The sequence below is a fragment of the Streptomyces sp. NRRL F-5755 genome (assembly GCF_001279365.1).
GTDB lineage: Bacteria > Actinomycetota > Actinomycetes > Streptomycetales > Streptomycetaceae > Streptomyces > Streptomyces rimosus.
This window is the reverse complement of record NZ_LGCW01000306.1, coordinates 113,413-169,060: the sequence shown is the minus strand read 5'-3', so window position 1 is coordinate 169,060 and position 55,648 is coordinate 113,413. Positions and strand designations below refer to the sequence as shown.

53 protein-coding genes and 2 pseudogenes (2 of these 55 running past the window's edge) are annotated in these 55,648 nt (G+C 72.7%); 26 read left to right on the top strand and 29 right to left on the bottom strand.

Annotated features, from left to right (window positions below; translation table 11 throughout):
• The 6 genes from ADK86_RS35690 to ADK86_RS35665 form a co-directional block, all read left to right on the top strand.
• Positions 1-860, top strand: partial view of a ScbA/BarX family gamma-butyrolactone biosynthesis protein gene (locus tag ADK86_RS35690; protein WP_053700341.1) — the 3' portion only. It extends 127 nt beyond the left edge of the window; the window shows 860 of its 987 coding nt (coding positions 128-987); its start codon lies beyond the left edge, outside the window; it ends in the stop codon at positions 858-860.
• Positions 857-1,495, top strand: coding sequence for a nitroreductase family protein (locus ADK86_RS35685; protein WP_053700340.1), 639 nt, complete (start codon positions 857-859; stop codon positions 1,493-1,495). Before ADK86_RS35690 ends, ADK86_RS35685 begins: the two co-directional genes overlap by 4 nt.
• Entirely contained in the window at positions 1,492-2,412 is a 921-nt protein-coding gene (locus ADK86_RS35680; RefSeq protein WP_053700339.1) for a UbiA family prenyltransferase, read from the top strand. Before ADK86_RS35685 ends, ADK86_RS35680 begins: the two co-directional genes overlap by 4 nt.
• A gap of 5 nt (positions 2,413-2,417) precedes the next feature.
• Positions 2,418-3,683, top strand: coding sequence for an amidohydrolase family protein (locus ADK86_RS35675; RefSeq protein ID WP_063789162.1), 1,266 nt, complete (start codon positions 2,418-2,420; stop codon positions 3,681-3,683).
• 68 nt (positions 3,684-3,751) lie between these two features.
• Positions 3,752-4,615 (top strand): SAM-dependent methyltransferase, encoded by an 864-nt coding sequence (locus ADK86_RS35670; RefSeq protein ID WP_053700338.1) that lies wholly within the window; start codon positions 3,752-3,754, stop codon positions 4,613-4,615.
• Between the two features lie 83 nt (positions 4,616-4,698).
• Positions 4,699-5,118, top strand: coding sequence for a hypothetical protein (locus ADK86_RS35665; RefSeq protein ID WP_234346252.1), 420 nt, complete (start codon positions 4,699-4,701; stop codon positions 5,116-5,118).
• Between the two features lie 141 nt (positions 5,119-5,259).
• Here ADK86_RS35665 and ADK86_RS35660 read toward each other — a convergent pair whose 3' ends face one another.
• Complete coding sequence (locus ADK86_RS35660; RefSeq protein ID WP_053700336.1) at positions 5,260-6,057, bottom strand: MBL fold metallo-hydrolase; 798 nt, start codon at positions 6,055-6,057, stop codon at positions 5,260-5,262.
• 119 nt (positions 6,058-6,176) lie between these two features.
• Between ADK86_RS35660 and ADK86_RS35655 the strand changes: the two genes are divergently transcribed.
• From ADK86_RS35655 to ADK86_RS35640, 5 genes and pseudogenes are all read left to right on the top strand, one after another.
• A complete protein-coding gene (locus tag ADK86_RS35655) occupies positions 6,177-6,770 on the top strand; it encodes a CGNR zinc finger domain-containing protein (protein WP_053700375.1) in 594 nt (197 codons plus the stop codon).
• 33 nt (positions 6,771-6,803) lie between these two features.
• A pseudogene (locus tag ADK86_RS41810) lies at positions 6,804-7,116 on the top strand (SpoIIE family protein phosphatase); the annotation flags it as partial.
• 120 nt (positions 7,117-7,236) lie between these two features.
• Positions 7,237-7,953 (top strand): class I SAM-dependent methyltransferase, encoded by a 717-nt coding sequence (locus tag ADK86_RS35650; protein WP_053700335.1) that lies wholly within the window; start codon positions 7,237-7,239, stop codon positions 7,951-7,953.
• A gap of 204 nt (positions 7,954-8,157) precedes the next feature.
• On the top strand, positions 8,158-9,102 hold the full coding sequence (locus tag ADK86_RS35645) for a hypothetical protein (protein WP_053700334.1): 945 nt from the start codon (positions 8,158-8,160) through the stop codon (positions 9,100-9,102).
• Positions 9,103-9,257: 155 nt separating this feature from the next.
• A complete protein-coding gene (locus tag ADK86_RS35640) occupies positions 9,258-9,680 on the top strand; it encodes a hypothetical protein (protein WP_053700333.1) in 423 nt (140 codons plus the stop codon).
• Between the two features lie 26 nt (positions 9,681-9,706).
• On the opposite strand, the gene ADK86_RS35635 is transcribed toward ADK86_RS35640, so the two are convergent.
• Positions 9,707-10,093: a tautomerase family protein gene (locus tag ADK86_RS35635; protein ID WP_053700332.1), complete on the bottom strand. Its 387-nt coding sequence runs from the start codon at positions 10,091-10,093 to the stop codon at positions 9,707-9,709.
• 187 nt (positions 10,094-10,280) lie between these two features.
• On the opposite strand from ADK86_RS35635, the gene ADK86_RS35630 reads away from it, so the two are divergent.
• Positions 10,281-11,093: a YhjD/YihY/BrkB family envelope integrity protein gene (locus tag ADK86_RS35630; protein ID WP_053700331.1), complete on the top strand. Its 813-nt coding sequence runs from the start codon at positions 10,281-10,283 to the stop codon at positions 11,091-11,093.
• On the opposite strand, the gene ADK86_RS35625 is transcribed toward ADK86_RS35630, so the two are convergent.
• Positions 11,082-12,488, bottom strand: coding sequence for a DUF2252 domain-containing protein (locus ADK86_RS35625; protein WP_053700330.1), 1,407 nt, complete (start codon positions 12,486-12,488; stop codon positions 11,082-11,084). The two genes, ADK86_RS35630 and ADK86_RS35625, sit on opposite strands and share 12 nt — an antisense overlap.
• Before the next feature lie 106 nt (positions 12,489-12,594).
• A complete protein-coding gene (locus ADK86_RS35620; protein WP_053700329.1) occupies positions 12,595-13,056 on the bottom strand; it encodes a DUF7144 family membrane protein in 462 nt (153 codons plus the stop codon).
• 177 nt (positions 13,057-13,233) lie between these two features.
• Here ADK86_RS35620 and ADK86_RS35615 point away from each other — a divergent pair, with 177 nt between their 5' ends.
• The 3 genes from ADK86_RS35615 (at position 13,234) to ADK86_RS35605 (ending at position 14,665) form a co-directional block, all read left to right on the top strand.
• Positions 13,234-13,521 carry a hypothetical protein gene (locus ADK86_RS35615; RefSeq protein ID WP_050506667.1) on the top strand — a complete coding sequence of 96 codons (288 nt, stop codon included), beginning with the start codon at positions 13,234-13,236 and terminating at the stop codon, positions 13,519-13,521.
• Between the two features lie 69 nt (positions 13,522-13,590).
• Complete coding sequence (locus ADK86_RS35610; RefSeq protein ID WP_053700328.1) at positions 13,591-14,091, top strand: response regulator transcription factor; 501 nt, start codon at positions 13,591-13,593, stop codon at positions 14,089-14,091.
• Between the two features lie 100 nt (positions 14,092-14,191).
• On the top strand, positions 14,192-14,665 hold the full coding sequence (locus ADK86_RS35605) for a carboxymuconolactone decarboxylase family protein (RefSeq protein WP_053700327.1): 474 nt from the start codon (positions 14,192-14,194) through the stop codon (positions 14,663-14,665).
• Positions 14,666-14,717: 52 nt separating this feature from the next.
• Here the strand turns inward: ADK86_RS35605 and ADK86_RS35600 are convergent, their stop codons facing one another.
• A complete protein-coding gene (locus ADK86_RS35600) occupies positions 14,718-16,991 on the bottom strand; it encodes a LuxR C-terminal-related transcriptional regulator (protein WP_053700326.1) in 2,274 nt (757 codons plus the stop codon).
• 145 nt (positions 16,992-17,136) lie between these two features.
• Positions 17,137-17,622: a DUF1269 domain-containing protein gene (locus tag ADK86_RS35595; RefSeq protein WP_030594395.1), complete on the bottom strand. Its 486-nt coding sequence runs from the start codon at positions 17,620-17,622 to the stop codon at positions 17,137-17,139.
• Between the two features lie 172 nt (positions 17,623-17,794).
• On the opposite strand from ADK86_RS35595, the gene ADK86_RS35590 reads away from it, so the two are divergent.
• The 3 genes from ADK86_RS35590 to ADK86_RS35580 all read left to right on the top strand — a co-directional run bounded on the left by ADK86_RS35590 (position 17,795) and on the right by ADK86_RS35580 (position 23,495).
• Positions 17,795-20,482, top strand: a complete 2,688-nt coding sequence (locus ADK86_RS35590; protein ID WP_053700325.1) for an MGH1-like glycoside hydrolase domain-containing protein — start codon at positions 17,795-17,797, stop codon at positions 20,480-20,482.
• Complete coding sequence (locus ADK86_RS35585) at positions 20,479-21,993, top strand: alpha-amylase (RefSeq protein WP_053700324.1); 1,515 nt, start codon at positions 20,479-20,481, stop codon at positions 21,991-21,993. The genes ADK86_RS35590 and ADK86_RS35585 overlap by 4 nt, the downstream gene beginning before the upstream one ends.
• A gap of 89 nt (positions 21,994-22,082) precedes the next feature.
• On the top strand, positions 22,083-23,495 hold the full coding sequence (locus ADK86_RS35580; protein WP_053700323.1) for an MFS transporter: 1,413 nt from the start codon (positions 22,083-22,085) through the stop codon (positions 23,493-23,495).
• Here ADK86_RS35580 and ADK86_RS35575 read toward each other — a convergent pair.
• The 4 genes from ADK86_RS35575 to ADK86_RS35560 form a co-directional block, all read right to left on the bottom strand.
• Positions 23,477-23,980, bottom strand: coding sequence for an RDD family protein (locus tag ADK86_RS35575; protein WP_053700322.1), 504 nt, complete (start codon positions 23,978-23,980; stop codon positions 23,477-23,479). The genes ADK86_RS35580 and ADK86_RS35575 overlap by 19 nt on opposite strands.
• Positions 23,977-24,477, bottom strand: coding sequence for a hypothetical protein (locus ADK86_RS35570; RefSeq protein ID WP_053700321.1), 501 nt, complete (start codon positions 24,475-24,477; stop codon positions 23,977-23,979). Before ADK86_RS35570 ends, ADK86_RS35575 begins: the two co-directional genes overlap by 4 nt.
• An 87-nt stretch (positions 24,478-24,564) precedes the next feature.
• A complete protein-coding gene (locus tag ADK86_RS35565; protein WP_053700320.1) occupies positions 24,565-25,872 on the bottom strand; it encodes a phytase in 1,308 nt (435 codons plus the stop codon).
• Positions 25,873-26,126: 254 nt separating this feature from the next.
• The gene (locus ADK86_RS35560; protein WP_053700319.1) at positions 26,127-27,074 is read right to left on the bottom strand and encodes a LysR family transcriptional regulator; all 948 of its coding nucleotides are present in this window, start codon (positions 27,072-27,074) and stop codon (positions 26,127-26,129) included.
• A gap of 147 nt (positions 27,075-27,221) precedes the next feature.
• Here ADK86_RS35560 and ADK86_RS35555 point away from each other — a divergent pair, with 147 nt between their 5' ends.
• The gene (locus ADK86_RS35555; RefSeq protein ID WP_053700318.1) at positions 27,222-28,496 is read left to right on the top strand and encodes an MFS transporter; all 1,275 of its coding nucleotides are present in this window, start codon (positions 27,222-27,224) and stop codon (positions 28,494-28,496) included.
• Here the strand turns inward: ADK86_RS35555 and ADK86_RS35550 are convergent.
• Both ADK86_RS35550 and ADK86_RS35545 read right to left on the bottom strand, forming a co-directional pair.
• Positions 28,387-29,216: pseudogene (locus ADK86_RS35550) on the bottom strand (glutamate racemase). The gene ADK86_RS35555 and the pseudogene ADK86_RS35550 overlap by 110 nt on opposite strands.
• Before the next feature lie 163 nt (positions 29,217-29,379).
• Positions 29,380-30,255 carry a sigma-70 family RNA polymerase sigma factor gene (locus tag ADK86_RS35545; RefSeq protein ID WP_053700317.1) on the bottom strand — a complete coding sequence of 292 codons (876 nt, stop codon included), beginning with the start codon at positions 30,253-30,255 and terminating at the stop codon, positions 29,380-29,382.
• A 74-nt stretch (positions 30,256-30,329) separates the two neighbouring features.
• Between ADK86_RS35545 and ADK86_RS35540 the strand changes: the two genes are divergently transcribed.
• Positions 30,330-31,028 (top strand): FMN-dependent NADH-azoreductase, encoded by a 699-nt coding sequence (locus ADK86_RS35540; protein WP_053700316.1) that lies wholly within the window; start codon positions 30,330-30,332, stop codon positions 31,026-31,028.
• 39 nt (positions 31,029-31,067) lie between these two features.
• On the opposite strand, the gene ADK86_RS35535 is transcribed toward ADK86_RS35540, so the two are convergent.
• On the bottom strand, positions 31,068-32,192 hold the full coding sequence (locus ADK86_RS35535) for a PP2C family protein-serine/threonine phosphatase (protein WP_234346251.1): 1,125 nt from the start codon (positions 32,190-32,192) through the stop codon (positions 31,068-31,070).
• A 138-nt stretch (positions 32,193-32,330) separates the two neighbouring features.
• Between ADK86_RS35535 and ADK86_RS35530 the strand changes: the two genes are divergently transcribed.
• A complete protein-coding gene (locus ADK86_RS35530; RefSeq protein ID WP_199834534.1) occupies positions 32,331-32,852 on the top strand; it encodes a MarR family winged helix-turn-helix transcriptional regulator in 522 nt (173 codons plus the stop codon).
• Positions 32,853-33,084: 232 nt separating this feature from the next.
• The gene (locus tag ADK86_RS35525) at positions 33,085-33,450 is read left to right on the top strand and encodes an STAS domain-containing protein (protein ID WP_107088645.1); all 366 of its coding nucleotides are present in this window, start codon (positions 33,085-33,087) and stop codon (positions 33,448-33,450) included.
• A gap of 5 nt (positions 33,451-33,455) precedes the next feature.
• On the opposite strand, the gene ADK86_RS35520 is transcribed toward ADK86_RS35525, so the two are convergent.
• On the bottom strand, positions 33,456-33,881 hold the full coding sequence (locus tag ADK86_RS35520) for an SRPBCC family protein (protein ID WP_030594452.1): 426 nt from the start codon (positions 33,879-33,881) through the stop codon (positions 33,456-33,458).
• Positions 33,882-34,193: 312 nt separating this feature from the next.
• Here ADK86_RS35520 and ADK86_RS35515 point away from each other — a divergent pair, with 312 nt between their 5' ends.
• Positions 34,194-34,631 carry an ATP-binding protein gene (locus ADK86_RS35515; protein ID WP_078952479.1) on the top strand — a complete coding sequence of 146 codons (438 nt, stop codon included), beginning with the start codon at positions 34,194-34,196 and terminating at the stop codon, positions 34,629-34,631.
• Positions 34,632-34,649: 18 nt separating this feature from the next.
• Here ADK86_RS35515 and ADK86_RS35510 read toward each other — a convergent pair whose 3' ends face one another.
• From ADK86_RS35510 to ADK86_RS35490, 5 genes are read right to left on the bottom strand one after another with little or no spacing between them, the layout of a single operon-like run.
• On the bottom strand, positions 34,650-35,993 hold the full coding sequence (locus ADK86_RS35510; RefSeq protein WP_053700313.1) for a PP2C family protein-serine/threonine phosphatase: 1,344 nt from the start codon (positions 35,991-35,993) through the stop codon (positions 34,650-34,652).
• The gene (locus ADK86_RS35505) at positions 35,990-37,006 is read right to left on the bottom strand and encodes a SpoIIE family protein phosphatase (RefSeq protein WP_063789161.1); all 1,017 of its coding nucleotides are present in this window, start codon (positions 37,004-37,006) and stop codon (positions 35,990-35,992) included. Before ADK86_RS35505 ends, ADK86_RS35510 begins: the two co-directional genes overlap by 4 nt.
• On the bottom strand, positions 37,003-37,476 hold the full coding sequence (locus ADK86_RS35500; protein ID WP_107088644.1) for an ATP-binding protein: 474 nt from the start codon (positions 37,474-37,476) through the stop codon (positions 37,003-37,005). The genes ADK86_RS35505 and ADK86_RS35500 overlap by 4 nt, the downstream gene beginning before the upstream one ends.
• Complete coding sequence (locus ADK86_RS35495; RefSeq protein ID WP_030673120.1) at positions 37,460-37,870, bottom strand: STAS domain-containing protein; 411 nt, start codon at positions 37,868-37,870, stop codon at positions 37,460-37,462. Before ADK86_RS35495 ends, ADK86_RS35500 begins: the two co-directional genes overlap by 17 nt.
• Positions 37,867-38,751: an STAS domain-containing protein gene (locus ADK86_RS35490; RefSeq protein ID WP_053700311.1), complete on the bottom strand. Its 885-nt coding sequence runs from the start codon at positions 38,749-38,751 to the stop codon at positions 37,867-37,869. The genes ADK86_RS35495 and ADK86_RS35490 overlap by 4 nt, the downstream gene beginning before the upstream one ends.
• A gap of 272 nt (positions 38,752-39,023) precedes the next feature.
• Here ADK86_RS35490 and ADK86_RS35485 point away from each other — a divergent pair, with 272 nt between their 5' ends.
• Positions 39,024-39,899: an RNA polymerase sigma factor SigF gene (locus ADK86_RS35485; protein WP_053700371.1), complete on the top strand. Its 876-nt coding sequence runs from the start codon at positions 39,024-39,026 to the stop codon at positions 39,897-39,899.
• Positions 39,900-40,458: 559 nt separating this feature from the next.
• Positions 40,459-42,318, top strand: coding sequence for an asparagine synthase (glutamine-hydrolyzing) (gene asnB, locus ADK86_RS35480; protein ID WP_053700310.1), 1,860 nt, complete (start codon positions 40,459-40,461; stop codon positions 42,316-42,318).
• Between the two features lie 65 nt (positions 42,319-42,383).
• On the opposite strand, the gene ADK86_RS35475 is transcribed toward asnB, so the two are convergent.
• From ADK86_RS35475 to ADK86_RS35440, 9 genes are all read right to left on the bottom strand, one after another.
• The gene (locus ADK86_RS35475; protein WP_420718902.1) at positions 42,384-43,652 is read right to left on the bottom strand and encodes an FUSC family protein; all 1,269 of its coding nucleotides are present in this window, start codon (positions 43,650-43,652) and stop codon (positions 42,384-42,386) included.
• A 48-nt stretch (positions 43,653-43,700) separates the two neighbouring features.
• The gene (locus tag ADK86_RS35470; RefSeq protein ID WP_053700308.1) at positions 43,701-44,351 is read right to left on the bottom strand and encodes an acetoacetate decarboxylase family protein; all 651 of its coding nucleotides are present in this window, start codon (positions 44,349-44,351) and stop codon (positions 43,701-43,703) included.
• Between the two features lie 92 nt (positions 44,352-44,443).
• Entirely contained in the window at positions 44,444-44,605 is a 162-nt protein-coding gene (locus tag ADK86_RS44025; protein WP_199834533.1) for a hypothetical protein, read from the bottom strand.
• Positions 44,606-44,753: 148 nt separating this feature from the next.
• On the bottom strand, positions 44,754-46,520 hold the full coding sequence (locus ADK86_RS35465; protein WP_053700307.1) for a hypothetical protein: 1,767 nt from the start codon (positions 46,518-46,520) through the stop codon (positions 44,754-44,756).
• 894 nt (positions 46,521-47,414) lie between these two features.
• Positions 47,415-48,515 carry a PLP-dependent aminotransferase family protein gene (locus tag ADK86_RS35460; protein ID WP_053700306.1) on the bottom strand — a complete coding sequence of 367 codons (1,101 nt, stop codon included), beginning with the start codon at positions 48,513-48,515 and terminating at the stop codon, positions 47,415-47,417.
• A 152-nt stretch (positions 48,516-48,667) separates the two neighbouring features.
• Positions 48,668-49,759 (bottom strand): alpha-hydroxy acid oxidase, encoded by a 1,092-nt coding sequence (locus ADK86_RS35455; RefSeq protein WP_053700305.1) that lies wholly within the window; start codon positions 49,757-49,759, stop codon positions 48,668-48,670.
• A 252-nt stretch (positions 49,760-50,011) separates the two neighbouring features.
• Positions 50,012-50,779 (bottom strand): TSUP family transporter, encoded by a 768-nt coding sequence (locus ADK86_RS35450; protein ID WP_053700304.1) that lies wholly within the window; start codon positions 50,777-50,779, stop codon positions 50,012-50,014.
• Between the two features lie 138 nt (positions 50,780-50,917).
• Positions 50,918-51,907, bottom strand: a complete 990-nt coding sequence (locus tag ADK86_RS35445) for a TauD/TfdA family dioxygenase (protein WP_053700303.1) — start codon at positions 51,905-51,907, stop codon at positions 50,918-50,920.
• Between the two features lie 580 nt (positions 51,908-52,487).
• Positions 52,488-53,117, bottom strand: a complete 630-nt coding sequence (locus ADK86_RS35440; protein WP_053700302.1) for a GNAT family N-acetyltransferase — start codon at positions 53,115-53,117, stop codon at positions 52,488-52,490.
• A gap of 234 nt (positions 53,118-53,351) precedes the next feature.
• On the opposite strand from ADK86_RS35440, the gene ADK86_RS41805 reads away from it, so the two are divergent.
• The gene (locus ADK86_RS41805) at positions 53,352-53,870 is read left to right on the top strand and encodes a hypothetical protein (RefSeq protein ID WP_053700301.1); all 519 of its coding nucleotides are present in this window, start codon (positions 53,352-53,354) and stop codon (positions 53,868-53,870) included.
• A gap of 34 nt (positions 53,871-53,904) precedes the next feature.
• Here ADK86_RS41805 and ADK86_RS35430 read toward each other — a convergent pair whose 3' ends face one another.
• A protein-coding gene (locus ADK86_RS35430) for an AfsR/SARP family transcriptional regulator (protein WP_053700300.1) crosses the window boundary here: on the bottom strand, positions 53,905-55,648 show its 3' portion. 938 nt of this gene lie beyond the right edge of the window; 1,744 of the gene's 2,682 nt are visible here — the last part of the coding sequence; its start codon lies off the right edge, out of view; the stop codon is at positions 53,905-53,907.

Here is a 55,648-nt window from a genome sequence, read left to right as displayed (position 1 = left end):
CCCGCTCGCACGCCTTCTACCGGGACTCGGCGGGCTGCGGGCACCTCTACGACCCCATGGTGCTGGTGGAAGCGGCCCGGCAGACGCTCATCATGCTGGGGCACGAGCTGTTCGGCATGCCCTTCGGCACGAAGTTCATCCTGCGCGAGATCGCCCTGCACGAGGCGGCCCCGGCCGCACTCGCGGTCAGCGTCGTCCCCACCGAAGTGGTGCTGCGCTGCCACATCCTGCGCCGCTTCCGCGACCGTACCGGCCGCGTACGGGGAGCGCGGCTGCGCTACAGCGCGATGATCGGCGACCATGTGGCGGCCAGATTGGAATGCAGCATGTCCTGGGTGCCGCCGGAACAGTGGCAGACGATGCGCGAAGAGGGGCGGATCGCCCTGGGATTACCGCCGCACCTGGGCATCGAGGCTCCCGAACCGCCACCGCGGATCAAGGAGGCCCTGGTCGACCGCCGGGACGCCGCCAACGTGGTGCTCTCCTCCTTACGGGTGTCGCCGGACGCCGCCGGCACGGGAACCGCGCGGCTCGTCGTCGACACCCGCCACCCCGTGCTGTTCGACCACTACGTCGACCACGTCCCCGGCATGCTCACCCTGGAGTCGTTCCGGCAGCTGAGCATCGCCACCGCCGCCGCCACCGGCACGCTGCCCTCGGCAGCGGCCCTGCTCACCGGGATCAGCGCGCGCTTCACCGCCATCGGCGAGCTGGATCTGCCGGTCATCTGCGAGAGCGTCCTGGTGCAGGGCGACGGGACGCACGCCGTCCTGCGCAGCACCATGCGGCAGGAGGGGCGCGTCATCGCCGCCGGCGACGTACGCCTGACCAGGCCCGGCACGGAGGCCGGGACGCGATGAGCGACGGCCCCGCCACCCTCGACATCGACGGGCTGCTGACCCGTACGCCCACCGTGCGCCGCCGGCTCGACCTGACCAGGCCGGTCGCCCGGCCCCTGCTCGCCCAGTGCCTCCGGCTCGCCCTGCACGCGCCCAACGGCGGGAACCGGCAGAACTGGTGGTTCCTGGTGATCGACGATCCGGAGACGAAGGCGGGAATCGCGCGGTACTACAAGGCCGCCTCCGACGCCTATCTCGCCGCCACACCCCCTGCGGCGATGAGTGAGCGGGCCGTGGCCGGCGTGCGCTACCTCGCCGACCACCTGCACCAGGTGCCCGCCCTCGTCCTGGCCGGAACCCGCGGGCGACTGCCCCACGACGCGCCGCTCGCCCGGCAGTCGAGCTTCTTCGGCTCCGTCTATCCGGCGGTGTGGAGCTTCATGCTCGCCGCCCGCAGCCGTGGCCTGGGCACCGCGCTGACCACGGTGCACCTCGCCCACGAACGCGAGGTCGCGGAGCTGGTCGGCATCCCGGCCGACGAGATGACCCAGATCGCCCTGGTGGCCGTCGGACACACGACGGGGGAGTCCGGCTTCCGCCCCACCCCGCGGCAGCCGCTCGACGAGGTCGTGTCCTGGAACAGGTGGCAGCAGTGAACACCGCGGTGAACCGCACCCCGGCCGCCGTCCGGGCGCCGGCCCGGCTGGGCCGCTTCGTCCTGCGGATGTTCCGCCCGCAGATCTATGTCACCTACGGCGTGCTGTGGACCGTGACGCTGGAGGGCACCGCCGGAGAGATCTCGAAGACCGCCGCACCGTGGACGCCCACGTGGGCGACCGCGGTCCGCGCGGCGAGCGTGGTGCTGGCGCTGCTCTTCGCCCGGATGGCCGACGAGCAGAAGGACCTGGACTACGACCGGCGGCACAACCCGGACCGGCCGCTGGTGACGGGCGCCATCACGGTCGCGGAGCTGCGCGGCGCCATGGCGCTGATCACCGTCCTCGTCGTCGCGCTCAACGCGCTGGTCTCGGCGCTGTCCGTGCTGCTGATCCTGCTCGCCTTGGCGTACCAGCTGTTCCTGTTCGCGCTCGAACGCCAATTCCCGCGCCTCGGCGAGAACCTGGTGGCCGGCCTCCTGGTCAGCTATCCGGTACAGCTGCTCCTGTCCGTCTACCTCTACGTCTCCCTGCTGACCAGCGGTGACATCGACGCCGATGGGCGGGCCGTGCCGCTGCTGGCCATGTTCGCCTGCGCCTTCCTCCAGTTCGAGTTCGCGCGGAAGACCGAGTGGCGCCAGGACCCCCAGGCGCGGCTGTACTCGCAGGTGTTCGGCCCTCGCGGCAGCGCCGCGATCAGCCTGGCGCTCGCCGTGGGCGCCGTGGTGCTGGGGCTCGCGCTGCTGGGCCGGACGGGCCTGCTGCCCGCGGCCGCCCTCGTCTTCCCCGCGCTCGGCGCGTGGCGCTTCCTCCTGCGCAAGCGGCCGTCGGGGCTGATGCTCCCGGCGATGGGCTTCGTGCTCTTCTTCAACCTGCTGTGTTTCTACGGATCCACAGCGCTCGCGATCGGACGGTGAGACGGATGCAGCCGGTGATCATCGACGGGGTACGGATCTTCGACGGCACGTCGGTGCCGGGCATCGGCTCGGTGGAGTGCGCCGACGGCGTCATCACCCGCGTCGACACGGCCCCGGGGCCCCGGCCGCCGTCGTCGGCCGAGGTGGTCGACGGGACGGGCCGGACGCTGCTGCCGGGGCTGATCGACGCGCATACGCACGTGTTCGGCGCCGAGAGCAACCTCGAACAGGCGCTGGCCTTCGGTGTGACGACCGAACTGGACATGTTCATGGGCCCGCCGGAGGACACCAGGGCCCTGTGCCGGCTGGCCGGCGAGCGCCACGACCTCGCCGACCTGCGCAGCGCGGGCCTGCTGGCGAGCGCGCCGGGCGGGCATCCCGCCGTCACCATGCCGACGCTGCCGACCGTCGCCGGGCCCGAGGAGGCGGACCCCTTCGTCGCCGCCCGGCAGGCGGAGGGCGCGCACTTCATCAAGATCATGGTGGACGACGGCGCGAACCACGGGATGTCGCTGCCCGCCCTGGAACCGGCGACCGTGACCGCGCTCGCCGACGCCGCGCGCCGCCGGGGCCTGCTCAGCGTGGCCCACGTGTCCGCCGTGTGGTCCGCGCGGCTCGCCCTCGACAGCGGCGTGGACGTACTGACGCACCTCCCCCTGGAAGCGGCCCTGGACGACACCTTCGTCCGCCGGGCCGCGGAGGCGGGACGCGTCGTCATCCCCACCCTGGCGATGCTGGAGGTGTCCGCGCCCCAGTCCGCCGCCGGCGTCACCCGGTCCTCGGCCGATGATCCACGGATCGCCGCCTTCCTCCCGGACCACGCCCGCGCCGCGATCACAGAAGGCCACGAGGGCCTGTGCGTGGAGCACCCCTTGCCCGCACACCGTTTCCGCCACGCCCTGTCGAGCGTGGCCCGCCTGCGCCGGGCGGGCGTGCCGGTGCTGGCCGGAACCGACGCCAACCACCGGCCGGGACGCGCCTGCCCGGTCGTCCACGGCGCCGGTCTGCACGCCGAACTGGCCCTGCTCGTCGAGGCCGGCCTGACTCCGGCCGAGGCGCTCACCGCCGCCACCTCGGCACCGGCCGCGCACTTCGGGCTGAGCGACCGCGGGGTGATCGCGCCGGGGCGGCGCGCGGACCTCGTACTCGTCACGGGCGACCCCACCACGGACATCACCGCCACCCGCTCGATCGAGGCGGTCTGGCGGGGCGGCGTGCGCTTCGACCGCGAGGCGTACCGCGAGCGCATCGCGTCACGTACGGCGGCGTGAGCGGGACCCGCACGCAGGACAGCACGAACGGCATGAGCGGCACCCACACGAATCGGAGAACGAACGGCATGAGCGACGGACCCGCACTCCTGGCCGGGGTCAGCAGTACCGCGCTGGTCGTGGGCATGGCCCGCGCGGCCGAGAGCCGACGGCCGGACCGGCTCTTCGAGGACCGCCTGGCCGGCCGGTTCCTCGACGCGGCGGGCCAGGAACAGCAGGCGGTGTGGAGCGGCGGGCCGGGCGAGCGGTTCGCCGACGCCATGGGCGACTACTTCGCGCTGCGCACCCGGTACTTCGACGACTGCTGCCGCCAGGCGTACGCGGCGGGCTGCCGCCAGGTGGTCCTGCTCGCGGCCGGTCTCGACACCCGCGCCTTCCGGCTGGACTGGCCGGACGGGACCCGCCTGTTCGAACTGGACCAGCCCGATGTGCTCGCCTTCAAGGAACACGTCCTGCGGGGCGAAACGCCGCGCTGCCGGCGCGAGGTGATCGCGGCGGACCTGCGCGAGGACTGGACCGTACCGCTGGCCGGGCACGGCTTCCGCGCGGACGAGCCGACGGCCTGGCTGGTCGAAGGCGTACTGGTCTACCTCACCGAGGACGCGGCGGACCGTCTGCTGGGCCGGATCAGCGCGCTGTCGGCGCCGGGCAGCCGCCTGGCCATGGAGCACGTCACCCGGTCGATGATCAACTCGGACCAGGCGCGGCAGGCGGCGGCGGCCTCGCCGGAAGGCGTCGTGAACCTGCTGTCCTCGCTGTGGAAGAACGAGATGACGCGCCCGCCCGGCGACTGGCTCGCCTCCCACGGCTGGAGCGCCACCGAAGAGCCGCTCACCGGCCTGGCCCGACGTCACGCCCGGCCCGTCCCGCCGGCCTTCGACCCGACGTCGCCGGGGACCGGGCGGGTGAGCCTGCTGTCCGCCGTCCGATGACGGCGGCTCGATGACGGCCGCCGGAGGCCCGGCGGCCGGTACGTCACCTATCAGGAGGAGTTCACATGGAGCACACGGAACACATGAGACACGCAACGCGGAGCCGCGAGGAAGGCGTGCACGGTGCGGCCGGCGGCACCGGGCGGGTGCGCCGCGCCGCGCTGGCGCTCGTGGGAGCGGCCGTGCTGGCGGCCGTGACCGTGACCCCGGCCCAGGCCGAGCCCGGCGAGACCAAGACGCTGTGCCGGTCCGAGGTCACCCCGACCGGATGGCTCGAAGTGCACTGGGGCAAGAGCGAGGCATGCGGAGCGACCGACATCCCCAACATCAAGACCATCACGCAGGTGGCCGGCCTGCCGGTCGGCTCCCGGGTCGAGGCATGCGCCACCATGGTGCCGCCGGAGGGCTGGCAGCCGGTGGACACGTCTTACAGCGTCGACTGCCGGACGAGCCTGGGCCCGGGGACGTACAACAACAGGTGGGTGCTGGAGCGGGTTTCCTGACCCGGTAGCGACAGCGACCAACAGCTGAACCGTAGTTGCGAGCGGGCCTGGCCGGGCGGACGTCCTCTGCCCGGCCAGGCCGGTGGCCAGGCGCCCCACCCACCCGGCGGCTGCCGGTACCGTCGCTGACGGTGTGACACCTCAGGCCCGCCGGGTCCACTCCGGGTCCAGGCGGTCGGTCAGGCCGGCGGCGGCGAAGGCGGCTTCCAACTCCTCGCGTCCTTCGGTGAAGTGGGCCCAGCTGTCGTGGTGGACGGGAACGACACGGCGGGCGCCGAGGATACGGGTGGCCTCGGCGGCCTGGGCGCTGTCCAGGACGAGCAGCGCGCCGTCGTAGAGCATGGGGAAACGGGGGGCGCCGGCGAAGAGGACGGCGGTGTCCACCGGGGCGAAGCGCCCGGCGATCTCCCTGACCGCGTCGAGCGAGGCGTTGTCGCCGCTGACGTAGACGGTGGGCAGGCCCTCGCCGGTGAGGACGAAGCCGACAACCTGGCCGGTGACCGGCTCGACCTCCTCGCGCGGGCCGGGGCCGTGGATGGCGGGCACGCCGGTCACGGTGACCGTGCCGCCGTCGGGACGTTTCAACTCGACGGTCTCCCAGTCCGCCAGCCCCTTGGCCTTCTCCCCGAGGCGCTGTTCGCCACCGGGGGTGGTGAGGGTGAGCGGGACGGTGGCGAGCAGGGCCCGGCCGGAGGTGTCGAGATTGTCGGCGTGCTCGTCGTGCGAGAGCAGGACGACGTCGACGGGGCCGAGGTCCGCGGGGGCGGCGGCGGAGGGCGCGGTCTTGGTCAGGACCGGGCGGCCGGGGGCCGCGTAATCGCCGGGGCCGTCGAAGGTCGGGTCGGTCAGGAAGCGCAGGCCGCCGTACTCGAAGAAGGCGGTCGGGCCGCCGAGAACACGGACGGGGAACGTCTCGGCTGCTGCGGGAGCGGCGGACACGGAGCATCACCTCACGGATGGTTTCGAATGAACCGTGAGGTAAAGGTAAGCGGACCTCACGGATGAGCACAAGCCTTTCCGTGAGAGTCATGGCTGAGGGGGTGACCTACCATGAGGTCATGGAAGAGACCGTGACCGCGGACCACGCCCTGCCGCCCGCACCGGGCGCGGAGCGCTACCCGTCTCTCGCGCTCGCCAACAGCACCATCGCCCTGCCCGGCGGCCATCACATCGACCAGCTCGGAACCCCCGCGTCGGCGAACCACTGGCTCACGGAACGCGGTCTCGCCCCGGCCGACGCGGGCCTGCGGGAGATGTGCGCGGCGCAACTGCGCTCCCTGCGCGAACAGATCCGGGCGCTCTTCGCCTCCCGCGTCGAGGGCCTGCCCGCCCTGCCCGCCGCCCTGACCGCGGTCAACGACGCCATGACCCGCGTCCCCACCGCCCCCCTGCTGCGCTGGGACGACAAGAGCGGCCCCTACCGCGCCACCCCGCACCCCACCACGCAGATCGTCGACCACGCCCTGGCGGCCCTCGCCGCCGACGCCGCCGACCTGCTGACCTCGCCCGACGCCGAGCGCCTCACCGCCTGCGGCTCCGCCCCCTGCACCCGCTACCTGCTGCGCCACGGTCGCCGCCACTGGTGCTCCACCCGCTGCGGCGACCGCGCCCGCGCGGCCCGCGCCTATGCCCGTCGGACCGGGCGGACATGATGGGGGGTTACGAGGTCGCCGACCGTGCCCGGGGCCTTGACGGGGCAATTCCGTACGGCGGTGCAGACCCTCGCCGCCCTGGACCTGCCACCCGCCGAGCTGCTCCGCCACCTCGGCGACCTCGCCCAGGTGCCTGGTGACCTGTTTGTAGGCGGTCCACGACCCGCACGCGTCCCGGCTGCACCTGGCCAACGCCGGCCATGTCCCGCCCGTGACGGTCACCCCTGAAGTGGCCCCCGGCGAACGCCTGGTGATGTGCACCGACGGCCTGGTGGAGGTGCGCGGCCAGGGCATCGGGGACGGGCTCGCGGCCCTGTGCGAGAGCGCCGCCCACCCGACCGCGACGGAGAGCTTGCGAAGGCCGGGTGAACGTTTGATCGCGTAGCTTGGCGTGGCGGTCCGCCGGAGATGACCCACGGCAGGAACGCACGGCAGGAACGCGCGTATCGGCGGAGCGGGAGGCCCCATGGACGTATCGAAGCGCTACCGGGAAGCGTGGGAGAGCTACTGGCGCGACACGCCGGAGACGCCGGGCGCCGCGATCTTCGACTGCGCCGCCGAACTGAGCGCGGCCCGCCACCTGCCGCTGCTGGCTCCCCACGCCGACACCGCGCTGCCCATCGTCGACCTGGGCTGCGGCACCGGCACCCAGACCCGCTATCTGGCCCGGCACTTCCCTCAGGCCATCGGCGTCGACCTCGCCGAGGCTGCCCTCGACCACGCGCGGCGCGCCGACACCGGGCGCACCGCCCGCTTCGAACAGCTCGACGCCACCGACCAGGACGCCGTCCGGCGCCTCCACGAGCGGCTGGGCGACGCGAACGTCTACCTGCGGGCGGTGATCCACCAGAGCGAACCGGACGCCCGCCCGGCGGTCGCCGCCGCCGTCGCGACCCTGATCGGCGACCGCGGCCGCGCCTTCGTCGTCGAGCCGCTGTCCCGGGCGAAGGATGTCCTGGCCCACGCCGCCCAAGGCCCCGACGGCCCGCCGCCGAAGCTGGCCAGCATCTTCCGGCACGGCCTGACCCCGGCCGAGGCGGACGACGCCGCCATCCCGCGGTTCTTCCGCGACCTCGGGCTGTCGGTGCCGGCCCACGGCGAGATCGATCTGGTGATGACGGAGAACCGCGCGGACGGGGTCCGTATCGACCTGCCGGCCCAGTGGATGGTGCTCGGCCGCTGAGCGCCCGTGCCCCGAGCACGTGCTGATGTGCGCCGGTCGGGCGCGAGTGCGGGGGAGTGGCGCACAGTCGCCCCTCCGAGGGCGCCTTTTCGGACGGTTGCGGCCGGCCGGCACAGCGGAAGGGGCCGGGACGCATCAACGCCCGGCCCGCCCGGGCAGTCTCCCCGCCTACACCGTCGGAACGCGTGCAGTACGGGGGTATCGGTGGGACGCGACAAGAACCTCATGGCGGCTCTGCTCAACGTCCGCAAGGCACTCGGTGAGGACATCGCGGGCCTGGGGCGAAGCCTGGACGACTCGCGGCGCGAAGTGCTGGAGCGTATCGACGCGGAAGCGGCGGAGCTGCGCGCCGACGGGCGGGAGACCCGCGACCGCGCCCACCGCGGCGCCACCGTCGCCGCGGAGACGGAGCGGACCGTGTCGCAGCTGCGGCAGGAGGTGTGTGAGGTACGGGAGTCGATCGCCGGGCTCCAGCGGACGCTGGACGCTCTGGCGCGGCATCCGGTGTTCCGCACGGCAACCACCGAGGCGCCGGGGCCACGTGACGAGGGGGAGGGCCTCGGGCGGACGGAGCCGGAGCCGGTCGACGCCGGGCAGGAGCCGCCGTTCCCGCCGCTCGCGGAGGGCGGCGGGCAAGAGCCCGGGCTGCCGGAGGACGCCGTACCCGGTGACACCCCTGCCCTTGCCCCCTTCGAGGATGAAGAGGACGAAGAGGGGGAAGAGGACGGCCTCGGCGAGGGCGACGATCACATCCGCCGCGAAACCCAGGAAGACATCGACCACGGCGTGCTGCTGCTGAAGGCGGCCAAGGCCGGGACGGTCGCCCTGGTCTGCCACCGCGAGTCATGGGAGTTCTTCGCCGCCTGCGCCGCCGACAACAAGCACTTCCGTGGCGCCTGGGAGTTCGCGGACCAGGGCGACGGCCGGGTACGGGCCGTGCTGTCCGGCCGCTCCCTCATCGGCGCGCTGATCTCGTTGCGCCATACCCGCGACGCGAGCCACCTGGACGGAACCTGGGCGCTGACCAGCGCCTTCTACTCCCGTATCGCCGAGGGCCTGCGCACTACGACCAGTGACGGGCGGCAGCCGCTGACCGTGGTCTTCGACGACGGCGTGCGCGACGAGGGCCCCGATACGTCCGGGGCGTAGTGCCCGCATTCCGTACGCCCTCCGGTTCCCGGCCACACGCGGAGCGCAAAGCGACCGGAAACGCGTGGCCAACCCGTGCCCCACCCGTCATCTTGGTCGGGAGGCCGGTCTGTGCAACCGGCTCCGGGACCAGGGAACCCAAGGGGGGGACCACCGTGGCCTTCCGCAAACCGACCGTATTGCTGATCGCCGCCACCTTCGCCGCCGCCTCGGTGCTCGGCCTCACGGGCACGGCGACCGCCGACACTCCCGCTGCCGCTTCCACCGGCCTCGCCGACCAGACGCAGCGGGCAGGGCTGACCGCCGCCCAGGCCGACCGCTCGAAGGCCCCGGTCAAGCCGGCGTGCCCGTACGGCCACCTGTGCATCTGGGCCAACGGCAACGCCTTCGACTACTACGCCTGCGGCTACTTCCACCTCCCCAACCTGGTCGGCACCGGCACCTGGGTCAACAACCAGACACCGGGCACCGTGGCCCGCTTCTACAGCATGGCCGGCAGGGAACTCTGGAACACCGGCCCGGCGTACAGCTCCGGAACCGCCGACTGGACCCTGGTCGGATACGTCCGGCCCTGCTGAGCCCGGAACGGCGGGCGGACCTGTCCTCAACTCCCGGCGTACTGCGCCAGCCCGTGCCCGAAGGACCAGTCCGCCGACGTGTTCTCGGTGACGGTGACGAACACGTTCCGCGGTTCCGCGCCCGCGTAGGCGTGGGCGAGTTCGGCGATCCGCCGGTAGAGCGCCTGTTTTTGCGCGGGGGTGCGGCCGGAACGCATCGTGATCGCGATGTACACGATGCCGTCATCGCGGTCCGGTCCGAGGTAACTCCCATAGCGCAGTGTGCTGTTGGCGCCTTGATGGCCGTTGAGTACCTGGAACAGGTCCTCCGGCGGAATGCCGATCGTCTCCTGAAGGGCGTCGTGGACGGCGCGGCCGAGCGCGTCCAGCCGTTCGGCGTCGGCCCGCAGGGCGTCGATGCGGACAAAGGGCATGGTCGGTCTCCTCCCGGCGTGCGGGCCCCTGCCGGTCCCGCGTCCTCGTCGGGCGAGCATACATACTAGTAGGTACAGAGAGTGTTCCGGCCCCGGGGCGGCCTCCCTCACCCCCGGCGGGCGACACGCGCCGCCCGTCCAGCCGCGAGGCTGGCCGGGCCGGTTCCCCCTGCCGTGAGAGGGCAGCATGATGGCGTTCACCGGTCTCGCCCGGCCGCTGGCGGGACGTGTCGTGCGGCAGCTGGTGAGCGTCAACATCCTGGATCTCGCGACCCGGCTGGCGGCGCAGGCGTTCCTGACCGCGCTGCCGATGCTGATCGCGGTGTCGTCCTTCTGCCCGTACGCCGTGCGGCAGGAGCTGCTGAGCTCGCTGCGTTCCCTGGTCGGTGCGGACAGTCCGGTGCTGGCGCAGGTGGCCGTGGTCAACGGGGCCCGGGACCAGGCGCTGCACAGTTGGGGAGCGGTCGGTGTGCTGGTCGCCCTGCTGTCCGCCACCGCCTTCACGCGGGTTCTGCAGCGGGTGTGTGAACGCTCCTGGCACCTGCCGCGCTCGGGGGCCCGGATCGTGGCCTGGCGCTGGGCGCTGTGGCTCGTGGTGTGGATCGTGGCGCTCCTGTATCAGGGGCTGCTGCACCGGGCGTTCGGCGCGGGGCCGGGGCTGGGGGTGCCTCTCCAGATGGTGGGAGCCGTCGCGATGTGGTGGTGGACCCAGCATCTGCTGCTCGCCGGGCGGGTGCGCTGGCTGCCGTTGCTGCCGGGGGCGTTGCTGGCAGGGGTGGGCGTGGTGGCGTTCTCCTGGGCCTCCGGGCTCTGGCTGCCGCGCGCGTTGACGCGGAGCGTCGAGCGGTACGGGCAGCTCGGTTCCGTCTTCACGCTCCTGTCGTGGCTGATCCTCTTCTTCGCCACCGTCGTGGTCGGCATCGCCGCCGGGCAGGTGCTGGCCCATACAGGGTCCCTCCGGCGGCGGCTGGGGCTGCCTGATGCCCCGTCAGGCGACTGACTCCGCCGTCACCCGGCCGGTACGCGCCGCGTCGGCCAGCGCCCGGTGGTCGCGCTCGTTCTGGTCGGCGTAGCTCTCGGCGAACTCCGCGAGCGCGCGGTCGAAGACGTCGGAGCGGCCCAGGTAGGCGGCGATGGCGATGCGGTCGCCGGACCGGGCGTGGGCCCGGGCCAGGGTGGTGCCGCACAGCCGGCCGAACTGGCGCATCAGGCCGGGCGACATCGTGTCGGCCTGGGGAATGGCCTTCCAGTCGCGCAACTGGCGAAAGTAGAAGTCGCGTTGCCGCCCGTCCAGGCCCTCGACCCGCTCCCAGCCCAGGAACATGTCGCTGGCCGCCTGCATCAGCCGCTGCCCGCAGACGACCCGTTCCCCCTGGTGCGAGAAGGGGCCCGGCCCGGCGTACGGCGCGAGCACCGACTCCTGTGCCTCCTTGGCCTGGAGGAGGAGCGGGTCCGTGTCGTCCCGGCCGAGCAGCAGGACGATCCAGCAGCGGGTGCCCACACTGCCGACACCGACCACCTTGCGGGCCATGTCGGCCACGCGGTACTGCGCGAGGAGCGAGCGCCGGTCGGCCTGGAGCGTCCGCGCGTAACGGTCGACCAGCTCCCGCAACTGCTGCTCCAGGCGCCCGCGTTCGACGTCCGGCAGGAGATCGCCGAGCGGTACGACGAGCGGCGGGTCGGGCGCGATCCGCAGCTCGTCCCCGACGGTGACGGCGAGCCGGTCCAGGGCCTGGAGGTGGTCGCGGGTGCGGGCCTTGGCGAGGACCCGCGAGACCCGCCGCCGGTCCTCCTTGTCCCAGCCCTCGCTCAGCACGCCGTACAGCTCGTCCGCGTCGATCCGCGCGTACCACACGTCGAGGTTGCGCATCCCGGCGTAGCCGTCCATCGCCTCGCGGTACGCGCGGACCGTCTCCCGCACCACCCGGGCCCGCTCCGGCCCGCCGAAGCCGTTGGCGCGCCCGGCGATGACGAGGCTGGCCGACAGCCGCTTGACGTCCCACTCCCAGGGCCCGGGCAGCGTCTCGTCGAAGTCGTTGATGTCGAAGATCAGGTGCCGTTCCGGGGAGGCGAGCAGCCGGAAGTTCAACAGGTGCGCGTCCCCGCACAGTTGGGCCCGCAGCCCGGTGGACGGCGTACCGGCCAGGTCGCCCGCCATGACGGCGGCGGCCCCGCGGAAGAAGCGGAACGGGGATTCGAGCATCCGCCCGTACCGGAGCGGCACCAGCTCCGGGAGCCTGCTCGCCGACTGCCGCTCGACGACGGCGACCGGGTCGGGCCGGTCGGCGGCGGGCGCGAACTCCGCGTGGCGGGAACGCGGCACCTGCGCGCGGGCGGCCCGGCCGCGCGCGGCCCGCTCCTGGGGTGAGAGATGCGTGCGCCCGGCGTCGGCCATGGTGTCCTCCTCCCGGCGGGCGGCTCGCCGCCCGGCGTTACGAGGCGCCGGCCGGCCACCGCCGGACCGGCGCCCCCTCCCTCGGGCCTCCCGCCCGGCCGCGGGCCTACAACGGCGCGTTGTAGACCTTGTGGGCCTCCCGGTGCCCGTACGTGGCCAGGGACCAGATCACCAGCACGTCCAGCGCGATGAGGACCACCGACCACACGGGGTAGTACGGGGTGAAGAAGAAGGTCTCCAGCATGCTGGCCACCGCGACGCCGATACCGACGGCGCGCGCCCAGGTGCGGCCGCTGAAGAGGTTGAACGCGGCCGCGACGATGACGATGCCGGAGATCAGCTGGATCCACCCCCAGCCGCTGACGCTGAAGTCGTACGCGTAGTTCTGCTGCGACCGGTAGAAGTTGTGGTCGATGATCGCGGCGAGGCCCGCGATCGCGTGGTAGGCCCCCACGACGGACAGGATGCACACGGCGAACACGACCCCGCCGATCGTGACCGGGCGAATGTGGGGCTCCGGTGCCGGTGCGCTCTGCCGGCTCTGCCCTGCCGAAGTCTGCTCAGCCATGCCCGAACCTCCTCCTCGGTGGGCCGAGCATCCACCGCGCGGCCCCGCGCCCGGTTCACCCGCCGGGGATGAGTCCGGGCGGGCACCGGCCCACCGTCACCCTTGTGAGGTGAGGCCGCCGCCCGCCGCCCGGCGAGAATGGCGGGGAGGCCAGGCCGCCGCAGCGGAGGTGACGCCATGGGCGCGCAGGCGGGTGCGGGGCCCGGGCGGGCCGGAACGCCGTCCGGCGGCGGCGATTTCGAGATCCGGGTCCGGGGCAGGGTCGGTGCGGCCCTGGCATCGGCGTTCGGCGATCTGACGGTCCGGCTGCGCCCGGCCGAGACGGTGCTGTACGGGGCGGGCCTCGACCAGGCCGCGCTGTACGGCATCCTCGACCGCATCCAGGCGCTGGGGCTGGAGCTGCTGGAGGTGCGCCGGCTGCCCGGGGCGTCCGGCGGGCGCACTGCGCCCGCCGAAGGGCCGTAAGGTCCCTTCCGGACCGGGCCCCGCCACGCGACGCTGCACATGTACCGCCTGCCGCCGGGAGGTGAGGGCATGCCCGCTGCGCTGCGCACCGCGCCGAAGAGCCGCCGTCCGGCCGGGCCGGAGAAGCCCGGACGGGCGTCCGATCTGCGCGTACGGCTCCAGGAACTGGGCGGCGACGCCCGGTCGGCGAACTCGTCCGTGACGGCCTGCCTGGTGTGGGTCGCCGACCTCCTCGTGGACATCGCGGACGGGCTGGACGACCCCCGCTCCGCGGCGGCCCTGGTGGACGAGGCGGCGGCGGTGCTGGCGTCGGCGCCCCGGCGGGTCCGGACCGTACGGAATCCGGCGCCACCGGCCGAGCCGCTGACCGCACGCGAACTGACCGTGCTCCGGCGCCTGCAGACCGAGGACCCGCTGCGGCGGATCGCCGACGACCTCTTCGTGTCGCACAACACCGTCAAGAGCCACACCCGCGCGGTCTACCGCAAGCTCGGCGCCCACTCCCGGGCCGAGGCGCTGCGCCGGGCCCGGGAGCAGGGGCTGCTCCGCCAGCGCCCCGGCCAGGAGTGACGCAGGTCACCACCACCCCTGTCACATCGGGCCGGGCCGTCCCGTCATAAGGGTGCAGCCGCCGAACAGCGGCAAGTGAACACCACAGAGGAGAACCACCATGGACGCCCGTCTCAACCTCTTCGGCAGCCCGACCGCCGGCAAGTTCCTCAAGCACCTGGTCTCGGCGGGACAGGCCGTCACGGACTCGGGGCTGCCCGTCGCGACGCAGGAGCTGGTGAAGCTCCGCGCGAGCCAGATCAACGGGTGCGGCTTCTGCACCGACATGCACACCAAGGAGGCCGCCGCCGCCGGTGAGACGGCGGTACGTCTGAACCTGGTCGCGGTGTGGCGGGAGGCCACGGTCTTCACCGAAGCCGAGCGCGCCGCGCTGGAGCTGACGGAGCAGGGCACCCGTATCGCGGACGCGGCCGGCGGGGTCCCGGACGAGGTCTGGGCGAACGCCGCCAAGCACTACGACGAGGAGCAGCTCGCCGCGCTGGTGTCCCTGATCGCGCTCATCAACGCCTTCAACCGGATGAACGTGATCGTCCAGCAGCCCGCGGGCGACTACCGGCCCGGGCAGTTCAAGTAAGCGGGGGAGCGCCGGGGCGGAGGCCGCTCCGTCCCGGCGGCCCGGCCGCCGTTCACAGCAGTTCCAGCTCGCGGGCCCGGCGTACCGCGGCCGACCGCCGGGTCACGGCGAGCTTGCGGTAGACGCTCTTCAGGTGTGTCTTGACCGTGTTGACCGACAGGTACAGGTCGGTGGCGATCTCCTCGGTCGTCATCATCTGCGCGAGGCGGCCGAGCACCTCGCGTTCCCGTACGCTGAGCCGCTCGACCGGGTCCGGGGCCGGGGCCGAAGCGGTGCGGGGCGGCCCGGGGCGTGCCAGGACACGGGGCCGCGCGCCGCCGGAGGAGTCGAGCGCGGCGGCGCACACCGGCTCCACCGCCCGCAGCAGCCCCGACGGCAGCCGGCAGCCGGCGACGGCGTCACCGATCCGTACGGCCGGCGGCCCGCCGCGCTCCGCCGCCTTGGCGAGTCCCGCGGCCAGGGAGCAGACCTCGGCGAGGAACGGATCGGGCGCGCCGCGCAGTGCGGTGCGGGCGTGGCCGAGTTCGCGGCGGGCCCGGGCGGGTTCGCCGCGCGCCAGGCCGATCCAGGCGCGTACGACGTGCAGCGAGGAGCGGGCCGGGTCCGTAGCGGTCCACGTGGGCAGCGGCGGTTGGCAGGACCGGGTGGCGAGTTCACCGGCGGCGCGGAAGCGGCCGCGCAACACCTCCAGCAGGGCGAGTTCGACGAGGCAGTCCCGGCGCAGCACACCGTTCCCGGCGGAGCTCGCGGCCTTGAGGCCCGCGGTGAGGGAGACCGCCGCGGCCTGGAGGTCGCCGTCGCGCAGTTCGCCGTGGCCGCGGATCGCCAGGGTGAGGGCCGGGATCTCCGGGTGCGCCGCGAGCACCGTCCGCGACAGCCCCGCGCACAGGCTCTCCACCTCGGCCGCCGCGGCCCGCGCGGCGTCCGGGGCCCGGGAGCGCGACTGGGCCATGCGGATCACGGCGTGGGTCAGGCGGCAGCGGGTGACGCGGTCCTCCTGGCCCGTGGGGAGTTCCGCGACGAGCCGCGCGGCCCGGTCCAGGAAACCGGCGCAGGCCGCGTCGTCGCCGTGCGCGAGGGCCGAGGCCGCGGCGACGAGCACGGGCTCGGGTGCGGTGGCGTCCGCGTCGGGCGCCTCGGACAGCTGCCGTACCAGGTCGTCCGGCAGGCGCTCCCCGGTCAGGCCCAGCACCTGGCCGACCGCCAGCCGGCTCACGATCAGCCGCCCGGCCCGCCCCTGGTCACCGGCCGCGAGCCAGTGCCGTACGGCGTCGGCGAGCAGCCCGTGCGCCCCCAGCCAGCCGGCCGCCCGGCGGTGCAGTTCGGGCACGAGGCCCGGCGTCTCGTGGCGCAGGCACATCCGCAGCACGTCGGCGAACATCCGGTGGCAGCGGTACCAGCCGTGCCCGTCGGGCCGGAGGAAGGAGTTCTCCCGGACCAGCGCCGCGAAGTGGCCGCCCGCCTCCTCGCCCGCCAGTTCCGCGGCCAGCTCGGCGTTGACGTGCTCCAGGACGCTCGTCGTCAGCAGCAGCCGCCGCATCCCCGGCGACTGCACGTCGAGGACCTCCTCCACCAGATAGCTGACGACCGCCTCGTCGTCCCCGGCGAACTGCGCCACGAACCGCTCGGGACACGGCTGTTTCTCCATGGACATGGCCGCGAGCCGCAGCCCCGCCGCCCACCCGTCGGCGCGCTGCCGCAGGGTGCTCACCACCTGCTTGGACACCTCGACGCCGTGCTGGGCGAGCAGCGCGGCCGTCTCCCGGTCGTCGAAGGCCAGGTCGGCGGTGCGCAGTTCGGTCAGTTCGCCGGACAGCCGCAGGCGGTGCAGGTGCAGCGGCGGGTCCCGGCGCGCGAGCACCACCAGGCGCAGTACGGGCGCGGCGTGCTTGAGCAGGGCGATGATGTCCTCGGCGGTCGGCGAGCCGGGTTCCGTGTGGAAGTCGTCCAGGACCAGGACCACCGGGTCGCGCCGCCCGGCCAGCCGGGCCGCCAGCGCGGCCACCAGCCCAGGGCCGCCGGAGACCGGCACGTCCGGCCCGTCCGCGCCCAACGCGCTGATCACCCGCGGCCAGAAGACGCCGGGCTGCTCGTCGCGGCCGTCGCAGGTCACCCATGCCACCGGCCCGGGGGAGCGGCCGTGGTGCGCCCACTCCACGGCGAGCGCCGACTTCCCGGCGCCCACCGGGCCGACGACCACGGTCAGCGGCCCCAGGACACCCCGGGAGATCCGGTCCGTCAGCCGGGGTCTGGGGACCAGCCAGCCCGGCAGGGCGGGCACCGCGGTTCCGGGCGTGGGCCCGTCGCGCTGCTCCGTGTCACCCATGGGCGGCACCTCGCTCTCGGAGCGGGAGGGTGGTGCGGCTCAGGCAAGTGTCGGGCGGGCACGGTGGCACGGGCAGCGCGGCGGGCGGCGTTTCACCCGGGTGAAGTTCTCACCCGGGTGAGATGCCGCGGTGGGGCGGGACGCCTCAGCCCGCGTGCAGCGCCGCGACCAGTTCGTCCTCGCGGTCCTTGGTCAGCGACGTACGGATCACGCTGGGGTTGAAGGGGCGTACCGCTTCCCGTACCCGGTCCGGTGTCGAGCGGCGGACCAGGGCGAACACTGCGGCCCTGCCCGGTTCGAGGGTGCCCGCGATCTCCTTGACGAAGGCGTCGTTGATGCCGACGTCGGAGAGCTTGCCGGCGACCGCGCCGGTGGCCGCGCCCATCGCGGCGCCGAACACCGGCATCAGGAACAGCATCCCGAACAGCGTGCCCCACAGGGCGCCGCCGGCCGCGCCGGTCGCGGTGGGGTTGTACGACTGGCGGACATGGATCTTGCCGTCCATGGTCCGCCAGGCCAGCGCCGCGTCGTCCAGGTCCAGCAGCTCCTGGCGCGAGAGGTCCTTGGCGAGCCGCAGCACCGCGTCCGCCTTCTCCCGGTCCGAGAATCCGAGTACGACGAGATCTGCCATCACAGCCTCCTGGTGGAGCGGCCGGCCGCACGGCCCGGCGGCCGGCGCGCGGGGTCGCCTCCATCCAGCAGGGAGGCGCGTTCCGCCGCGTCACCCGCCCGAGGTGAGGCGGCCCCGGGCGGCCGGGACCAGTCTGGCGCCGGGTGAGCCCGCGGCAGGCAGGGAGGCAGGCATGAGCACTCAGACGAGCGCGGAACCGGCAGGTCCGGCCGACGAGGAGCGACGGCGGTTGTGGGGCCCTTACCTGAGCGAACGCCAGTGGGGCACGGTCCGCGAGGACTACAGCGCGGGCGGTGACGCCTGGTCGTACTTCCCGCACGACCACGCCCGCTCGCGGGCCTACCGCTGGGGCGAGGACGGGCTCGGCGGCATCTGCGACGCCAAGCAGCGCCTGTGCTTCGCCCTCGCGCTGTGGAACGGGCGCGACCCGATCCTCAAGGAACGCGCCTTCGGGCTGACCAACGGCGAGGGCAACCACGGCGAGGACGTGAAGGAGTACTACTTCTACCTCGACAGCACGCCCAGCCACTCCTACATGCGCTACCTGTACAAATACCCGCAGGCGGAGTTCCCGTACCACGACCTGGTGACCGTCAATCAGGCCCGCAGCCGCCAGGAGTTCGAGTACGAGCTGCTCGACACCGGCATCTTCGACGACGACCGGTACTTCGACGTCACCGTCGAATACGCCAAGGCCGCCGACGACGACGTACTGATCCGGATCACCGTCGCCAACCGCGGCCCCGACGAGGCGACCGCGCACGTGCTGCCCACCCTGTGGTTCCGCAACACCTGGTCCTGGCGCGAGGGCGCCGCCCGGCCCGCGCTGGCCGCGGCCGAAGGACCGCGCCGCACCGCCACCGTCCGGGCCGTCCACCCCGAGCTGGGCAGCTACGACCTGCGCTGCGCCGGCGCGGTCCCGCTGCTGTTCACCGAGAACGAGACCAACCACGAGCGGCTGTTCGGCACGCCCAACCGCACGCCGTACGTCAAGGACGGCATCGGCCGCGCGGTCGTCGACGGGGAGGCCGGGGCCGTCAACCCGGCCGGGGAGGGCACCAAGGCGGCCGCGCACTACACCCTGACCGTCCCCGCCGGCGGCGAGGAGGTCCTGCGGCTGCGGCTCGCCCCCACCGGATCGTCGCTCTCCCTGGCCCGCGGTTTCGACACGGTCTTCCAGGAGCGCATCGCCGAAGCCGACGCCTTCTACCGGGAGCTGACCCCGCGCGGCGCGGACGAGGACGAGGCCCGGGTGCTGCGCCAGGCCCTCGCCGGGATGCTGTGGTCGAAGCAGTACTACGGCTTCGACCTGGAGACCTGGCTCGCCGAACACGGCATGGACCCGTGGAGCCTGCCGCGGCCCGGCATCCGCAACCGCGAGTGGTTCCACATGGTCGCCGACGACATCATCTCCATGCCCGACAAGTGGGAGTACCCCTGGTTCGCCGCGTGGGACCTGGCCTTCCACGCCGTGGCCCTGTCGGTGGTGGACAACAGCTTCGCCAAGCAGCAGCTCGAACTGCTCCTGCAGAACGTCTACCAGCACCCCAACGGGCAGGTCCCCGCCTACGAGTGGAACTTCGGGGACGTCAACCCGCCGGTGCACGCCTGGGCCGCGTACTTCGTCCACCTCATGCAGGAACGCCGCACGGGCCAGGCCGACCCCGCCTTCCTGGAACGCGTCTTCCAGAAGCTGCTGACCAACTTCACCTGGTGGGTCAACCGCAAGGACCCCGAGGGCCGCAACCTCTTCCAGGGCGGCTTCCTGGGCCTGGACAACATCGGCGTCTTCGACCGCAGCGCGCCGCTGCCCACCGGAGGCCGCCTCGAACAGGCCGACGGCACCGCCTGGATGGCCCTGTACTGCCAGTCCATGCTCCAGATCGCGCTGGAACTGGTCGAGCACAACCCCGCCTACGACGAACTGGTGCTGAAGTTCGTCGAGCACTACCTGTGGATCGCCGGTTCCATGGACCGCGTCGGCGACCTCGGCGACGAACTGTGGGACGAGGAGGACGGGTTCTTCTACGACGTGCTGCGCCTGCCCGACGGGCAGGCCGTACGGCTCAAGGTCCGGTCGATGGTGGGCCTGCTGCCGCTGTGCGCCTCGACCGTCTTCCGGCCGCGGCAGCTGGAGCGGGTGACGGGCCTGAACGAGCGCCTGCGCCGCTTCGCCGACCGCCACCCCTCGCTGAACGTCACGATGGCCTCGGCCCAGGCGGGCGTGGCCGGCGGTGCCCGGCTGCTGTCCGTCGTGGACGAGAAGCGGCTGCTGCGGGTCCTCGGCCACCTGCTGTCCGAGGACGAGTTCCTCGGTCCGTACGGCATCCGGTCCCTCTCCCGCTACCACGCCGAGCACCCGTACACCTTCTGGGTGCACGGCGAGGAGTACCGGGTCTCCTATCTGCCCGCCGAATCCGACACCGGCATGTTCGGCGGCAACTCCAACTGGCGCGGCCCGGTGTGGTTCCCGATGAACGCCCTGGTCATCCGCGCGCTGCTGAATCTGTACGGCTTCTACGGCGACGATCTGACCGTCGAGTGCCCCACCGGCTCGGGCGTCCGGATGACCCTGTACGAGGCGGCCGAGGAGATCTCGCGCCGGCTCGCCCGGATCTTCCTGCGCGACGCGGACGGGCGGCGGCCCGTCTACGGTGGGCAGCACAAGTTCCGCGACGACCCGCACTGGCGCGATCTGATCCTCTTCCACGAGTACTTCCACGGCGACAACGGCGCCGGCATCGGCGCGGCCCACCAGACCGGCTGGACGGGCCTGGTCGCCGCCTTGATGCAGCTCTTCGGCACCCTTACGCCCGGCGACTTCCTGACGGATGATCCGGGCCGGAAGGAGAGGTCATGACGCGACTGCCCGCGCAGCCCGTCGTCCACGAGGTCAACACCCGGGTGTGGCTGCGCGAGGTCCAGCGGCGCACCGGGCGTCCGGGCGGACTCGGCGACGTGCCCAAGGACGCGTGGGAGGAGATCACCCCGCACGGGATCGACGCCGTCTGGCTCATGGGGGTGTGGGAGCGCAGCCCGCAGGGCCGGGGCATCGCCCTGTGGGACCAGTCCCTGCGCATCGCGTTCGCCCAGGCCGTCCCCGGCATCCAGGAGGAGGAGATCGCCGGGTCGCCGTACTGCATCCGGCGCTACGAGGTGGACGCGACGCTCGGCGGTGCGGAGGGGCTGGCCGCCGCGCGCGCCGAACTCGACGGGCGGGGCATCGGCCTGCTGCTCGACTACGTGCCCAACCACGTCGCCCCGGACAGCCCCTGGGTGTCCGCGCACCCCGAGTACTTCGTGCGCGGCACCGCCGACGACCTGCGGCACGATCCGGCCGCCTACCTCGACACCGGCACCGCCGTCCTCGCCCGCGGCCGCGACCCGTTCTTCCCGCCCTGGCCGGACGTGGTGCAGCTGAATGCCTTCGAGCCCGCCCTGCGGCGGGCGACCGCCGACGAGCTGACCCGCATCGGGCAGACCTGCGACGGGGTGCGCTGCGACATGGCGATGCTGCTGATGAACGACATCTTCCTGCGCACCTGGGGGCAGCGCGCCGGAACCCCGCCGCCGGACGAGTTCTGGCCCACGGTCATCGGCGGCGTACGCGAGCGGCACCCCGGCATGACGTTCGTCGCCGAGGCGTACTGGGACCTCGAATGGGACCTCCAGCAGCAGGGCTTCGACTTCTGCTACGACAAGCGCCTCTACGACCGCATCCTGAACGAGGGCCCCGAGGCGGTGCGGCAGCACCTGACGGCGGACGAGGCATACCAGCGCAAGCTCGTACGGTTCCTGGAGAACCACGACGAGCCCAGGGCCGCGCAGACACTGCACCCCGCCAAGGAGCGCGCGGCAGCCATCATGATCGCCACACTGCCCGGGGCGACGCTGTGGCACGAGGGCCAGTTCACGGGACGCCGCACCCGGCTGCCCGTCTTCCTGGACCGGCGCCCGGACGAGCCCATCGACACCGAACTGCTCGCGTTCCACGAGAAGTTGCTGGCCACCGTGCACCGCAGCGGCATGCGGACCGGACAGTGGCAGCTGCTGGAGTGCACGGGCTGGCCCGACAACGACTCCGCCAGGAACATCCTCACCTGGTGCTGGGCGGGCCCCGCCGGGCGGTTCCTGACGGCCGTGAACCTCTCGGAGCGGTCGGCCCAGGGCCGTATCCGGCTGCCGTGGCGCGAACCGGAAACCGGCTCCTGGCAGGTGGCCGAGCTGCTGACCGGTGCGCGGTACGAACGCGACGGGGACGAGCTGACCGGCCCCGGCCTGTTCGTCGACCTGGACCCCTGGGGCACCCACGTCCTCGCCCTCGCCCCGGACCGGGACGCGATGCCGTCCGTCGTCACCCCCGCCGGGTGACGACAGCTGATCATCCGGCCGGGAGGATGCACGCGCCCGGCGTACGGCGCGCACCGTACGCCGGGCGACCAGCGATCGGAGGCGAGACGATGGCCGTACCGCCCGGACCGGGGATCAGTGGCAGCGCGCCGGGCCCACCGCGGCATGTGCTGGTGCCGCTGGCGCTCGCCCAGTTCATCTGCAGCTTCGCCGGCTCCAACATGAACGTGATGATCAACGACATCAGCGAGGACCTCGACACCACCGTGCAGGGGGTGCAGCTCGCGATCACCGTCTTCCTGCTGGTCATGGCCGCGCTGATGATCCCCGGCGGCAAGCTGACCGACCGCTTCGGCCGCAAGCGGTGCCTGGTGGCGGGCCTGGCCGTCTACGGCGTCGGCGCCCTGCTCAGCGCGGCGGCGCCCGGCCTCGGCGTCCTGATTCTCGGCAACTCCCTCCTCGAAGGCATCGGCACGGCCCTGCTCATCCCGCCGGTCTACATCCTCACCACGCTGTACTTCACGGACACCGCCGCCCGCGCCCGCGCGTTCGGCGCGATCATGGCGATGGGCGGCATCGGCGCGGCCGCCGGGCCGCTGATCGGCGGGCTGATCACCTCGGGGCTGAGCTGGCGCGCCGCCTTCGTCTTCCAGGCGCTGGTCATCGCGGTGATCGTCGTCCTGAGCCGCCGGATCCCCGACCCGCTGCCCCCGGAGCCCGGCCGTTCCTTCGACACCGGCGGGGCGGTCCTGTCCGCCGTCGGCCTGACGCTCGTCGTCGCCGGCATCCTCGCCGCCGACGACAACGGCTGGCTGATGGCCGGGCTGCTGGTGCTCGGGGCCGCCGTGCTGGCCTGGTTCTTCCGCTGGATACGGGCCAAGGAGCGCGCCGGCGCCGAACCGCTGCTGTCGACGGGCCTGTTCCGCGACCGCACGTCCAACCTCGGCCTGGTGACGCAGTGCCTCCAGTGGATGGTCCTGATGGGGATCTCGTTCGTGGTGTCCGCCTACTTCCAGGTCGTCCGCGGCTACAACGCGATCCAGACCGGAGTGATCTTCACGGCGGCCACCGTCGGCCTCCTCGCGTCCTCGCTCGCCGCCGAGCGCTTCGCGCAGCGGCGCACCCCGAGGACCCTCGTGACGACCGGCTTCGTCGTGACGGTAGGCGGCATCGGCACGCTCCTCGCCCTGGCGGGCGGGGCGCAGAGCGCCTGGGCGAGCACCCCCGGGCTGCTCCTGATCGGCCTGGGCCTCGGCGTGATGCTCACCCCGTCCGTGAACGTGGTGCAGTCCAGCTTCCCCGAGGAGCAGCAGGGGGAGATCTCCGGCCTGTCGCGCAGCGTGTCCAACCTCGGTTCCTCGCTCGGTACGGCGATCGCCGGCACCATCCTCGTCGCCGACCTGGCCGTCGGCTCGTACGCCGCCGCGCTGATCGTGCTGGCGGTCATCGGATGCGGCGGCCTCGTGGCCGCCACACTGCTGCCCCGGCAGCGGGCCGTGGCCGGTCAGGGCAGTGGCCGCTGACCGTCCGTGCCGCCGTGGGAGCGTCCGCCGTACCAGTCGTACACCACCGCACTGCGCACGAGGAGATCGGCGACGGACGCGTCGCGCCTGCTGAGCGGTGTCCAGAACAGCCCCAGCGGAAAGACGACGCACAGCACGGCCCGCAGCAGGGCGCGGCCGGCGCCGAGCGGCCGACCCCGCCGGCGGACCACGCGCAGCCCCATCAGCCGGGCCCCGATGGTCTGGCCGGTCACCGTCCAACTCGCCGCCAGATAGCCGACGGTGAGGGCAAAGCCGAGAAGCCCGGTGAGCCAGTCGGAGAGCTTCGGCGGGGCGAACGGCGGACCGAGCACGAGGAAGCGGACGGCACCGGCGAACAGATCGGCCAGTACGGCGATGCCGAGCACCACGAAGATGTCGGCGACAGCCGCCAGGGTACGGGACACCAGCCCCGCGGCCCGGCCCTGGAGCCGGGCCGGGCCGTCCGCGGCGGAGGGCCGCGTCACGAAGGAGTCCGGCGCAGCAGCCGGTCGGTGACGGCGTCCACCAGCCGGTCCGCCCGCGCACCGCGCAGCCGTACGGCGCCCAGCGCCTCGCCGGTCAGGTCGCCGCCGGTGTCCCGGACGATCGCGCCGACGTCGATCTCTTCGAGCACCTGCCGCGCGTATCCGGCCAGATCGATCCGGTCCAGTACGGCGTCGACGTCCACGCGCCGCGCGATCCGCGCCACGTCCACGCGGTCGGCGACCCGGTCGACATCGATGCGCTCCGCCACCTTGTTCACGTCCACCCGGGCCACCAGGGCCTCCAGGTCGAGCTGGCCGACGACCGCGGCGACCAGCCGCCGCAGCACGGCGCGCCGGGCGCCGCCGATGCCGTCCGCGACCCGTACGGCCGCCGTGGCCGCCACCGTACCCACGGCGGCCACGGCGCCCAGGGCCAGCCGCGGCCCGAGCAACAGGGCGGCGCCCAGCGGGCCTTCGGTGGCGCGGTGTCCAGCCATGGCCGCATCGCAGCGCCGCCCGGCGCGGCCCGCGTCATCCGCCGCGGGTGAGAGCAGGTGTACGAACCGGGCCGCGCGGCCCGCGGATCAGCCGTCCACGGCCTTCAGCACGTCCCTCAGGTCCACGAACTTGAAGTTCGTGGAGGGGCGCTGCGGGTCCCCGGGCGCGTCGTGCCCGTCCTGCACGACCAGCAGCCCCTTCGGGTACTTGGCGCCCAGCGGCGCCTTCAGCGCGGCGGCGCCGTCGCACTCCTCCGAGCCGTCCAGGGCCGGCGAGGCGGGGGCGACGCGGAAGCCGCCCTCGTACTCGTTGTCGTCGGATATCTCGCGGTCGTAGGCGACGAAGGTGTTGTCACCCTGGCTGGACGCCAGCAGATAGCCGTCGCCCTTGGACTCCTCGACGAGCGTCAGGCCCTCGACGTCGGCCGTCAGCCGCTTGCCGCCGTAGCCGGGGTCGGCGCCCGCGACGCACTTCCCGGCCGCCTCGTCGTAGGTGGCCGGTACGCCGTACTCGCGGACCTTGTCGATCAGCTTCGGCGTGCCGGTCAGGTCGGCAGGCAGCCGCCAGATGCCGACGTCCTCCTGCCCCGCGTACAGCGTGCCGTTGTGGGGATCGACCACCATGCCCTCGACCTGGGGGAGTTCACCGGGCTCGGCGCAGGGGGACCACTTCTTGCCGTTGGGCAGGCGGAAGGAGGAGGGCAGGTCCAGGGTGCGGATCTTGCGGTAGCCGACCGTGCCGCCCGCGCCCGGGATGAGTTCCAGGAGGGCGAGGGTGGTCCGCTCGCGGCGGCTGACCAGGGCGTACGAGCGGCCGGTGGTCTGGTCGGTCCAGGTGGCCAGCCCGTAGGCGGTGCGCTGCTCGTCGATCTCCTGCTGGGAGGCGGAGAAGACCGGCGGGGCCGCGGGGTCGGTCACGTCGGTGAGCGGGCCGCCCGCGCGGTCCCGGTCGATCCGGTAGAAGCGCAGCCGGTCGTTGCCGCGGTCGCTGACCACCGCGAGGTCGGCGCGGCCCGACGACAGGCGCTGCCCGGACACCAGGTCGACGTTGTTGAACCGTCCGGCGGCGTGCCCGGGGCCGGGCGCGGCGGGCGCGGGCAGCGACTGCACCTCGCGCGCGTCGAGGTCGTAGACCCGCAGGCCGCCCTTCTTCGCGGTGGCGATCACCAGACTGCGGCCCGGGTCGGCGGCGTTGCGCCAGATCGCCGGGTCGTCGGCGTCGGCCTCGCCCCCGGCCGCGTCGTCGTGCAGGGCCGGTGTCTCGGCCCGCGGGGTGACGGCGGGCGGCGCGGACGGGGCGGCCCCGGCCGGGAAGGGGACGGCCGCGACGGCGAGCGCGGCGAGTGCCGTGGCGAGGGCGAGCGTCGCCGACCGGACGCTGCGGGAGGTGGCCACGAAGGGGCTCCTTCATGTCGGGAGGGTGGTTGAAGGGGAAAGCAGGGGGAGTCTGGGGGGCGTGTGTGACGGCTTACCAGTAGGTAACGTGTCCGGTGCTCGTACGGATCGTGAACGGCTCGTACTGACGCGCCCGTTGAGCCGAGCGGTAGATGAAGGCAGCGCGAACGCCGCCCGGAGCAGCGGGAGTTGTTTGTCCCGTCCGGTGAAGTGATCCCCTGGTCGGCTCCCGACGAGCCGTACCCCTTACCCGGTCACTCCGCCCACTCCGGCGTCCACACCTCGTCGCCCGGCTCTCCCGAACGCGCGGTGGGCGCCGTGTACCGGCCGCGCAGATGGTCGCGGAGCGCGGCCAGTGCGGGGTGCGGGTTGTCGCGGTGCCAGATGAGGGAGTGCGGGTAGACCGGCGTCGGGTGGTGCAGGGGCACGCGCCGCAGATCGTGCTCGGCGGGCCAGGCGAACCGCGTCCACGCGCCGACGAGGGTCGCGATGCCCGGGGAGTCGGCGATGGTGTCCAGGAGCGGTTCGGTGCCGAAGTCGGGGCCCGTCACCTCGATGGTGAACCCGAACGCGGCGGCGAGGTCGTCGTAGTAGGCCGCCCACTCGGTGCCGGTGACGATGCCCGGCATCCAGATCCGGTGCCCGGCGAGCCCGCCGGGTGCGACCGCACGCGCGCCGGCCAGCGGGTGGGCGGGCCCGGTGACGAGCTGCACGGGCTCGTCGTGGACCCGTACCGCCTCGATGCCGTCGGGCAGCTGCCGCGCGGGTGCGGTCACGGCGCGGAACGACGCGTCGATCGTGCCGGACCGTACGGCGGCGAGCGCCGCGTCGGCGTCGAAGAGGGTCACCACGTCGAGTGCGGTGTCCGGGTACGCGCGGTGGAAGTCGCGCACCAGGTCGGCCGGTGCGAGCCGGCGCCCGATCACGTCCACGCGCAGCGCCCGGCTCCCCGGCCGTACGGAGGCGGCCGCCCGCTCCTCGGCGCGCAGCAGCTCACGGGCGTGCGGCAGGAACGCCTGCCCGTCGATGGTGAGCCGCGCCCCGCGCGCCGTGCGGTCGAAGAGCCGTACCCCGAGGTCCTTCTCCAGCGCGGCGATGCGCTTGGAGACGGCCTGCTGGGTGATCGACAGCTGGGCGGCGGCTTCCCGGAACTGCCCGGAGTCCGCGACGGCGACGACGGTGCGTACGGCATGGAGATCCACGGGGAGCACTCTAGGGGAGCGCACACAACCACCGGTTGTCGCTGCGGTCACCCACGGTTGTTTGCTTCCGCCCCGCCCGCCCGCTGTGATGTGTCCGCCCGACGATCCGTCGCGCAGGTGGACACGAGGAAAGGTGCAGGGCGGGACATGGGGGCCAAACGGTCGCTGGGGCGGTCCTTCGGGTGGCTGTGGGCGGCGTACGCGGTCAGTACGTTCGGGACCTCGCTCGCCTTCGACGCGTTCGCGCTGATCGCGGTCCTGGTGCTGCACGCCGGACCCGCCGAGGTGTCGGCGCTCGCCGCGGTCGGGCCCGCGGTGGGGGCCGTGCTGGCGGTGCCGCTCGGCCCGTGGGTGGAGTTCCGGCGCAAGCGGCCCGTGATGATCGCGATGGATCTGGTCCGGTGCGGGCTGCTGCTGAGCATCCCCGCCGCGTACCTGCTCGGGCGGCTCGGCTTCGTCCAGCTGCTGGTCGTGTCCATGGTGATCGCCGCGGCCGACATCACCTTCAACGCGGCCGCCGGCGCCTGCCTGAAGGCCCTCGTCGGGCCGCCGGACCTGATCGTCGCGAACGGGCGGTTCGAGGCCACGCAGTGGACCTCCACCGTGCTCGGTCTGCCGCTCGGCGGCGCCGCGGCCGGGCTGTTGGGGCCGGTGACGACCGTACTGGCCGACGCGGTCAGCTATCTGCTGTCGGCCGCCGGCATCCGGGCGATCGGCGGCGGGGAACCGCGTCCGGTACGGGAGGGGGCGCCGCCGACGGCACGCGCCGCCGGACTCCTGGAGGGCTGGCGGCACATCCTCGCCCACCCCGTCCTGCGCCCGCTGTTCCTCAACTCCGTCCTGGTCAACGGCCTGATCATGGCGACAGCGCCACTGGCCGCCGTCCTCATGCTCGGCCCCCTCGGCTTCCCGCCCTGGCAGTACGCCCTCGCCTTCGCGGTGCCCTGCCTCGGCGGTCTGCTCGGCTCGCGCCTGGCCGGTCCGCTCGTCGCGCGCTTCGGGCAGCACCGGGTCCTGCGCACGGCCGGGACGCTGCGGGCCTGCTGGCTGATCGGCCTGGCCTTCGTCCATCCCGGTGTGTCCGGGCTGCTGCTCGTCATGGCCGTCGAGTTCGCGATGATCGTCTGCATCGGCGTCTTCAACCCGCTGCTCGCCGCCCACCGGCTGGACCTCACTGCGCCGGACCGCGTCGCCCGTACCCTCTCCGCCTGGTCGGCGACCGGAAAACTCACCACCGCGGCCCTGACCGCCCTGTGGGGCCTGCTGGCCGCCCTCGCCGGCACCCGCACCGCCATGGCCCTCGCCGGCGCCCTCATCCTGACGACTCCTTTCCTGCTGCCGCGGCGGCCGGCCGGACCGGCCTCCGCCGCACCCGAGCCCGCTCGAGCCCCCGCAGCAGAAGCCGGCCCTCCGCATAAATGAGCGCCGGGTCCGGGAGGGCCGCCTCGCGTCCGCTGAGGAGGACGGTCAGGGTGCCGTCGGCAGGGGAGTGGGGCGCGGGCGGGTGGCCGGTGCGGCGGAGGGCCTGGGCGGCGACCGCGTGGGCCGAGCCGTGCAGAACGAGGGGCAGCAGGCCGGGGCGTGGCAGCGCGGCACGGATGCGCTCGGCGACGAGTTCGTAGTGGGTACAGCCGAGACGACGCTCCCGACCCCGGCCGGGGTGCGCCGCGCGGCGGCGGCGATCGCGAGACCGATGGCGTCCTCGTCACCCTGCTCCACCGCGTCGGAGAGCCCGGGGCACGGCACCTCGGTGACCGCCGCGCCCTCGGCGAACCGCCGGATCAGCGAGCGCTGGTACGGGCTGCCGGTGGTGGCGGGCGTGGCCCAGACGGCGAGGGGCCCGCCGCCCACGGCCGCCGGTTTGATCGCCGGGACCGTGCCGACGACCGGCAGTTCCGGCTCGAAGCGGGCCCGCAGGGCGGGCAGCGCGTGGACGGTCGCGGTGTTGCAGGCGACGACCAGCGCGTGCGGGCGCCGTGCCGCCGCGGCCTCGCCGACGGCGAGCGCGCGGGCGGTGATGTCCTGCGGAGTGCGCGGCCCCCAGGGCATGCCGTCGGGGTCCGAGGAGAGGACGAGGTCGGCGTCGGGACGCAGCCGGCGTACCGCGGAGGCGGCCGCGAGCAGCCCGATCCCGGCGTCCATGATCGCGATCTTCGGCCGGTCGCCGCCGCCCCGGTGCGCGTGTTCCATGCCCGTTGCCTCCATGTGCGCTTGGTGTGGGAGTGACGGGTGGTGAGTCTGTACGGAGGCGGGCCCGGACAACATGGCCAATTCCGCGGAGATGGTCTGGAGCCAGGCTCCGCAGTCAGTCGAGCACCCCGATCTCCAGCCTCCGCAGCCGCGCCGGAGCGGCGATCACCTCGTAGCCGGTGATCAGGCCGTCCTCGACGGTGAAGGTCAGCGCGATGCGCAGGCGGCCCCGGGGCGCGACGAGGAGGCCGACGGCGCCGTTGACGAGGGCCGGTTCGGCCTCGCGGGCGCGGTGGGCGAAGAGCAGGGTGCCCTCGGCCACGGCCCGGGCGCCGCGGAGTTCGGGCGCGACCCCCGGGGGCAGGACGGCGGGGTCGGCGCGGCGTACGACATCGGGGGCCAGCAGGGCGAGGACCGCCGGGAGGTCACCGGCGCGGGCGGCCGTCAGGAACGCCGTGACGACGCGGCGGTGCCGGGCCAGGTCGGCCGGCGGGACGGCGGGCGTGCCCCGTACCTTCTGGCGCGCCCGGCTGGCGAGCTTCTTCGTGGCGACCGGGGTGCGCTCCACGAGGGGGGCGATCTCGTGGAACGGCACGGCGTACATGTCGTGCAGGACGAGCGCGACGCGTTCGGCAGGGTTCAGCCGGTCCAGTACCACCAGCAGCGCCCGGCTGACGGAGTCGGTCAGCAGCGCGGTCGCCTCGGGCCCCTCCGCCCGGACCGGGACCTCGTCGAAGGTCCGCAGCTCCGCCAGGTCCTCCCGCCGCGAGGTACGCGTACGCAGCACGTCGAGGCAGATGCGCGTCACCACCGTCCGCAGCCAGCCGTCCAGGTTGTCCACCGCGTCCGCGTCCACCCGGCTCAGCCGCAGCCACGCCTCCTGTACGGCGTCGTCGGCCTCCTCCGGGGAGCGGAGCATCCGGTGGGCGACGGCCCGCAGCCGGTCCCGCTGTTCCTCGAAACGTTCCGCCAGTCCGTCGCGCGCGTTCACCGGTCACCTTTCCTCGTTCCGCTCCGTCACGGGTAAGGACGGACACACCGCGCGAGAAGTGACAGGAGAACCCGATGACGTCCTTGCTGCACCTGGATTCCAGCGCCGACCGCTCCGGCAGGTCGGTCAGCAGGCGGCTGACCGCCTTGTTCGCCGAGACCTGGCGCGCCGCGCACGGCACGGCGGCCGGATACCGCCACCGGGACCTGGCCGCCGACCCCGTACCCCCGCTGGACACCGCCTACTGCTCGCTCGGCCGGCGCGTGGAGGAACACGGCCTCGTCCCGCCGGACGGCGTGGACGCGCTGATCGCAGGCCCGGCCGAGCGGCGGGCGTGGGCGCTGACCCGCCCGCTGGTGGACGAACTGCTGGCGGCCGACACGGTGCTCATCGGCGCGCCGATGTACAACTTCTCGGTGCCCGCCGCGCTGAAGGCGTGGATGGACCGGGTGGCCTTCCCCGGGGCGTTCACCGATCCAGGGACCGGGGAGTGCCTGCTGAAGGGGGCGCGGGTGGTGGTGATCAGTTCCCGGGGCGGGGCGTACGGGCCGGGTACCCCGCGGGAGGGGTGGGACTTCCAGACGCCGTATCTGCGGGCGTACTTCCGCGAACTCGGGGTGGCGGAGGACGCCGTGCGGGTCGTCGGCGCCGAGCTGACGTTGGCTCATCTCGTTCCGCATTTGGCGCGATTCCGGCCGCTGGCGGCCGCCTCGCTCGACGCGGCGCGGGCCGAGGTGACCGCGCTGGCCGGGGCCTGCGAGGCGGTCACCTGACCTAGGGCGCCCCCGCGCGCCGGCCGTCGGACGAACGCCCTACCGCTCCCGGTTCTCCGGCCGCCCGAACCAGTCCAGGCACAGCACCAGCGCGTCGTCCATCGACTCCGCGTCCCGGTACTCGGCGAGGTCGCGCAGCACGGCGCGGGGCACGCTCGCCGCGGGCAGCAGGCTGGTGGCGTGGATCGCGCGGGCGAGGGCGTGCTCGCCGTACTCCTCGCCCGGCGGCGAGACCGCCCCGTACACACCGTCGCTGACGAACAGGAGCCGGTCGCCGGGCAGCACCTCGAATTCCTGCGCCACGTACTGCGTCTCCTCGAACATGCCGAGCGGCAGCTGCGGCTCCAGCGGCACCCGGTCGATGGTGCGGCCCCGGCGCCGCCACAGCTGCGGGGAGCCCGCGTCCACGACCTCCACCCGGCCGGTCGCGAGCTGGAAGCGCAGCAGCAGCGTCGAGACGTAGGCGGAGCCGCGGTACTGCCCGTAGAGGGCCTGGTCGGCCAGGGCCGCCTGGTCGGCGATGCCGATACCGGCGCGGCGGGCGTTGCGGAGCGCGTTGACCGTGAGGTGGGTGAGCAGGGACGCCTCGATGCCGGTGCCCATGCCGTTGGTGACGGCGAGGGTCAGCTCGTCCGCGTCCGCCGCCCAGTCGTAGTTGTCGCCGTGGATCGCGTAGGCCGGTTCGAGCTGCGCCCCGATGGCGTACTCCTCGGCCACGCAGGCCCGCGCGGGCAGCAGCTGCCACTGCATCTCGGCGGCCAGGGTGAGCCGGTTGGTGCGGCGGGCCCGCTGGTAGACGTCGGTGTCCCGCTCGGCGACGAGGATCTCGTGGCCGAGCAGGTCGGCGGCGTGCGCGAGCTCGTCGGCGGTGCCCGGCACGTTGCGCTCGGCGGGCAGCCGTACGGTCAGGATGCCGAGCCGTTCGCCGCGGACCGTCACCGGCAGGTGGTGATCGACGGCGCCACCCTGCCGGACCTGCCGCTCGTGCGGCTCCTGGCTGCCGAAGGCACGCCCCTGCGGGCTGTTGGAGATGGACAGCACGCCGGGCGGGTCCTCGCCGAGCGAGGCGAAGGGCCTGAGCATCGTGCCCCCGTAATCCGCGAGGAACAGGTGGACGGACGTGGCTCCGTAGGCCGCGGCGAGTGCTTCGCGCAGCGTGTCCACCAATGCGTGCGGTGCCGACGCGCGAACGGCTCTTTCCACATCACAGCTCAGGGTCACGGGCTCTCAAACATTCTTATTTCGGTGGATTCAGACATGGCCGGGCTGACGCGGGCGGCCGGAGGGTGACAGAGTGGTCGTGTGTCCCGTTTTCCCGGCCAGTCGCAGCACGAACAGGTGACCGAGGCCACCCTTGCCGCCTCCGAGTTGCTGGAGGTGCTGTGGGGTCGTGGCCAGGAGACGGCACGCTCGGCGCAGGTGTCGCCGTCCCAGCTGCGGGCTCTCCTGGTGATCGAGGATCATGAGGGTACTAACCTGCGGGCGCTCGCCGACGCACTCGGCTCGCGTCCGCCCGCGGTGAGTCGTCTGTGCGACCGCCTGGAGGCCATGGGCCTGGCGGAGCGCTGTCCGAGCGCGACGAGCCGGCGCGAGGTCGAGCTGCGGCTGAGTCTGCGCGGGCGCGCCTTCCTGGAGGAGTACCGGGCGGCCCGCAAGAGCGAGGTCGCCGCCATCGTGGCGCGCATGGACCCGGCGCAGGTCGCCGATCTGGCGTCCGGCCTGGCGGCGTTCCACAGGGCGGCCGCCGTGCACCGCGCGGCAGGGGGCAGCCGTACGGTCCCCGCCCGCCGCACGCTCGGTGCGGACAGCGCGGACACTGCGTGAAGTCATCCAGGCCCCGCTTCTCGATCCGAAGTCACTCCGGGCAGAGCCGTGTTGTGCAGTGACGGGGACAAGATTGTTGCCTTTCTGGAATATTGTCAAACGGCAACAATCGCTTCTATTGTTGATCACTCCATCCGGCCGGACCGGGAGTCCGGCCGGGCCGCCGACCCGTCACCGACCGAGGACCACCGTGCATCCACAGCCCAGCGCAGACCGGCCGACACAGGTACGGATACGGGAAGGACGGCGCGCCGGGGACGCCTTGGTGATCACCGTCACCGGACCGCTCGACATCGACACCGTCGCACCGCTGGAAGCGGCCCTGCGCGAGGCGGGCACCGCGCCCCGGGACGGCGACGGAGCGGCGCGGCCGGTGGTCGTCGACCTGTCCGAGGTGGAATTCGCGGACTCCACGACGGTCAACGTCCTCCTGCAACAGCACGCCGCCCTGGGCACCCGGCTCCGCCTGGCCGCCCCCTCGTCCGGCCTGCGCCGCCTCTTCGAGCTGACCGGCCTGGACGGGGTGCTCCCGCTGTACGGCACGGTCACGGAAGCGGCGGCGGCCGACGGCGTGGCCACGGAGCCGGCGGGGGAGTAGCCGCCTCAGCCGGCCGCGGCGGTCTCCGCGAGTTTCCGGAATTCCCCGAGGTCGTAGTTGGCGAGGGTGGAGTCCAGGTTCGTCAGGGCCCCCAGATGCTCCACGAAACCTTCCGGTGAGTACTCTATTTGCAGCGTGACACGGCTTGATGTGTCACTGAGCCGGTGGAAGGTGACGACTCCCGCGTGATGGACTCCCTCCGTCGTTTTCCAGGCGATGCGCTCGTGGGGTTTGACCTCGGTGAGTTCCGCCACGAAATTCTTGTCCGCCCCCGGCAGCGACAGCTGCCAGGCGAAATGCGTGTCGTCCAGGCGCTCGACCAGCCGTACGTGGCTGAGGAACCTCGGCCACCGCGTGACGTCCGACCACAGAGCCCAGCTCACCGCGACGGGCGCCTCGATGTCCACACTCTCCAGCAGCGAGGACGACATGGGGTGAACCTCCTTGATCTCGGGAGCGAATACGCCCGGACACGCGCGGTGACGACCGGCGGCGGCCGTATTCACCCGCGGCCGGGATTGCCGTCCGGCCGTATCCGCGAGCGGTCCGGAGTTGCCCTTGTACCCCGTGCCGGAGCGGGTACCCGGGGAGTACGGCGGCGGTTACCGGCAATCCGCCCGCCGGGTTATCACCCCATCGGGAACTCGCCGTTCCGTATGTGACAGCGGGATTGCCCGGTTGCCCGGCGGGAAAGCTGCCTACTTGTACGCCTTACGGTCGAACGGGAAACGAGGTGAGCCCCGATGAGCAGCGCCACGGCACCGGACAGGGTTTCCGCAGCGCCGTCGCTGGTGGTGACGCTGGAGAACTGCCCCGAAGCGGCGGCAGTCGCCCGGGACGTCGCCGGCGACCTGCTGAAAGGGCTGGGCCCGCCGCTGGACCGGGACGCCTCGGACGCCGTGGTCCTGATCGTCTCCGAACTCGTCACCAACGCCGTCCGGCACACCGGGACCCCCACCTGCACCCTGAGCCTGACGGCCGCCGCCGACACGGTGACGGTGAGCGTGGCCGATTCCAGCCCCGCCCCGCCCCGCGAGCGGAACCCGGACGTGCGCGGCGAGGGCGGCGGCTTCGGCTGGCCGATGGTCCGCCGCCTCGCCGTGGCCACCTCCGTGGAGACCACCCCCCAGGGCAAGACGGTCAGCGCCGTCGTCGCCCGGACGGGCCGTACCGCGGCGTGAGCGCGGCGACGGCGCGCCTCAGCGTGGACGCGGCGACAGGCGGACGGCCAGCGCCAGCGTGTCGTCCGGGTGCAGCACGACGGTGTGCATGTCCTCGGCGATGGCGCCGGGGATCTCCCCGATGGGCCGGTGCCGGTGCCGCCGCGCGCTCTCGGCCAGGCGCTGCTCGCCCTCCCTGGGGTCCCGCCGGCTCTCGGTGAGCCCGTCGGTGTAGAGAACGAGCAGGTCGCCCTCGTCCAGCTTCGCGTGCAGCAGCCGCTCACTGCCGGGGAAGGGATAGCCCACCCCGCGCCCGCGCACCTCCAGATACTCCTTCTCACCCGTGCCCCGTACGACCAGGGCCGGCGGATGGCTGCCGTTGGCGAGCCGCAGATCCCCGCTCACCGGGTCGATCCGCGCCAGCAGCACCGTGGCCATCAGCTCGGGGTCCAGCGGCGCCAGGATCTCGTCCGTACGGGCCACGATGGACTTCAGCGGATGCCCCTCCAGCGCCAGCGTACGGACCGCGTGCGTGACGTTCAGCGCGCTGCGCGTACTGCGCACACCGTGCCCCAGCGCGTCGACGACGGTGATGTGGACCGTCCCGTCCGGCAGCGTGAACCAGTCGTAGAAGTCGCCGCCGGTGGGCGCGTCGGTGCCGGCCGGCGCGTAGTGCACGGCCAGTTCCAGCCCGTCCACCGCGATCGGCGGCGGGCGCAGCGCGTCCTCCAGCTCACGCAGGATGTGGCCGTGCGCCGTACGCAGCTGCTCGTCGCGCTCTTCCAGCTGTACGTACAGCGCCAGCACACCGCTATTGGTCTCGGCCAGTTCGTGCGTCAGACGGCGCTGGTCGGCGGCGAGGGAGTCCACCCGGGCCAGCGCGACCCGCAGCTCCTCCTCCAGCAGCCGGTTCTCCATCACCGGGTCCGACACCGCGCCGTCCCCGTCGCCGCCGGACGCGCCCGCCGGCGTGCCGCCGGGACCGCGCAGCCGCCCGCTGCCGCCCGTCGTCGTGTCGTCCGGCTGCCGCCCCGCGGGAATCCGGATCTCCGGCGTCCCGGCCGGCAGCGGTACATGCCAGGTGGCCGCGTCGGACGACACCTGGGCGGGCAGCGGGAGTTCGGCCCCGGCCGGCGGCGCGAGCACCGGGGCAGGGGTGCGCAGCGTGACGGCCAGGGAACCGCCCGCGGAGGAACGGTCCTTCGTACGGGTACGGGCCGACTCCAGCGTGACCCCGTAGCCGGCCCGGAGCACCGGGTCGGCCAGCGTGCTCACGGACAGCACGAGGCGCGCCCGGGTCTCGACGGGCAGGGCGTTGGCCGCGCCCAGCCGGCGCACGGCGTGGCGCAGCGCCGGCAGCGCGTGGAAGGTGTGACGTCTCACGAAAGTCTCTGGTGGAGGTTGGCGGCGAGGACGGTCGCGTCGTCCCGGCTGCGGCGGTGGCCGTGCACGAGGGCCGTGGCCAGCAGCGGCGCGGGCAGACGCACGAGGAACGGGTCCGGGCTGTACGCCCAGCGGTGGTCGATGCCGTCGGTGTGCAGCAGGGCGGTGAGGTGCGGCTCCCACGGGATGTCGCGGACCAGCGGCCGCGGTATCTCCAGCCCCGCCACCCCCGGCTGGCCGGTCAGGCGGTGCTGGATGTCCTGCTGCGTCAGCGTCAGACACCGCACGTTGCCGATGCCGCAGTACTGGGCGCGCCCGGCGTGCAGCCGCAGCAGCCCGACGGCCGCGCCCCGGCTGCGGCGCAGCGCGCGGTGGACGGTGGTCAGCAGCCCGGGCAGCGGCTGGTCGGACGCCCTGGCGAAGGTGCGCAGCGCGATCTGCGCCGCCTCGGACGCCTGCGGGCCGTGCCCGAGCCCGTCCACCACGATCGCGGTCAGCCCCCGCTCGGTCTCGGTCGCGGCGCAGGCGTCGCCGCTGACCTCCTCCCGCTCGGCGGGCACGCAGACCGCGCCGACCGCCCGGCGCGCGGTCCCGGCGTCCTCGGGCGGCGTGAGCCGGGCACAGGCCACCGTGCCGCCCGGCTCGTGGGTACGGACGGTGAAGCTGGTGGCTATGCGGTTCACGCCGCCCATCCCGGCGCCGAGCGTCTCGGTCGTCGTGTACCCGTCGGCCAGGCAGCGCTGCAGCTCCGGCATGCCCGGCCCGCGGTCCGCGGCGATGATCTCCACTCCTCTCCCCAGCGGCAGCTCCTGGACGTACAGCGCCCCGTCCACCGCGTGCTTGGCGAGGTTGCTGCCCAGCTCGGACGCGATCACCGCGGCCTGGTCGGGCAGCGCCCCCTGGAGCCCGCAGCGCCGCGCCACCGACCGCGCGGCCTGTGCGGCCAGGTGCACGGCGCTGTAGTGGTCGACGGGGATGTACGCCGACGGGTACGCGGCGGGGGGCAGGGTCAACGGTCGGCCCACCGGGTCGCGGTCACCGTCGTACCGCCGCCCTCCCGGGTACGGATCTCGAACTCGTCCATCAGGCGCTGCGCGCCCCCCAGCCCGTGCCCGAGCCCCGTGCCGGTGGTGTACCCGTCGGTGAGCGCCGCGTCGATGTCGGCGATGCCGGGTCCGGCGTCGTCGACCGTCAGCCGCAGGCCCACCGCGCCGGGCCGGGTCGGGTACTCGATCCGTATCGTGCCGCCACCTCCGTGGACGTAGGCGTTGCGGGCCAGCTCGCTGGCGGCCGTGACCACCCGGGTCTGGTCGACGATGCTGAAGCCCACCCGGAGGGTGGCGTCGCGCACCGCGTGCCGGATCGCGAGCAGGTCCTGTTCGGTTCGTACGGTGAGCACCGTCGCGGACCGCTCGGGGTCCCCGCCGTCGAGGGTCGTGGTACCGGCGCGGCCGGTACCGCCGTATTCACCGGGTCCCTTCATGCGGTACCTCTCCTGAGGGACGGGGACTCTGGTGCCAGCCCAGGGCCGCCATGCCGTGCTCCGCGTTCAGGGCGGTCTCCACACCGGCCAGGCGCAGCCCCAGTTCGGCCAGGGTCATGGCCACCGGGGGCCGCATACCCGCGACGATCACCCGGGCGCCCAGCAGGCGCGCCATGGTGGTCAGTTCCATCAGCGTCCGCGCCACGAAGGAGTCGATGATCTCCAGACGCGAGATGTCGATGAGCACGCCGCGGGCCCGGTCGGCCGTGATGCGGGTGGTCAGCTCCTCGGTGAAGGCCACCACCGTGGCGTCGTCCAGCTCGTTGAGCAGCCCCGTCACCAGGACGTCGCCCAGCCTGAGGATGGGCACGCCCGGGGTGGGCCGGGCGTTCACGGGTTCTCCCGCACGCCGCTGGACGGCCGGTGCGCGGCCTCGTCGGTGAGCTTGACGGCGGCGGCCAGCGCGTCGGCGAGGGTGGCGCGGGTCAGGATGGTGGACAGGTCGATGCCGAGCTGGGCGATGGTCTGCGCGATGGACGGCCGGATGCCGCTGATCACACAGTCCGCGCCCATCAGCCGGACCGCGTTGACGGTCTGCATCAGGTGCTGGGCGACCGCGGTGTCCACGGTCGGCACGCCCGTGATGTCGATGATGGCGACCAGGGCCTCGTGCTCCTGGATGGCCTCCAGCAGGTTCTCCATCACCACCTGGGTGCGGGTGGTGTCCAGGGTGCCGATCAGGGGCACGGCCAGGACCTGCCGCCACAGCCGGACGACGGGGGTGGAGACCTCCAGGAGCTGGCGGCTCTGCCGGCGGATGATCTCCTCGCGGCCCTCCACGTACGTCTCGAAGGAGAGCGCGCCGGCCGCGTCCAGCAGCCGGTTGATCAGCACGGCGGCGGTGAACAGCTCTTCGGTGTCCCGGGTCTGCCGCTGCACCGCCTCCAGGAGCGCCTCCTTGAGGGAGAGGACGGCCAGCGAGGTGACGGTCGGCATGGCGCCGGCCCGCGCCCGGCGCATGGAGAGATCGGTCACGGTCCGGCGCAGCGACCGGTCGGTGGCCACCACGCGGTTCGCCGGAACGTCACTCTCCAGGCCCTGCAGGAGGGCGCCGAGCAAGATGTCGGCCTCCTCGCGCAGTTCGCCCTCGCTCACTATGTCGCGCAACTCCTCCTGGGCGAGCTGGAGCTGTACCCAGCGGTCGGAGACGGTGTCGGATTCTGCGCGCAGCGCGCCGATGACACGCTCGCGTGCCGCGGCCTCGGTGGAACTCAACCCACGGTCCTTTCTTGGTGATTGGCTGGAGCACAAGCGCGCGTGATGTGCTGCTCGTGCGGTGCGTACTCAACCGCACGCGATCTTCAGTTGCCGTCCGGCAAATGTTACCGAGCGCGGGTGAGGGCCTGAAGGCCGGACCACCGCGGCCGCACGCCGGCCGGTGCTTCTCCGGCCGTATGGGCAACTGTTTCCCACTGGCAAGGGTTGAACACCTAAGAGTCGGGCAGGTGCACCTGACCGTACGTACCGTGAAGGGTGAAGACGTGACCATGCTTGCCGTACAAGGGTGTGCAGCGGGACCGGAGGCGGCGGCGCCGGAGCGGCGGGCGCCCGAGCTGCCGCAGGTCCGCGATGCGACCAAGGTGGCGCCCCGGGACGCCCGGGAGCTCTCGAAGCTCTTCCTCGCCCGGCTCGCCACGCTGGAAGAGGGAACGGCCGAGTACCAGTACGCACGCAACACCCTCATCGAGATGAATCTCTCACTGGTCCGCTTCGCCGCCTCCCGCTTCCGCGGCCGGGGCCAGGACCAGGGGCACTCCGAGGACATCATCCAGGTCGGCACGATCGGACTGATCAAGGCCATCGACCGGTTCGACCTGGAACGCGAGGTGGAGTTCTCCACCTTCGCCGTCCCGTACATCGTCGGCGAGATCAAGCGCTTCTTCCGCGACTCCACCTGGGCCGTGCACGTGCCCCGCCGGGTCCAGGAGCTGCGGGTCGAGCTGTCCCGGGCGGGCGAGCAGCTCGCCGGGTCCCTGGGCCGCGAACCCACCGTGCCCGAGCTGGCCGCCCGGCTGGAGATCGGCGAGGACGAGGTCGTCGACGCGATCGCCGCCAGCAACGGCTACACGGCGGGCTCGCTGGACACCCCCGCCGACGGCCCCGGCGCGGGCGGCGAGAGCCGCGCCATCGCCGACGTCATGGGCGGCGACGACCCCGGCATGGAGCTCGTCGAGAACCTCAACGCCCTCGCCCCGCTCCTGCACGAGCTGGACGACCGCCGGCGCCGCATCATCGAGATGCGCTTCGTCCAGGAGATGACGCAGGCACAGATCGGCGCCGAACTGGGCATCTCCCAGATGCACGTCTCGCGGCTGCTCTCCCGGACCCTGGAACATCTGCGCAAAGGGCTGTTGGAGCAGTAGCCGTACGGTGCGCGACTCCCGGCGCCCGCCGGGTGCCGGGGCGGTACGCCCCAGGGGGACGTCCCGCACCAATCGGGATGAAAAACCTCATCTGACCGGTGTACCCACTCCGCACCCGGTCGAACGGCCCTCATCGCCCGCGTACGGCATTGTGGTCCTTCTCTCGTCCGCGCCCGGACCCCGCGCGGACGGGAGGTCCTCCCACCGGCCGCCCGCGGGACCGGTGGACGATGTACGGCCGCGCTGCGAACAGCGCCATGCCGAGGAGGGTGTGCGTCCGCCATGGCGGCCACGTCCGGACCGAGGGTGAACAGCGAGCGGCATCTCCCCGGATTCCTCCCGCCGCTGTCGCCCGCGGTGTTCTTCTTTCGCCGGTTGGCCGGCTTCGAAGGTTATTTTTCCCGTCTTTGCCCTGGCTGCTCCGCGGCGGAAACGAGGTCGGAATTTCCCGCCGGGACGGCCGGCGGCAGGGCGGATAGAATTGGCGCAGGCACTTGTAGGAAAGTGCGAGGACGCCCGCAGCCGGCCCGCACCTTCCTGATGAAGGCGTGTGGTTTCCATGTGCGGTCTGGCCGGATGGGTGAGTTTCGCGCGTGACCTCACCGCGTATACGGATACCGCGCGGGCGATGACCGCAACCATGGTCTGCCGAGGACCCGACGCCGGTGGAATCTGGGTGTCGGAACACGCGCTGCTCGGCCACCGCAGGCTCGCGATCATCGATATCGAAGGCGGGCGCCAGCCGATGACCGCGGCGGGCGACGAAGACACCGGGCCGTCGCCGGTCATCACCTACACCGGGGAGGTCTACAACTTCCGCGAACTGCGCGAGGAGTTGCGCGCGCTCGGCCACGCCTTCCGCACGTCCAGCGACACGGAAGTCGTGCTCCGCGCCTATCTGGAGTGGGGAGAGAATTTCGCCGAGCGCCTGAACGGAATCTACGCCTTCGCGCTGTGGGACCCGCGCTCCGAAACCCTGCTGCTGGTCCGGGACCGCATGGGCGTCAAACCCCTCTATTACTGGCCGACCCCCGACGGCGTGCTCTTCGGCTCCGAGCCGAAGGCGATCCTCGCCCACGACGCGACCGAAGCGGCCGTGGACGCGGAAGGGCTGCGCGAAATCTTCAGCATCGTCAAAACGCCGGGCCACGGCGTGTTCCGCGGTATGCACGAGGTGCTGCCCGGCACCGTACGGACATTCACCCGGGACGGGAACGGCGTACGCGCCTACTGGAAACTGACGGCCCGTCCGCACACCGACGACCTCGACACCACCGTGGCCACCGTCCGCTCGCTCCTGGAGGACACCGTCGAGCGCCAGCTCTTCGCCGACGTCACCGTGGGCACCCTGCTCTCCGGCGGCCTGGACTCCAGCGCCGTCACCGCGCTCGCCGCCGCGTCCCGGGCCCGGCGCGGCGTCCCGGAACCGGTCCGCGCGTTCTCCGTCGACTTCACCGGCCACCAGGAACGCTTCCGGTCCAATGTGCAGTGGGAGGACCCGGACACCCCCTTCGCGATCGAGGTGGCCAACCACGTCGGCGCCGAGCACATCATCGTGGAACTGGACAACGAGGACATCCTCGACCCGAAGGTCCGCGGCGCCGTACTGCGCGCCCAGGACCTGCCGGTGTCCACCGGCGACATGGAGTACTCCCTGTTCCTGCTGTGCCGGGCGCTCAAGGAACGGATGACGGTGGCCCTGTCCGGCGAGGCGTCGGACGAGCTCTTCGGCGGCTACACCTGGTTCCACGACCCGGAGGCCGTCGCCCTCGACAGCTTCCCCTGGCACCACCCGTTCGAGCAGGCGGGCGGCATCGGCGCCCTGCGCGAACTGGGCCTGTGGGACACCCTCGACCTCGGCGCGTACATCGAACGGCGCTACGCCGAGGCGCTGGCCGAGGTGGCGCGGCTGCCCGGCGAGACCGGACACGAGGCCCGGATGCGCGAGATCACCTACCTCAACCTCACCCGCTGGGAGAACTTCCTGCTGGACCGCAAGGACCGCATCAGCATGGCGGTGAGCCTGGAGGTACGGGTCCCCTTCACCGACCACCGCCTGGTGGAGTACGTCTACAACACCCCGTGGGCCATGAAGAACTTCGACGGCCGGGAGAAGAGCCTGCTGCGCGCCGCGATGCGCGGCCTGCTCCCGGACTCGGTCCTCGACCGCAAGAAGAGCCCCTACCCCTCCACCCAGGACCTCAGCTATGAACGCGCCCTGCGCCGCAAGGTCGCGGACCTCCTCACCCCGGACGCGCCGGTGCTGAGCCTGGTGAGCGCGGACGGCGTCCGCCGGCTCCTGGCCCGGCCGGAGGGCGCGTACGGGATCGGCGGTCCATGGAGCGCCCGCGCCGTCCTGGAACGGCTCGTCGAGTTCGACATGTGGGTGCGGGAGTACGGCGTACGGGTCGGGGACTGAGAGCCCGGGCCGGAGCCGAGGCATGCCCACGCCATGGCCGGACCCCGGACGCGGGCGTTACGCCGTTACGGCACCGGCCCCTGCGGCTTCGCGGTGCGATCGCTCGTGCGGGTGACGTTTATCCGGCCCCGGAGCCGGTCCACCAGCCGGTACTTCTCGCGCTGCTCACGCGATTCCCGGTCCAGCTCCTCGATCAGCCGCTGGGAGCGCTTCTCCACGTCCAGCTCGTCCAGGATGCGGTCGATCTCGGCCAGCAGCGCACCGTGCAGCTGCCACTGGCGCGGATGCTCCTGCACACCGTCCAAGAGCAGGTGCGCGACCACGTCGCGGCTCGCGCGGCTGCGGGCCAGTTCTTCGGCGAGCCGGGCCTCGGCCTCCTCGGCGTTGGCGCCGACCTGCGTGGTGATCAGCACGGCGAAGCTCTCGACCGCGCGGGCCATGTGCCGGAACACCTCGTGCAGGGCGGCGGCGATGTGCGGCGCGAACAGGTGCTCCCGCGTCCGCGCCTTGGCCAGATCGGTCAGCGTGCGGCACAGCGTACGGAGCACCACCGCGGAGATCTCCAGGGTGTCCAGGCCGGTGCGCAGCACGACGCGGTACAGCGTGCCCTCCTTGACCCGGGGGTTGAGCCGCAAACTGTCCTCCGCCTGCCGGAGCGCGGCGTCCACCTGCACGATGTCGTGGTCCAGGCGGCGCGCCTCGTGCAGCCGGGCCGCGGCCTCCGATACGGGGATGTGCCCGCCGACCTCGTCCCCGAGGCACACGAGCAGCCGCCGCATCCGGCCCGCCAGATCCTCGATGGCCGCGCTGGCGGGCTGCACCCACACCGGCGGGACGAACAGGACGTTGAAGAGCAGCCCGACGCCGGCGCCGATCAGCGTCTCCAGCACCCGGTCCCAGGCCGTCTCGGCCACCCGGGTCACGCCCAGCACCAGCATGGCGCTGATCGCCACCTCCGGCACGAACTCACCGGCCCGTACGAAACGGCCGATCACCAGCGCGGCGAGAATGATCAGGCCCAGACTCCACCAGGTCAGCCCCACCAGTGCGCTGAACCCGATGGCGATCAGCACGCCCACCACCACCGCGTTGACCCGGCGCATCCCGGTGGTGAGCGTCGCGTACAGCGTGACCTGGACGACCAGCAGCGCGGTGAGCGGGGCGGTCAGCGGTGCCGGCTCGCTGCTCAGCACCAGGGCGACGACATAGGCGAGCACGGCGGCCACGGTCGACCGGACGGTCTGGACGACCACCGGCTCACGGCGCCGCCGTACGAGGTCCAGCAGAGGGTCGGTAACTTCAGCCACGTGTGGCTTGTTCCCCCTCTTGCGCATCACAGGCCCCATCGGGCAGCCGATCACCGGTCTGCCCGTGACGGGGCGTCAGTCGGCGGCCGGTGCCGGACACCGTGCCGGGGCAGGCATGAGCATGTCGAACCAGGTCGCGGCGAAGCGGATACGGGCATCGGCGCGACGGAGCGCGGGCAGCCGCGCCGACCACTCGACGACCCGCAGGGAGGCGGCCGCCGGCCGGGCGCTGAACCGTGCGGTGGCCACCGTCCGCGCCCCGTCGAGGAACCCGAAACCGGTCATCGGCAGGGGGACGCGGGGAAGCGGCGGCAGCTTCGTCGTCACGTCCAGTACGGCAACCGGCCCTTCGCCGTCGGTGACGCGGACGCGCGAGCCGTCCCAGCGGAACTCGGCCAGCCGCTTGGGCACGCCCCAGATACGACGGCCGCCCCACAGCGAGCGCTCGTCGTCCACCCAGATCCACTGGATGTACAGACCGGCCCGCCGGCCGCGGCGCACGGGCGTGCCGACGATCAGCTCGTCGTAGCGGAGGGTTCCCGCGCGGTACCGGATGAGGAAGACGGCCAGGGTGCGCGGCAGCAGGCGCGAGAGGTCCGGGGGCGGGGCCGGCACCGACTCGGCGGGGAACAGGCCGCCCCACAGGTGGCCCTTCAGGTGCCAGGGCGGCGGTGGGTACGGGCCCGGAACCGGACCGGTGCCGTGGGCCTCTTCCGGCGCGTTCACCAGGGCTCCTTCCCGCGCCGGACCGTACCGTGCGCCACGCGCGAGTATCCCGCGCACCGCCGCCCATGCGGCCCGTGCGGAGCCGGCCGGTCTCAGCTCTTGTCCTGTCCCGTCTCCTCCTCCCGCTCGCCCTCCGCCTGGGACGGGGTGGAACGGGGCGTGTCCTCGCGGCCCCGGGAGGTGCCCCGCCGGGCCGCGGTCTCCTGGTCGTCGTCCCGTTCACCTTCCGCCTGTGACGGTGTCTGATCGCTCATATGCCGTGCCTCCAAGGGCTTCGAAGATCATCTGCGGTCCGCTGACTACCCGCAACGAACACTGGCAAACACGGACATTCCGCACGCGCTCCGGATGGTCTACGGCCGTACGGGAGGCAGACCGCGCCACCGAACGGCACGGACCGGATCAGGGGTACGAGACGACCTTCGACGGGACGGTGTCCGTGCCCGAGGTGGGCGCGCCGTGGTCGTTGATGACGTGGGCGTACTGGCCCTTGCCGCCGAGGGAGACCACGAGGAGATCGTGGAATGTCACCCCGGGCCGGCGCGGCGCGGCGAAACCGTGGTCCTGGACGATCGCCGGCGCGTCCTTGTAGTAGCAGTAGCTGCCCAGGCCCCAGCCCTCGTGCGCGGTGACGGAAGCGGCGACCTTGTAGGCGGCGAAGCCGCGGACGGACCCGTCCTGGACGGCCGCCTGATCGGGCGCGTCGTACGCCTTCTCGTTCTGGAAGAAGACCGTACGGCCGCGCTCGCCGTTCCACTGCACGTCGTACTTGTTGAAATGTTCCACGAACAGCCCGGTGGCCAGTACGTCGTCGCCGTTGACGACCACCCCGTAGTCGGCCCGGTTGGTCTCCCAGCCGACCCCGTCGCCGTGGTCGGCCCGCCAGATCCAGGTGTGGTCGATGATCGTGTGGTTGCTGTTGACCACCAGGCTGGTGGTGGCCTTCCCGGCGCCCGCGCCGCCGATGCGGACGAACACGTCCTGCACCGTGATCGGGTCGGCGGCATGCCCGGCGGACGCGCCCGGCGGGCCGATCTCCACCAGCACCTCGGAGTTCCGCGGCCCGGCGTCGACGAGCAGACCGGCGAGCCGTACGCCGTCCACGTCGGCGACCCGCAGCGCGCTCACCCCGCCGTCCGGGACGATCGTCGGGTAGCCGAGGCCGAGCACCACGGTGCCGGGCCGCGTGATGTCGATCGGCCGGTCGACGCGATAGACGCCGGGCGTGAACAGCAGGTGCAGCCCTTGGGCGACGGCGGCGTTGACGGTCGCCGCGGTCGCCCCCTCCTTGACCACGTAGAACCGGCTCAGCGGGAGCGAGGTGCCCTGCGGCGTGCCGCGGCCCCAGCTCGTACCGCGGGCACCGGTGCGCAGCGCGGGCAGGAACACCTTGTACTCCCCGCCGTCCAGGTACAGGAACGGTTTCTCGCGGGAGACCGGCGTGGTCGGCAGCGTCGTGTACGGCGGGTCGGGGAAGGACTGGGCGGGGGCGCCCTCGACACCGGAGAAGACCATGTTCCACACGCCGTTGAGCCAGCCGCCGACGGCACTGTCACGGGTGTACCACTGCTGCTGGGAGTACGGCTGCACGGTGCCGTCGATCCGGCAGTCGGCGATGTACCCGCCGCTGGCCCAGCCGTAGCCGTCCGGCGCGAGGTTCAGATTCCCCTTGACGTGCATGCGGCGGAACGGCGACGCCTGGGAGACGGCGAAGCGGTTGGTGCCGCTGACCGGGTTCAGCGCGAGGTTCTCCGCCGAGCGCCAGAAGTTCTGGGTGGCGTTGCCGCCGAACCAGCCGGCGTCGACCGTCACATCACCGTTGATGAGCGTGTCGTCGGGCGACAGGCCCAAACCCATCACCGAGGTGTAGAACCCGAGTTGGGCATTGAGCCCGTGATACGTACCCGGCTTGAAGAGCAGTGCGTAGCGGCCGCGGCCGAACTGGTCCGACTCCTGCCGCTTGAAGATCTCGTCCAGCTTGGCCTGGATGCCCGGGGTGGCGGGATCGAAGACGATCACGTTCGGCCCGAGGTCGCCGCCGCCCGGCAGCGCGGACGCCGCTGACGCCGTCCCGGCTCCGGTGGCCAGGCCGACGGCGGGGAGGGCGGCGGCGGGGAGGGCGGCGGCCGCTGTGGCGATGATTCTTCGGCGTGAGGGGGATAGGGACATGACAAGTCTCCTGGGTCGTCGGCTCGTTCGACCGTGGGCTCGTTGAGCGAGATGTGCCTGGGGGAGGGGTGGGGGGTGTCAAGGGTTCGCGATCTACCGGTCCGCCGGTTCGCTCGGGTTCAAGGAACGAAGGCTTGTACGCAAGAGAGCGCTCTCTTGCGTGGGGATAGTGGCGCCAGCCGGAAGGGGGCGTCAAGGGAGAGTGCACGATCGGGGTGGGGGTGTGCCGGGTTGGGGCTGGTAGGTCGGGATTCGGCGCCTGGGTGTGGCGAGTTGCGTGTCGATGGTTTCGCGATGAGGCCCGGCAAGCGTTCAGGAGGTGACGACAGGGGGCCGGCGAGCTGGTGGTGGCTCGGTGCGTCCGTACGTACACCACGTCTCTATGCCGTTTCCCGGTCCATCGGCTCCGGGCGGAAGATTGCCGACGATGGGGGTTCGCGGGGGCTCCTCGACCTGCCGCAGTACGGTCCGGGCCATCTCGGACGCAATTTGGCCACCGGCTGACGGGCCGTCGACAGCCGTGGCTGGCGCACCTCGGCAGCCGCGCTGTCGTCGGAGCCGATCAGCATCACGTCCTGCGGGGCGGTGGCTCGCGTGAAGTCGCCTGCCGCCCAGGATTTCTCGCCGATGCCCACCCGCGTCAGCGCGGTGCGGAACCCCGCGAGCCGTTCCCGCGCCGCCGGCAGCCGCGCGACAGCGGGCGGTTCGCAGGCAGCCGGACTCCCACGCGCTGGCCGACTCCATGTACGGCAGCGGCACCGTACGGCCGGACCACCCCGTCCGAACGGCGGGCAGTCCCGGCCCGGCCAGCTTCCGAGTTCCCGCCTGCTGAGACAACCCGCGGGCCCCGGGCGGAATCCGTTCCGCCCGGGGCCCGTACACCGCGTCCGGATGTCAGCCCTTCGACGCCACCGCTGCCAGCCGTTCGACGCCGGACGCGAACTCGTCCGGTTCGAAGGACTGGAACGGCAGGCGCAGGAAGACCTTGCCCTCCGGCGGGGCCGCGTCGGCCGGGTAGAAGCCCGAGCCCCGGGTCAGTTTCAGGCCGTCGGCCGTGGCGGCCTTGAGGAATGTGCTCTCGTCCGTGGCGACGGGCAGGTGCACGCTCACGTAGTAGCCGCCGTGCGGTACGGCGAGGAGCGCCTCCTCGCCCAGCAGCTCGCGTACGGCCTTGACCGCGCCGTCGTGCCGCGGGCCGAGCAGTTCGCGGACCCGCGCCACGTTCTCCTGGGCTAGTCCGGCCTGGAGCGCCTGCGCGGCGACCGCCTGGAGCAGCGGCGCGGGCGAGAGGTAGGTGCCCTCCGCGAGCGCGGCCAGGGCGCCGAGCGTGGCGGCCTCGCCGATGACGTACCCGACGCGCAGCCCCGGGCTGAGGATCTTGCTCAGCGAGCCCATGGTGAGCACCCGTCCGGCGGGCGCCAGCTCGAAGAAGCCGGCGGGCGCCGTACCGCCGTACCGCAGCTCCCGGTAGGGGATGTCCTCCAGGATGAGGAAGTCGTGGGTCTCGGCGAGCTGGACGAGGCGGCGGCGCTTGGCCTCGCTCATGGTGACGCCGCTCGGGTTCTGGAAGTCCGGGATGACGTAGACGAACGCCGGTACCCGGGTCGCCAGCCGCGCTTCGAGCGCGTCCAGGTCGAGGCCGTCGTGCTGGAGCGTGACGCCGGAGACCCGCCCGCCGTGCCGCTCGAAGATCTGCACCGCGCGGTCGTAGGTGGGCGCCTCCACGTAGACGTCCTTGCGGTCGCCCGCGAGGAGGTGCGCGGCGAGCAGGTCGAGTGCCTGGAGGGAACCGTTCGTGACGAATATCTGGTCGGCGCCGACCGAGTGGAACGCCGCGAGCTGCTCCCGCAGCGCCGCGTCACCGGTGTGGTTGCCGATCGGCGCGTACTGGAACACCCGGTCCTCGTGCTCCCGCAGGACGGCCGCGGTGTGCTCGGCGATCTGCCGCGAGGGGATCGCTTCCTGCGGGGGGATGCCGCGCGAGAAGTGGAACATGGTGGGTCTCCGTTCTCGGAAGGTCGTCATATTGGTATGGGGGTGAGAAAGGGGGGCGCTTACGGGGCCCGCCGGGTCGAGGTACGGGCGTGAGCGCGGACATGGGTACGGGCACGGGCACGGCACGTGCCCGGCCCGCGGCGTGGCGCCTCTCAGGCCGCGCCGGCCCCCGCCCTGGCCACGAAGTCCGGCCCCAGCTCGCCGACGTCCGCGGCGCCCAGCTGCCGGAGCGTGTCCTCGATCTCCCGGCGCAGGAGCCGTAGCACCGCCTCGACCCCCTCGCGCCCGGCCAGCGACAGACCCCACAGGTACGGCCGGCCGAGGCAGACCGCGTCGGCGCCGAGGGCGAGGGCCTTGACGACGTGGACACCGGAGCGGATACCGCCGTCGACCAGCACGGTGCACCGGCCGGCGACCGCGGCCGCCACCTCGCTCAGGGCGATCACGCTGGGCACCGCCCCGTCGAGCTGCCGCCCGCCGTGGTTGGAGACGATGACGCCGTCCGCGCCGCTGTCCAGGCAGCGGCGCGCGTCCTCGGCCCGCAGCACGCCCTTCACCAGGAGGGGCAGCCGGGTGCGTTCGCGGATCCACAGCAGGTCCGCCCAGCTGAGCGCCAGCCGGTCGATACGGGCCCCGGCCGGCACCTCGCCCTCCAGGATGCCGAGCGCGCGCAGCGTGCCGAAGTCCACGTGGCCCGGGGTGGCGAACCCGGCGCGCTGGGCGTGCACCCGCAGCGCGGCATGGCTGGCGTCGACCGTGACCACCAGGGCCGACGCACCGGCGGACTCGGCCATGTCGAGTGTCGCGGCGATGTCGTCCCGCGACCGGTAGGCGTACAGCTGGAACCAGCAGGCCCCGCCGGACGACTTGGCGATCTCCGGGAAGGGGACGTGGCTGTCGGTGCTGACGATGGGGACCACCCCGGCCGCCTCGGCGGCGAGGGACGTGGCGATCTCCGCGTCCTCGTGCAGCAGCCGCTGCGGGCTCGTCGGTGCGAGCAGGACGGGCATCGCCATGCGGTGCCCGAGGACGTTCACTTCGGTGCGGGGCTCGGTCGTCGTGCTGGCGAGCACCCGCGGTCGGAGCCAGATGTCGTCGAACGCCGCGATGTTGGCGCGCACGGTGCGGTCGGTGCCGGCGCCGCCGGCCACGTACGCCCGGCAGCCCCGGTCGAGCACCTGATCACTGGCGGCTTCGAAATCCGGCAGGGTCAGCAGTTCATCGAGATTCCGTACGGTGTCCAAGGCTGGCCTCCGGGTCTCTCGTCACGTGTGTGGCGGATGAGTTCTCTTGTCGTTCCCATCAAGTGCTGGACGTGCTGAATTGCTGGCGGTGCGTTATTGCTGGTGGTGCGGAATTGCTGGTGGTGCTGGATTTCGGGTGGCACGGGGATTCCGGACGTACGGGCGTGCTGAACGTACGGGAGTGGTGTACGTGTGGGAGTGCAGTACGTACGGAATCGCCGGCCTTGAGCGGGTCCCGAAACTTTGGCGCCGTCACGCGAACTGATCGAACGCCATTTTCGTCACCATGCCGATCACCACGAGCACCAGCACGGTACGGACGAATCCGGACCCCTTTTTCAGGGCCATGCGCGAACCGATCATCGCGCCGGTCACATTGCCCACGGCCATGCCGAGCCCCAGCGCCCACAGAACGTTTCCCTGGAGCGCGAAGACGACCAGGGCGCCGAGGTTGGACGAGGCGTTGATGACTTTCGACATCGCCGCGCTCTCCAGGAACTGCGTCGCCAGGAGCGTGGTGAAGGAAATGATCAGGAAGGTGCCCACTCCGGGCCCGAACAGCCCGTCGTAGAAACCGACCACGCAGCCGCCGAGGAGCACGGCGACGACGCGCCGCCGCCGGGTCACCTCGCGCGCCAGCGGCTGGGTGCCGAAGTTCGGGCGCAGCGCCACGAACAGGGCGACCGAGATCAGCAGGACCATGATGACCGGCCGGAAGTACGCCGTGGGGACGGTGGCGGCGGACAGGGCGCCGAGCGCCCCGGCCGGCACCGCGCAGGCGGCGGCCGGTACGAGGATCCTGCGGTCCAGGACCGTGCGCCGTGCGTACATGGCGGCGGCGGTCGCCGTCCCGGTGATCGCGGCGATCTTGTTGGTGCCCAGCGCGGTCGCCGGGGGCAGGTGGGGGAAGCTGAGCAGCAGAACGGGGATGAGCAGCACCCCGCCCCCGCCGACCACGGCGTCCACCCACCCGGCGGCCACGGCGGCGGTGAGCAGCCCTATGACGTCGAAGAAATCCACGGTGTTCCGGTCCTCAGTCAAAGAAGGCGCGCAGACCGGGCGGCTGCGCGGGCAGGGGATGCGGAGCGGCGGGCCGCGTCAGTGGGGGACGGCCGCGCTCGGCGGGGTGCCGCGATCACGCGGGGAGACGGGTGCGCCTCAGAGGACGCCCTGGATCTCCTCCATCGTCGGGATGACGCGCTGACGGGTCATCATGTGCTGCGTCCAGCCGAGGATGGAGCGTACGGAGTAGAACCGGCGCAGCCAGCGGTCCTGGCCGTCGTAGCGCGGGACGAACGGGCTGCGGCCGTGCGCCGCGACGTGGTTGTCGACCACGACGAGGTCGCCGGGCTCCAGTACGACGTTGTGGCAGACCGCCTCCAGCGCCTCGGCCAGCGCCTTCAGGGCCACCGTCGCCTCGGGGTCGGCGGCGTGCGTGGTGTGCGAGTTGAAGCGCATGAACGGCCGGTCCTCCGGACCGAAGATCGCCGGGTGCGGGCCGGAGCGGGGCACCGGGCCGGTCCGGCCCCGGGTGAAGGAAGTCGGGTAGGAGCTGTAGAACTGCGGGGTGCGCAGGGCCGCCACCTGCTCGGCCGTCAGGTGCCGGACCGCCTCGCGCACCGAGGCGACGCGGGTGGCCGCCACCCGCTCGTGGTCCTGGCGCAGGCACAGCAGGCCGAGATAGTCGGGGCGCAGCGGGTGGTGGACGTTTTCCGTGTGGAAGTCGAAGGCCACCGACCCGCTGTTCTCGATCCGGTTCTCCTCGCCGGGCACCGCGTGCACGTCGTGGATGAGGTCGCCGTCCTTCTCGTCCTGGTAACCGACGAGCGAGCCGAGCAGGTCCGCCACCAGCGTGAGGGTGCCGTCGGTGGGGTGGCCGCGCAGGGCGCCCGAGTGGTGGACGGTGGGGGTGGCGGGAAGCTCCCCTAGGGTCACGCCGCGCAGCAGGAAGAACCCGGAGTCGCCGCTGCCCTCGGCGAATTCCAGCAGCGCGGAGCGGACGGCTTTCGGCAGATCGAGAAGGAGACCGGAAAGCGCCAGCGGAGACGCTTCGGAAGCGCCGGCGGCGAGCCGGGAGAGTTGCCAGAGCTTCTGAGTTTCGGCCTCGGACAGGCTGAGGGACTGCTGTGCGGCGAGTGCGGGGGTCACCGTTGCTCCTTCTTCTTGAATGCTGCGTTCGAGTCGCGTGTTCAGGCCGTTCGGGGACGGGAAACCGGCCGGCAAACTTCAGAAAAAGTGCGCACGTGCAAATGGTGAACGGTGTATGACCGCTCACTGACAGCTGAAAGGAGGTAGTGGTCCGGTATTTGCGCGTAACAGTAAAGAGTTCATTTATGGAGTGTCAACGAATGGTTTTGGTCAGCACGGGACCCCTGGTGAGCCGGCTTCGGTCGATACCCCTTGTCCTCTTGTGGCCTGAATCGGAAGGCATGCCGACTTTGTCCGCCGCAGAGGTTGTGAAGGACCTGTGGTGTTTCTGTGGCGCCCGTGGGAGCTGGGGCGTGAGCGTCCGGAGGGGGTCGTCGGGGGGCTGTCTCACCCACTGGACAGCACCGGCGCGGCCGGGTCACGACCACTGCTTCACGCCACCGCGAGCACATCGCTTTTGGCCACAACGCGAAGAACCAGCCAATCAGGATGGCCGGAATTACGGCTCTCGTTGTCCGAGACGGTGGTGACCACGGTGGAGCACGGGAGTGTGCGCGGCTACGAACCGTCAGAGCCGAGGTCAGGGCCGGTAGACGTACTCCGCCAGCGTCGTGTGCTTCTTCCAGCCCAGCGTCTCGTACAGCGCACGCCCGGCGTCGGTCGCGCCGAGGACGCCGAGGACCGCGCCCTGCTCCAGGGCGCGGTCGGCGAGCGTACGCATCACGAAGGAGCCCAGCCCGCGCCGCCGATGGGCCTCCTCCGTCACCACCCGGTCCACGACCACGGCTTCCCCGACGGCCGCCATCTGCCCCTTGGCCGCCTGCTCGCCCGCCGCGTCCAGCACCCGCACATGGGTGACGGCTCCCACGGTCTCCACGGCGGTTGTGTATCCCTGGGGCGCGACCGGGCGCGTGGTCATCAGATCGACGGCCATCAGGTGCCCGTCCTCCTCCCGCACCCAACCCTGGGGCAGCCAGGAGGAGATCGCCGCCGACCCCGCGGGCATCTTCATCCAGGTCCGCGGTGCGGACACCGAGGCAGCGGCGTCGCGGACCCACGCTTCATCGGTCCGGGGCAGGACATGGCGTCCCGCTTCGCCGGGGTTGTCGGTCACCTCGATGAAGAGCCCCCACGGCTTGGTGACCGGCGGCTGCGTCCGCCGGGACACGGCCCAGCCCGCCACCCAGGTCCTGACCAGGTCCGCAACCATCGAGCCCCCCGAAGCTGTGGCCGTAGCAACGGCCAGGTAATAGTCAGTAGTTGATAGCACACGTTACATCACCGTGGATCTGCGGCCCGGGACGACTAACGCCCGGACGTTAGGTCCGCCCCACCAAGACCGTTAGGCGCCTGCGGCAGCGTTTCCGTCGGCCGCCCGGAACAGGACGGCCGGACGGACCGGGAGCGGAGCGCGGACGCGTCCGCGGCGGAGAGGGAGACGGACATGTACGGGAACGGCAAGGGGAACGGGAACGCGGCGCAGCGTGCGGGCGGGCGGCTCGCGCGGCGGGTGGCGACGGTGGGCGCCGCCGCGCTGCTGGCCGGTGTGACGGGTGGGGCCGGAGTCGCGTCGGCTCAGCCCGCGGTGCAGTCGGCGGCGCAGTCGTCCGCCTCGGCGGCCCAGGCCCAGCGCAGTACGCATGTGACGCTGAACAACCAGACCGGCGTGAGCATGACGCGCAAGTGGGCCAGTCTGACGCACGGCGAGTGGCAGGCGAACTCCTACCCGGCCGAGGTGATCGGCGCGTGGTCCTCGGCGGCCTGGCAGTCGCAGTCGGACGGCTTCGCGACGGGCACCGAGGGAGAGGCCGTCTATGTGACGAACTACGGTGAGATCTATGTGAAGTGGAACAACCCGTACGTCGGCAGCAACTCGTACACCTGCACCGCCTCCGGGGGCCACTCGTGCGAGCGGTCGGGCGGCTCCGGCAACAATGCCTCGGTGACCTTCACGGTGAGGTGAGGCCGAGGCGGCGGGGCCCTCGCGGGCTGCCCCCTCAGCCCGCGAGGGCGCGCACATTTCCTCCCGCCGCGCCGCCTTCGTGTTCCGCCGCCGGCCCTCCGCCTGGCCCCGTAGGCGCGGCGAGGGCCGCCGCCTCGGCGAAACAGCGGCGGGCCTCACCGTCACGGCCGAGGCGCTGAAGGGCCGCGCCGCAGGTGTCGAGGAGCAGTACCCGGCGCTCGTCCGACATCTGGTCCGGGGCGACGTCCAGGGCCCGCAGACCGTGGGCCAGCGCCTCGTCGGGACGGCCGGCGGTGAGGCAGTGGGCCGCCAGGTGGTAGAGGGCCAGGGTCTCGGTGTGCGGGTGCCCGAGGGCGTGCGCCATCCGCGCGGCCTGTTCCCGCCGGGTTCCGGCGCCGGACAGGTCGCCGACGCGTTCCAGCGCGGCCGCCCAGTTGATCAGCGCGATCACCTGGCCGCGCGGATCCTTGGCCCGTACGGCCAGGTCCGGCGCGCGGCTCAGGTGCTCCAGCGCCGCGGTGTGCTGCCCGTTCTCCGTGAGGACCCACCCGAGCAGCGAGCACAGCCGCGACTCGGCGTCCGGGTCGCCCAGCGAGGTGGCGGCGGCCAGGGCGCGTTCGAGGGTCGGCTCCCAGCCGTCGTGCACCTGCCGTACGACCAGCGGCCACAGATGGACGGCGATGCGCCAGGCCAGGTCCGGGTGTCCCGCGTCGGCCGCGGCGGCCACGGCGGCGGTGAGGTTGGCGCGCTCGGTGACGTACCACGCCATGGCCTCGGCACGGTCGGTGAAGACCGGTGGCGCGCCGGGCGGGGACACGCCCGGGGGCAGCGCGGCGCAGGGCTGGCTGCCGGGTTCGGCCGCCGCCGCGGCGGCCTGGCCGGCGGCCAGGTAGTGCACGAGCAGCCGGTGCAGCCCCGCCGGGTCGGCCCCGTCCGCGCAGGAACGGGCGTACAGCCGGGTCAGGTCGTGCATCAGGTACCGGTCGCCGGTCCACTCCTCCACGAGGTGGGCGGCGGCCAGCTCGTCCAGGGCTGCGCGTGTCCCGGCGGGCGACAGACCGCTGAGCGCCGCCGCGGCGGCGCCGTCGAGTTCCGAGCCGACGTGCAGCGCCAGTTGACGGAAGAGCTGTGCACCGGACGGCGGCAACTGCTGCACGCTCAGCCGCAGGGTTGCCGCTACGCCGAGGTCTTCCCCGGACAGCAGGGAGAGCCGCTGGTGTTCGTCCACCAGGTCGTCGGCCATCGCCCGCAGGGCCAGCCGGGGACGTGCGGCGAGCCGGGCGGCGGCCAGCCGCAGCGCCAGCGGCAGACCGTCGCAGAGCGCGGCCAGTTCCTCGGCCGCGGCGGGCTCGGCCGCCACGCGCAGGTCACCGATGACGGTACGCAGGACCCGTACACCGTCCTCGGGCGCCAGCCGTTCCAGCGGCAGCAGCCGGGCGCAGTCGGTGGCCACCAGCCCCTCCAGCCGGTTGCGGCTGGTGACCAGCACGGTGCAGCCGGGCGTGCCGGGGAGCAGCGGACGCACCTGGGCCGAGTCGCGGGCGTTGTCGAGCAGGACGAGGGCGCGGCGGCCGGTGAGCAGCGAGCGGTAGAGGTGTTCCGCGGCGCGCGCGTCCGCCGGCAGGCGTTCCTCCGCGACGCCGAGCGCCTGGAGGAAGTCGTGCAGGACACCGGCCGGCTTGAAGCCGGTGCTGTCCGGGTCCATGGCGTGCAGGTCGGCGTAGAGGATGCCGTCGGGGAATTCGCCGGCGTGCGCGTACGCCCAGTGCACCGCCAGT

Excerpts from the sequence above, each read along its gene's own strand:
- ADK86_RS35685 (WP_053700340.1), top strand. The coding sequence starts at position 857 with ATGAGCGACGGCCCCGCCACCCTCGACATCGACGGGCTGCTGACCCGT.
- ADK86_RS35675 (WP_063789162.1), top strand. The coding sequence starts at position 2,418 with ATGCAGCCGGTGATCATCGACGGGGTACGGATCTTCGACGGCACGTCG.
- ADK86_RS35670 (WP_053700338.1), top strand. The coding sequence starts at position 3,752 with ATGAGCGACGGACCCGCACTCCTGGCCGGGGTCAGCAGTACCGCGCTG.
- ADK86_RS35665 (WP_234346252.1), top strand. The coding sequence starts at position 4,699 with ATGAGACACGCAACGCGGAGCCGCGAGGAAGGCGTGCACGGTGCGGCC.
- ADK86_RS35655 (WP_053700375.1), top strand. The coding sequence starts at position 6,177 with ATGGAAGAGACCGTGACCGCGGACCACGCCCTGCCGCCCGCACCGGGC.
- ADK86_RS35650 (WP_053700335.1), top strand. The coding sequence starts at position 7,237 with ATGGACGTATCGAAGCGCTACCGGGAAGCGTGGGAGAGCTACTGGCGC.
- ADK86_RS35635 (WP_053700332.1), bottom strand. The coding sequence starts at position 10,093 with ATGCCCTTTGTCCGCATCGACGCCCTGCGGGCCGACGCCGAACGGCTG.
- ADK86_RS35630 (WP_053700331.1), top strand. The coding sequence starts at position 10,281 with ATGATGGCGTTCACCGGTCTCGCCCGGCCGCTGGCGGGACGTGTCGTG.
- ADK86_RS35625 (WP_053700330.1), bottom strand. The coding sequence starts at position 12,488 with ATGGCCGACGCCGGGCGCACGCATCTCTCACCCCAGGAGCGGGCCGCG.
- ADK86_RS35620 (WP_053700329.1), bottom strand. The coding sequence starts at position 13,056 with ATGGCTGAGCAGACTTCGGCAGGGCAGAGCCGGCAGAGCGCACCGGCA.
- ADK86_RS35615 (WP_050506667.1), top strand. The coding sequence starts at position 13,234 with ATGGGCGCGCAGGCGGGTGCGGGGCCCGGGCGGGCCGGAACGCCGTCC.
- ADK86_RS35610 (WP_053700328.1), top strand. The coding sequence starts at position 13,591 with ATGCCCGCTGCGCTGCGCACCGCGCCGAAGAGCCGCCGTCCGGCCGGG.
- ADK86_RS35605 (WP_053700327.1), top strand. The coding sequence starts at position 14,192 with ATGGACGCCCGTCTCAACCTCTTCGGCAGCCCGACCGCCGGCAAGTTC.
- ADK86_RS35600 (WP_053700326.1), bottom strand. The coding sequence starts at position 16,991 with ATGGGTGACACGGAGCAGCGCGACGGGCCCACGCCCGGAACCGCGGTG.
- ADK86_RS35595 (WP_030594395.1), bottom strand. The coding sequence starts at position 17,622 with ATGGCAGATCTCGTCGTACTCGGATTCTCGGACCGGGAGAAGGCGGAC.
- ADK86_RS35590 (WP_053700325.1), top strand. The coding sequence starts at position 17,795 with ATGAGCACTCAGACGAGCGCGGAACCGGCAGGTCCGGCCGACGAGGAG.
- ADK86_RS35585 (WP_053700324.1), top strand. The coding sequence starts at position 20,479 with ATGACGCGACTGCCCGCGCAGCCCGTCGTCCACGAGGTCAACACCCGG.
- ADK86_RS35580 (WP_053700323.1), top strand. The coding sequence starts at position 22,083 with ATGGCCGTACCGCCCGGACCGGGGATCAGTGGCAGCGCGCCGGGCCCA.
- ADK86_RS35570 (WP_053700321.1), bottom strand. The coding sequence starts at position 24,477 with ATGGCTGGACACCGCGCCACCGAAGGCCCGCTGGGCGCCGCCCTGTTG.
- ADK86_RS35555 (WP_053700318.1), top strand. The coding sequence starts at position 27,222 with ATGGGGGCCAAACGGTCGCTGGGGCGGTCCTTCGGGTGGCTGTGGGCG.
- ADK86_RS35540 (WP_053700316.1), top strand. The coding sequence starts at position 30,330 with ATGACGTCCTTGCTGCACCTGGATTCCAGCGCCGACCGCTCCGGCAGG.
- ADK86_RS35520 (WP_030594452.1), bottom strand. The coding sequence starts at position 33,881 with ATGTCGTCCTCGCTGCTGGAGAGTGTGGACATCGAGGCGCCCGTCGCG.
- ADK86_RS35515 (WP_078952479.1), top strand. The coding sequence starts at position 34,194 with ATGAGCAGCGCCACGGCACCGGACAGGGTTTCCGCAGCGCCGTCGCTG.
- ADK86_RS35500 (WP_107088644.1), bottom strand. The coding sequence starts at position 37,476 with ATGAAGGGACCCGGTGAATACGGCGGTACCGGCCGCGCCGGTACCACG.
- ADK86_RS35485 (WP_053700371.1), top strand. The coding sequence starts at position 39,024 with ATGCTTGCCGTACAAGGGTGTGCAGCGGGACCGGAGGCGGCGGCGCCG.
- asnB (WP_053700310.1), top strand. The coding sequence starts at position 40,459 with ATGTGCGGTCTGGCCGGATGGGTGAGTTTCGCGCGTGACCTCACCGCG.
- ADK86_RS35475 (WP_420718902.1), bottom strand. The coding sequence starts at position 43,652 with ATGCGCAAGAGGGGGAACAAGCCACACGTGGCTGAAGTTACCGACCCT.
- ADK86_RS44025 (WP_199834533.1), bottom strand. The coding sequence starts at position 44,605 with ATGAGCGATCAGACACCGTCACAGGCGGAAGGTGAACGGGACGACGAC.
- ADK86_RS35465 (WP_053700307.1), bottom strand. The coding sequence starts at position 46,520 with ATGTCCCTATCCCCCTCACGCCGAAGAATCATCGCCACAGCGGCCGCC.
- ADK86_RS35460 (WP_053700306.1), bottom strand. The coding sequence starts at position 48,515 with ATGTTCCACTTCTCGCGCGGCATCCCCCCGCAGGAAGCGATCCCCTCG.
- ADK86_RS35440 (WP_053700302.1), bottom strand. The coding sequence starts at position 53,117 with ATGGTTGCGGACCTGGTCAGGACCTGGGTGGCGGGCTGGGCCGTGTCC.
- ADK86_RS41805 (WP_053700301.1), top strand. The coding sequence starts at position 53,352 with ATGTACGGGAACGGCAAGGGGAACGGGAACGCGGCGCAGCGTGCGGGC.